Origin of the sequence: Mesorhizobium sp. M0047, assembly GCF_040323315.1 — a bacterium.
GTDB lineage: Bacteria > Pseudomonadota > Alphaproteobacteria > Rhizobiales > Rhizobiaceae > Mesorhizobium.
This window is the reverse complement of sequence record NZ_JAMYUW010000009.1, coordinates 1-57,027: the sequence shown is the minus strand read 5'-3', so window position 1 is coordinate 57,027 and position 57,027 is coordinate 1. Positions and strand designations below refer to the sequence as shown.

51 protein-coding genes and 4 pseudogenes (1 of these 55 only partly in view) are annotated in these 57,027 nt (G+C 61.2%); 18 read left to right on the top strand and 37 right to left on the bottom strand.

Going from position 1 to position 57,027, the window contains the following annotated elements; genetic code table 11:
• Positions 1-164: pseudogene (locus NKJ89_RS10895) on the top strand (MFS transporter); its annotated part reaches 1,162 nt to the left of the window's first position; the annotation flags it as partial.
• A 410-nt stretch (positions 165-574) separates the two neighbouring features.
• Here the strand turns inward: NKJ89_RS10895 and nolL are convergent.
• The 9 genes from nolL to NKJ89_RS10850 form a co-directional block, all read right to left on the bottom strand.
• Positions 575-1,642, bottom strand: coding sequence for a nodulation factor fucose acetyltransferase NolL (gene nolL, locus NKJ89_RS10890; protein WP_352602271.1), 1,068 nt, complete (start codon positions 1,640-1,642; stop codon positions 575-577).
• Between the two features lie 914 nt (positions 1,643-2,556).
• On the bottom strand, positions 2,557-4,527 hold the full coding sequence (gene rlxS / locus NKJ89_RS10885) for a relaxase/mobilization nuclease RlxS (RefSeq protein WP_352602269.1): 1,971 nt from the start codon (positions 4,525-4,527) through the stop codon (positions 2,557-2,559).
• Positions 4,528-4,712: 185 nt separating this feature from the next.
• Positions 4,713-5,369 carry a lytic transglycosylase domain-containing protein gene (locus NKJ89_RS10880; protein ID WP_502904125.1) on the bottom strand — a complete coding sequence of 219 codons (657 nt, stop codon included), beginning with the start codon at positions 5,367-5,369 and terminating at the stop codon, positions 4,713-4,715.
• 17 nt (positions 5,370-5,386) lie between these two features.
• Positions 5,387-5,935, bottom strand: a complete 549-nt coding sequence (locus NKJ89_RS10875; RefSeq protein ID WP_352602265.1) for a S26 family signal peptidase — start codon at positions 5,933-5,935, stop codon at positions 5,387-5,389.
• Entirely contained in the window at positions 5,932-6,201 is a 270-nt protein-coding gene (locus NKJ89_RS10870; protein ID WP_352550303.1) for a helix-turn-helix transcriptional regulator, read from the bottom strand. The genes NKJ89_RS10875 and NKJ89_RS10870 overlap by 4 nt, the downstream gene beginning before the upstream one ends.
• Before the next feature lie 170 nt (positions 6,202-6,371).
• On the bottom strand, positions 6,372-6,695 hold the full coding sequence (locus NKJ89_RS10865) for a DUF736 domain-containing protein (RefSeq protein ID WP_023762782.1): 324 nt from the start codon (positions 6,693-6,695) through the stop codon (positions 6,372-6,374).
• 653 nt (positions 6,696-7,348) lie between these two features.
• Complete coding sequence (locus NKJ89_RS10860) at positions 7,349-7,564, bottom strand: hypothetical protein (protein WP_352550302.1); 216 nt, start codon at positions 7,562-7,564, stop codon at positions 7,349-7,351.
• Between the two features lie 262 nt (positions 7,565-7,826).
• Positions 7,827-8,789, bottom strand: a complete 963-nt coding sequence (locus NKJ89_RS10855) for an ArdC family protein (RefSeq protein WP_352602263.1) — start codon at positions 8,787-8,789, stop codon at positions 7,827-7,829.
• A 521-nt stretch (positions 8,790-9,310) separates the two neighbouring features.
• Entirely contained in the window at positions 9,311-9,544 is a 234-nt protein-coding gene (locus tag NKJ89_RS10850) for a helix-turn-helix domain-containing protein (RefSeq protein ID WP_023735803.1), read from the bottom strand.
• 104 nt (positions 9,545-9,648) lie between these two features.
• On the opposite strand from NKJ89_RS10850, the gene NKJ89_RS10845 reads away from it, so the two are divergent.
• Positions 9,649-9,930 carry a DNA -binding domain-containing protein gene (locus NKJ89_RS10845; protein ID WP_081731037.1) on the top strand — a complete coding sequence of 94 codons (282 nt, stop codon included), beginning with the start codon at positions 9,649-9,651 and terminating at the stop codon, positions 9,928-9,930.
• 94 nt (positions 9,931-10,024) lie between these two features.
• Here the strand turns inward: NKJ89_RS10845 and NKJ89_RS10840 are convergent, their stop codons facing one another.
• The 13 genes and pseudogenes from NKJ89_RS10840 to NKJ89_RS10780 all read right to left on the bottom strand — a co-directional run bounded on the left by NKJ89_RS10840 (position 10,025) and on the right by NKJ89_RS10780 (position 24,179).
• The gene (locus NKJ89_RS10840) at positions 10,025-11,935 is read right to left on the bottom strand and encodes a putative bifunctional diguanylate cyclase/phosphodiesterase (protein WP_352602260.1); all 1,911 of its coding nucleotides are present in this window, start codon (positions 11,933-11,935) and stop codon (positions 10,025-10,027) included.
• Between the two features lie 294 nt (positions 11,936-12,229).
• Positions 12,230-13,411 (bottom strand): 5-demethoxyubiquinol-8 5-hydroxylase UbiM, encoded by a 1,182-nt coding sequence (ubiM, locus tag NKJ89_RS10835; protein WP_352602258.1) that lies wholly within the window; start codon positions 13,409-13,411, stop codon positions 12,230-12,232.
• 402 nt (positions 13,412-13,813) lie between these two features.
• Positions 13,814-13,906 (bottom strand): annotated as a pseudogene (gene ccoS, locus NKJ89_RS10830) (cbb3-type cytochrome oxidase assembly protein CcoS); the annotation flags it as partial.
• A 193-nt stretch (positions 13,907-14,099) separates the two neighbouring features.
• The gene (locus NKJ89_RS10825) at positions 14,100-14,798 is read right to left on the bottom strand and encodes a CBS domain-containing protein (protein ID WP_352602256.1); all 699 of its coding nucleotides are present in this window, start codon (positions 14,796-14,798) and stop codon (positions 14,100-14,102) included.
• Between the two features lie 66 nt (positions 14,799-14,864).
• Positions 14,865-15,035, bottom strand: a complete 171-nt coding sequence (gene ccoS / locus NKJ89_RS10820) for a cbb3-type cytochrome oxidase assembly protein CcoS (RefSeq protein ID WP_352602254.1) — start codon at positions 15,033-15,035, stop codon at positions 14,865-14,867.
• Positions 15,032-17,320 carry a cation-translocating P-type ATPase gene (locus tag NKJ89_RS10815; protein WP_352550296.1) on the bottom strand — a complete coding sequence of 763 codons (2,289 nt, stop codon included), beginning with the start codon at positions 17,318-17,320 and terminating at the stop codon, positions 15,032-15,034. Before NKJ89_RS10815 ends, ccoS (NKJ89_RS10820) begins: the two co-directional genes overlap by 4 nt.
• On the bottom strand, positions 17,317-17,814 hold the full coding sequence (locus tag NKJ89_RS10810; protein ID WP_352550295.1) for a FixH family protein: 498 nt from the start codon (positions 17,812-17,814) through the stop codon (positions 17,317-17,319). Before NKJ89_RS10810 ends, NKJ89_RS10815 begins: the two co-directional genes overlap by 4 nt.
• On the bottom strand, positions 17,811-19,370 hold the full coding sequence (ccoG, locus tag NKJ89_RS10805; protein ID WP_352602251.1) for a cytochrome c oxidase accessory protein CcoG: 1,560 nt from the start codon (positions 19,368-19,370) through the stop codon (positions 17,811-17,813). Before ccoG ends, NKJ89_RS10810 begins: the two co-directional genes overlap by 4 nt.
• A 128-nt stretch (positions 19,371-19,498) precedes the next feature.
• Positions 19,499-20,362, bottom strand: coding sequence for a cytochrome-c oxidase, cbb3-type subunit III (gene ccoP, locus NKJ89_RS10800; protein WP_352596220.1), 864 nt, complete (start codon positions 20,360-20,362; stop codon positions 19,499-19,501).
• A 2-nt stretch (positions 20,363-20,364) separates the two neighbouring features.
• Positions 20,365-20,514, bottom strand: coding sequence for a CcoQ/FixQ family Cbb3-type cytochrome c oxidase assembly chaperone (locus NKJ89_RS10795; protein ID WP_023766610.1), 150 nt, complete (start codon positions 20,512-20,514; stop codon positions 20,365-20,367).
• A gap of 11 nt (positions 20,515-20,525) precedes the next feature.
• Entirely contained in the window at positions 20,526-21,257 is a 732-nt protein-coding gene (gene ccoO, locus NKJ89_RS10790; RefSeq protein WP_352515440.1) for a cytochrome-c oxidase, cbb3-type subunit II, read from the bottom strand.
• An 11-nt stretch (positions 21,258-21,268) separates the two neighbouring features.
• A complete protein-coding gene (gene ccoN, locus NKJ89_RS10785) occupies positions 21,269-22,879 on the bottom strand; it encodes a cytochrome-c oxidase, cbb3-type subunit I (protein ID WP_352550292.1) in 1,611 nt (536 codons plus the stop codon).
• A gap of 550 nt (positions 22,880-23,429) precedes the next feature.
• Complete coding sequence (locus tag NKJ89_RS10780) at positions 23,430-24,179, bottom strand: Crp/Fnr family transcriptional regulator (RefSeq protein WP_352596226.1); 750 nt, start codon at positions 24,177-24,179, stop codon at positions 23,430-23,432.
• A gap of 154 nt (positions 24,180-24,333) precedes the next feature.
• Here NKJ89_RS10780 and hemN point away from each other — a divergent pair, with 154 nt between their 5' ends.
• On the top strand, positions 24,334-25,683 hold the full coding sequence (gene hemN, locus NKJ89_RS10775; RefSeq protein WP_352550316.1) for an oxygen-independent coproporphyrinogen III oxidase: 1,350 nt from the start codon (positions 24,334-24,336) through the stop codon (positions 25,681-25,683).
• A gap of 237 nt (positions 25,684-25,920) precedes the next feature.
• On the opposite strand, the gene queE is transcribed toward hemN, so the two are convergent.
• Genes queE through queC form a run of 3 tightly spaced genes read right to left on the bottom strand, consistent with a single transcriptional unit; the run spans position 25,921 to position 27,706 of the window.
• Positions 25,921-26,655, bottom strand: a complete 735-nt coding sequence (queE, locus tag NKJ89_RS10770) for a 7-carboxy-7-deazaguanine synthase QueE (RefSeq protein WP_352550315.1) — start codon at positions 26,653-26,655, stop codon at positions 25,921-25,923.
• The gene (gene queD, locus NKJ89_RS10765) at positions 26,652-27,008 is read right to left on the bottom strand and encodes a 6-carboxytetrahydropterin synthase QueD (protein WP_023673552.1); all 357 of its coding nucleotides are present in this window, start codon (positions 27,006-27,008) and stop codon (positions 26,652-26,654) included. The genes queE and queD overlap by 4 nt, the downstream gene beginning before the upstream one ends.
• Positions 27,008-27,706 (bottom strand): 7-cyano-7-deazaguanine synthase QueC, encoded by a 699-nt coding sequence (gene queC, locus NKJ89_RS10760; protein ID WP_352550290.1) that lies wholly within the window; start codon positions 27,704-27,706, stop codon positions 27,008-27,010. Before queC ends, queD begins: the two co-directional genes overlap by 1 nt.
• 931 nt (positions 27,707-28,637) lie before the next feature.
• Between queC and NKJ89_RS10755 the strand changes: the two genes are divergently transcribed.
• Together NKJ89_RS10755 and NKJ89_RS10750 are read left to right on the top strand one after the other, a co-directional pair.
• A complete protein-coding gene (locus NKJ89_RS10755) occupies positions 28,638-28,913 on the top strand; it encodes an acyl carrier protein (RefSeq protein WP_352553915.1) in 276 nt (91 codons plus the stop codon).
• Positions 28,914-30,119, top strand: coding sequence for a beta-ketoacyl-[acyl-carrier-protein] synthase family protein (locus NKJ89_RS10750; RefSeq protein WP_352553917.1), 1,206 nt, complete (start codon positions 28,914-28,916; stop codon positions 30,117-30,119).
• Here NKJ89_RS10750 and NKJ89_RS10745 read toward each other — a convergent pair.
• The 4 genes and pseudogenes from NKJ89_RS10745 to glmS all read right to left on the bottom strand — a co-directional run.
• Positions 30,106-30,268, bottom strand: a pseudogene (locus NKJ89_RS10745) (LysR family transcriptional regulator); the annotation flags it as partial. The gene NKJ89_RS10750 and the pseudogene NKJ89_RS10745 overlap by 14 nt on opposite strands.
• Before the next feature lie 168 nt (positions 30,269-30,436).
• Positions 30,437-31,321 (bottom strand): annotated as a pseudogene (locus tag NKJ89_RS10740) (IS1380 family transposase); the annotation flags it as partial.
• A gap of 155 nt (positions 31,322-31,476) precedes the next feature.
• The gene (locus NKJ89_RS10735; protein ID WP_352550880.1) at positions 31,477-31,749 is read right to left on the bottom strand and encodes a helix-turn-helix domain-containing protein; all 273 of its coding nucleotides are present in this window, start codon (positions 31,747-31,749) and stop codon (positions 31,477-31,479) included.
• Between the two features lie 435 nt (positions 31,750-32,184).
• Positions 32,185-34,005, bottom strand: coding sequence for a glutamine--fructose-6-phosphate transaminase (isomerizing) (gene glmS, locus NKJ89_RS10730; RefSeq protein ID WP_352602247.1), 1,821 nt, complete (start codon positions 34,003-34,005; stop codon positions 32,185-32,187).
• Between the two features lie 2,126 nt (positions 34,006-36,131).
• On the opposite strand from glmS, the gene NKJ89_RS10725 reads away from it, so the two are divergent.
• Together NKJ89_RS10725 and NKJ89_RS10720 are read left to right on the top strand one after the other, a co-directional pair.
• On the top strand, positions 36,132-36,653 hold the full coding sequence (locus NKJ89_RS10725; protein WP_352602245.1) for a cyclic nucleotide-binding domain-containing protein: 522 nt from the start codon (positions 36,132-36,134) through the stop codon (positions 36,651-36,653).
• On the top strand, positions 36,646-36,888 hold the full coding sequence (locus tag NKJ89_RS10720; protein ID WP_352602243.1) for a helix-turn-helix domain-containing protein: 243 nt from the start codon (positions 36,646-36,648) through the stop codon (positions 36,886-36,888). Before NKJ89_RS10725 ends, NKJ89_RS10720 begins: the two co-directional genes overlap by 8 nt.
• A gap of 429 nt (positions 36,889-37,317) precedes the next feature.
• Here NKJ89_RS10720 and NKJ89_RS10715 read toward each other — a convergent pair whose 3' ends face one another.
• The 7 genes from NKJ89_RS10715 to panB all read right to left on the bottom strand — a co-directional run bounded on the left by NKJ89_RS10715 (position 37,318) and on the right by panB (position 42,594).
• Positions 37,318-38,292, bottom strand: coding sequence for a hypothetical protein (locus NKJ89_RS10715; RefSeq protein ID WP_352602241.1), 975 nt, complete (start codon positions 38,290-38,292; stop codon positions 37,318-37,320).
• Between the two features lie 169 nt (positions 38,293-38,461).
• Positions 38,462-38,863 (bottom strand): DUF2285 domain-containing protein, encoded by a 402-nt coding sequence (locus tag NKJ89_RS10710; protein ID WP_352550887.1) that lies wholly within the window; start codon positions 38,861-38,863, stop codon positions 38,462-38,464.
• A 67-nt stretch (positions 38,864-38,930) separates the two neighbouring features.
• Positions 38,931-39,305 carry a transcriptional regulator domain-containing protein gene (locus tag NKJ89_RS10705; protein WP_352550888.1) on the bottom strand — a complete coding sequence of 125 codons (375 nt, stop codon included), beginning with the start codon at positions 39,303-39,305 and terminating at the stop codon, positions 38,931-38,933.
• Between the two features lie 22 nt (positions 39,306-39,327).
• Entirely contained in the window at positions 39,328-39,960 is a 633-nt protein-coding gene (locus tag NKJ89_RS10700; RefSeq protein ID WP_352550890.1) for an acyl-homoserine-lactone synthase, read from the bottom strand.
• Positions 39,961-40,053: 93 nt separating this feature from the next.
• Positions 40,054-40,779 (bottom strand): LuxR family transcriptional regulator, encoded by a 726-nt coding sequence (locus tag NKJ89_RS10695; protein WP_352602239.1) that lies wholly within the window; start codon positions 40,777-40,779, stop codon positions 40,054-40,056.
• A gap of 94 nt (positions 40,780-40,873) precedes the next feature.
• Positions 40,874-41,737, bottom strand: coding sequence for a pantoate--beta-alanine ligase (panC, locus tag NKJ89_RS10690; RefSeq protein WP_352550894.1), 864 nt, complete (start codon positions 41,735-41,737; stop codon positions 40,874-40,876).
• Complete coding sequence (gene panB, locus NKJ89_RS10685; RefSeq protein WP_352550896.1) at positions 41,734-42,594, bottom strand: 3-methyl-2-oxobutanoate hydroxymethyltransferase; 861 nt, start codon at positions 42,592-42,594, stop codon at positions 41,734-41,736. The genes panC and panB overlap by 4 nt, the downstream gene beginning before the upstream one ends.
• Positions 42,595-42,764: 170 nt before the next feature.
• On the opposite strand from panB, the gene NKJ89_RS10680 reads away from it, so the two are divergent.
• From NKJ89_RS10680 to groL, 11 genes are all read left to right on the top strand, one after another.
• On the top strand, positions 42,765-43,733 hold the full coding sequence (locus NKJ89_RS10680) for an NUDIX hydrolase (RefSeq protein ID WP_352550898.1): 969 nt from the start codon (positions 42,765-42,767) through the stop codon (positions 43,731-43,733).
• A gap of 67 nt (positions 43,734-43,800) precedes the next feature.
• A complete protein-coding gene (nadA, locus tag NKJ89_RS10675) occupies positions 43,801-44,775 on the top strand; it encodes a quinolinate synthase NadA (protein WP_352602235.1) in 975 nt (324 codons plus the stop codon).
• Positions 44,772-46,313: an L-aspartate oxidase gene (locus tag NKJ89_RS10670; RefSeq protein WP_352602233.1), complete on the top strand. Its 1,542-nt coding sequence runs from the start codon at positions 44,772-44,774 to the stop codon at positions 46,311-46,313. Before nadA ends, NKJ89_RS10670 begins: the two co-directional genes overlap by 4 nt.
• Positions 46,313-47,167 (top strand): carboxylating nicotinate-nucleotide diphosphorylase, encoded by an 855-nt coding sequence (gene nadC / locus NKJ89_RS10665; RefSeq protein WP_352602231.1) that lies wholly within the window; start codon positions 46,313-46,315, stop codon positions 47,165-47,167. The genes NKJ89_RS10670 and nadC overlap by 1 nt, the downstream gene beginning before the upstream one ends.
• Before the next feature lie 99 nt (positions 47,168-47,266).
• Entirely contained in the window at positions 47,267-48,265 is a 999-nt protein-coding gene (gene bioB, locus NKJ89_RS10660) for a biotin synthase BioB (RefSeq protein ID WP_352602439.1), read from the top strand.
• A complete protein-coding gene (locus NKJ89_RS10655) occupies positions 48,262-49,413 on the top strand; it encodes an 8-amino-7-oxononanoate synthase (RefSeq protein ID WP_352602229.1) in 1,152 nt (383 codons plus the stop codon). Before bioB ends, NKJ89_RS10655 begins: the two co-directional genes overlap by 4 nt.
• A complete protein-coding gene (gene bioD, locus NKJ89_RS10650) occupies positions 49,410-50,045 on the top strand; it encodes a dethiobiotin synthase (protein WP_352550907.1) in 636 nt (211 codons plus the stop codon). The genes NKJ89_RS10655 and bioD overlap by 4 nt, the downstream gene beginning before the upstream one ends.
• On the top strand, positions 50,045-51,310 hold the full coding sequence (locus NKJ89_RS10645) for an adenosylmethionine--8-amino-7-oxononanoate transaminase (protein ID WP_352602227.1): 1,266 nt from the start codon (positions 50,045-50,047) through the stop codon (positions 51,308-51,310). Before bioD ends, NKJ89_RS10645 begins: the two co-directional genes overlap by 1 nt.
• Entirely contained in the window at positions 51,307-52,290 is a 984-nt protein-coding gene (gene bioZ, locus NKJ89_RS10640) for a 3-oxopimeloyl-[acyl-carrier-protein] synthase BioZ (protein WP_352602225.1), read from the top strand. Before NKJ89_RS10645 ends, bioZ begins: the two co-directional genes overlap by 4 nt.
• A gap of 430 nt (positions 52,291-52,720) precedes the next feature.
• Positions 52,721-53,017, top strand: a complete 297-nt coding sequence (groES, locus tag NKJ89_RS10635; RefSeq protein ID WP_019863563.1) for a co-chaperone GroES — start codon at positions 52,721-52,723, stop codon at positions 53,015-53,017.
• A 64-nt stretch (positions 53,018-53,081) separates the two neighbouring features.
• The gene (gene groL, locus NKJ89_RS10630) at positions 53,082-54,746 is read left to right on the top strand and encodes a chaperonin GroEL (RefSeq protein ID WP_352565742.1); all 1,665 of its coding nucleotides are present in this window, start codon (positions 53,082-53,084) and stop codon (positions 54,744-54,746) included.
• A gap of 564 nt (positions 54,747-55,310) precedes the next feature.
• On the opposite strand, the gene NKJ89_RS10625 is transcribed toward groL, so the two are convergent.
• Entirely contained in the window at positions 55,311-56,321 is a 1,011-nt protein-coding gene (locus NKJ89_RS10625; RefSeq protein ID WP_023832783.1) for an IS110 family RNA-guided transposase, read from the bottom strand.
• Positions 56,322-57,027 lie beyond the last annotated feature (706 nt).

Genomic DNA, 57,027 nt, shown 5'->3' with positions numbered 1-57,027 from the left:
GTTTAAACCATCGGCTAACGGTGAATGACCGGGAGGTGGGCGAGCGCCTTGCCGCTCTGCACATGGGGGATTGTCCGCCTCGCATCTCACTTTCAATCGAGCGGTCGACAAGCCCCGCCTCCGGCAGCCAAGTCCAGCCTGTGCCTTTTGTATCGCGCCCGTGAGAAAACCAAGACTTGTCTGGGCTTGGACACGGAACGAGCTACTCCTTAATTTGTTGAGCCTGCCCGGATTGCAAATCGTCCGGCCGGTTAGGGGAGCATGAGGATTCGCATGGCGTTTATGTCCATCACGGGTCCCATGTTCAGCCCGCCACGCCCCTCTGCCGCCAGATCGGCTTGAGCACGGATTCAGGTCGCCTCTCCTTTGCATAGCGGCGGGCAACGAAGAGCAGGGGGCGGAGAGGGGTATCCCGTTTGCGAAGCGGGCAGAGGAGGAATCCGCAAGGCGGGTCGCTGGGGAGAGGGGCCGCGCGCCCCTTTCCGCCTCACTTAGAAAACGTGCGGCCAAGCACGTTCATGTCGGCCGTGGGCGGCCGCAACAATTGCCTACAAGGCGCGTGCATCGTCACATATTAAGCGTAGCCGCGCGACAACCATCCGTGGTCACGCGCAATCCTGCGAATTATAATTGCGGAGACGACGATCGCGGCACCAAGCAAAGTGGCAAACCCGATTCTGCTCGGGAAGTCCCAAAGCTCTCCGAACCCTATCAGATCCATGAAGCGAAACACGGCGCCCTGAAGCAGGTAAAGCAGCAGTGTGCTCTGACCAAGCTCCACCGCAATAAAGCGAGCTACGCGAGTTAAATGGCCAACTCTCCAGCATAGGAACATAAGCTGCATTGCGACTGCAGAAGTTGCTACGGAGCCAATGAACATCAGCAACACTTGTCTCGCCGACTCTCCATCGTAGATCAAAACGAGATTATTGTAGACGTAAGTCTCCCTTCCCCAAACAAGAAAGCACATGAACGCAACCATCGAAAGGAACACCACAAAAACAGCCTTGTGGCGCCTAGCTGCCTGCCATCCGATCGGCTGAGCAAACAAAAACCCCAAACAATAGAAGGGGTATGTGTATCGTACCAACGGGGCTATCGACCACGGGACGGGCGCGAATGCGACTGCAATTGCAGATGCGCCTACGATCCACAGCGACAAGCCATTGAAAGACGTGAGTAGTTTAATAGCGCAGAAGGACGCGAAAGCTGCCCAGAGGAACCAGTAGGTGCCGATGAACTCCCCGAAGAAATCCAGCATTACACCGCTTAAACTGTCCGCAGAAGTCATCAAGGCGGCCTTGGAAAGCCAGATCAAGGCACACCAAAAAAACATCGGCAATACTAGCTGCACTGCTCGATCAATGACACCTTGAGAAAAGGATTTTCGCAGAATCGCTCGCGAAGAAAGATAGCCACTTATCGCCATAAACAGAGGCATGTGAAACATGTAGATCGCCTTGAAATAAGGCGATAGCCAATAATCTTCTGTACCGCTATATATAACATATTGTAACAAATGCCCAACTATCACTAAGATAATTAGTACGCCTTTGGCGAAGTCGAAGGTCACGTCCCTAACCTTTGCCCCGTCTTGGCGCGAGTCGCTCCCCTTCGAACCGACGGTTACGTGATTGTGCATTAGACCTCCAGCCATACCGCGGTTATTGATCCCGCTTGGTTCTGGTATGGTTCGCGCACGGAACTTTGGATTCCCATTCTGATTCCGGACCTCAATGCAGCCAGGAGTGGAGAGGCCGCAGCACGACAGGAGCGGACCCAGGCCTGTCCTAGGACCTAAAACGCGGCCTGTTGCCGGCTGGACTGGGTCATGTGGCCCCGGTCGGTCCACAAGCCTCCCATACGAACCGTACGGTTGACAGGGTCGGCGAGACACAGCTCGCTCGGGAGGCCTATTCCTCGGGCTGGCTTTTCATATCTGCTATTCTCGGCAATCGGTAAAATCCATTGTGTTAATGGAAGGCATGCGCACGATGGATACATGCGCATCAGGCGCCTGCGCAGTGCGGCACCTTCAGTCAAGTCGCTGGGGTTCGAGTTGCGCGACTGGGTGGAGGTCCGTCGGAAGTATCATCCGCGCAAGGCGCAAATCTCAAGGCGTGCCGAGCAGCTTGGCCAAGGAGCCGCACTACGGACTGCCAGTTCACGCCAGGCCAACAGCATGGTTGCGCGCAGGGGCGACCGCCGCGTGTGCCGGTCCTGCGCGTAGAACAAGATCGGGAAGTGCGGCTTCTCTCGATGCCAGAGCTCGCTTCGCCCGCGGCCGCCACAGCTCTTGCGCTGTCACGAGTCAGCCCACCTTTCTAGCTGGCAGCCATCGTGAGCCGATCCGGACCACAGGGCGGCACCTGTCGGCGCGCCTTCCGTGTCAACGCAGAACATGATGCATATTCCCGGCGCTTTTTGACAGAGCGAACTACAAAATGCAGAACACTGACTCTCCGCCAAATGAATGCTGCGAGCAAGCAGCAGGCGGAGGAACTCCGTCTCGGGCTGAGTACCTGTTTCAACGCGGACAAATAAATTGTAGCCAGTTCACGAAACGCCGGGCCCGCTCCTCTGGCGTCCGATCGTCCAGGAAATCCCCTCGGCGCGCACCACGCCAGACACCTCCTTGCCGATATGATGCTCTAGCACCGGCCGCCAAGGCACCAGCGTGAACTCGCGCGATTTCTCGATGACACCGTATTTTCCGCCGGCGAGCTCGACGCAGCGGCGCAGCGTACCGTCTATTCGATTGCCATGCTGCGCTTCAGAATACGAGAGCCCGAGTTCGTCCGAGAGCTGACTGGCAACACGGTTCAGCTCTCGTTGGCGCAGCATTGAAAGCATGTTGGCGCGATAGATGACCCGATCCTGCGCATCATGGGCAAGACCTTGCGCGATCAGCCACTGCTGTCGGCGGGCCTGGACCTGACGTACTTCGCGACCGAAGCCAGAGTCGCGCAAGGACTCAGGGTGGGCTGATACCAGCTCCTGGTCGATCCAGGTGGCGCCGTCGAAGCCTACTTGGCTCTCCAGCGGCATTGATGAGAGCTTGTCGACGACAACAGGCTGGGCCCTCGCTCGCTGACGCTCGTAATCCGCGACGCGGTTGAGATGGTCGGGCGCGACTGTCCATGTGCCGTCCGGCTCGCGCTCGACGCCACCGGTCGCACGGCGGATCGCCTCCAGTCGCCGCACGTGCGTTTCGGCAAAGCGTTCGGTGGCCGAGGGGTCATGCTTGAGATGGATATCGATGCTGTAGCGCCCGTCGTTGACCGTGGCGATGGCGGCAATTGTGCGGTCGACTTTTCTTGGCCCGGTGTCCCTCGGCCTGACCCGCACTATGCAGCCCCCTGGTGTCGGTTGGGTGGCCTCGCCTTTGCCGATATCAAAATAGTGGCTTTTGCCGTCCACGCCGTCGACGACGAGGTAATGGCGGTCAGTGATTTCGTCGGCCAGCCCGCGCCCGACGACACGTCCGACCACGGTTTGAGCCGACCCGTCGCATCGATCGTGGATAAGATGGTCGGCGGCACTGCGGACGAGCCCCTTGCCGGTCAGCTCGCGATGGATGGTCTTGACGATGTCGCCGCGCGCGCCGATGCGGCGTAGCGTGGCTTCGAGCTCATCCTCCAAGCGCCAGCGACCGGCAGGCATCTCCTCGGCGAGGCCCATCCGCTCGAGCTTGCGCAGGCGGCCCTGGTGCAGCGTCTGGCGAAAGGTGTCTCGGCTGGCCAGTGAGACACACCCCTCATCGTCGCGCATGCGCATCAGCTGCCGGTCGATGCTGGTGAAGCGTTCCTGCTCCATCTCCTGGCGCAAGCGCTGCTCGATCTCGCGGTCGGTGCGCGGGCCAAGGTCGAGGCTAACCAGTTCGGCTGCGCGCTCGCGCAAGCCAGAGGAGATGTAGTCCCGCGCTATGATGAGGTTTTCGCCGTGATCATCCCTGCCGCGCACGATGATGTGGGTGTGAGGATGGCCGGTGTTGAAATGGTCGACGGCCACCCAGTCTAGCCTGGTGCCGAGGTCTTCTTCCATTTGCGCCATGAGGCGACGGGTGAGCGGCTTCAGGTCATCATACTCGATACCGTCTTCAGGGGCGACGATGAAGCGGAACTGATGACGGTCACCGTTCGCGCGATCGAGAAAGGCCCTGCCGTCCGCGCGGTCATTGTCGGCAGCGTAGAGCTCGCCACGCTCGCCTTCCCGGGTGACGCCGTCGCGCTGGAGGTAGCGGAGGTGCGCACGAGCCCCGTCGACTCCCTTGCCGGCCAGCTTGACGATGCGTGCCTTGACGACTGCGCGCCGCTGCCGAAACGCCGCGTGGCGGTCGCGCGCTCTAAGAACGGCGGCAGCGGCCCCGCCGCGCCCCACCCGGCTTCCGATGAAGCGGCTGCCAGGTCCGCTCCTGCCGCCTGCTCGGTTGACTGCGGCCTGCACCTGGCCAGCGTAGCGTTTGCCCGCCTTCGAGCCGCGCGAGCCAATTTTGCCGAGCTTCGGCGTGAATTCGTTATCCTGCATGCGGCCTCCGATGAACCAGCAGCAAAATCAGAAGCTTGCCCGCCAGACCCTCCTGGACCCGGAGGCAACCTCCTGGGAAAACGATGTGCAGACAAACACTTCGCCGCCTCCAGGAGGCGCTGCCTTTATCTTGCCTTCCGCGGACCTGCCCCTGGCCCCCGCCCGAACCACGGTAGCCGCTGCCCTCACCTGCGATCCGGCCGGCCTGATCTTGCTCGCTCCGATCCGAGCGGCACCAGGAGTTGGCCATTCGGGCCGGTCACGGAAACACCGTTTCGGAGAAAAAACAGCGACTGCCCGGACTGGATTCCCGGCGCGCTTTTGGAATGGGATTTGCCGGTGAGCGCGTCCATATCGGCGGCCGAAATGCCCGCCGCCTTGATCTCTTCCAGATACGAAACCGTCTCGCTGGGCAGCGGTCGCCCGCGCTGCAAATGCTGCTCGTAGCGCTCCGGCCCGGCGTTATAGGCTGCAAACAGGCCTGGAAATCCGAAGCGGTCATACATGGCGCGCAGATAGGCAGTGCCTGCCAGAATGTTGTCGCGAGGGTCGTGCGGGGCGGCTCCGAGGCCGAGCTCTGCGCGCAACTCCTCGTAGGTGCCTGGCATCACCTGCATGAGACCAATGGCGCCGGCGCTCGACGTGACCGGCCGCCCCTTGAGCGTCGTCTGCCCCCGGCTTTCGGCATCCATGACGGCATAAATCCAGGTCTGTGGAATGCTGAAACGCCGGCTTGCTTCGGCTACGAAGGGCTGCCATCTTGCAAGCTGCGGACTATGGGAGATGACGACCGGCTTCGTGTTGGTCGCGGCGGAACAGGAGCATGGTGCGAGACACGCCATGCTCAGCATAAGGAGGGTCACTCGGTCCATAGCGGCACGAGCCTCCCGATGATGTTTTCGGTCGGCACCGGCCCGAAATAGCGGCTGTCGAACGAGCGATCTTTATCGCTGCCGAGCAGGAAAACCTCGTCGGCGGCGAGTTTTCGGCATGCATTCCACCAAGGCAGCGGACGGTGCTGCGTGTCGGTTGCAAGCCGGCGCGCGGCTATCTCGCCGCCGATGATGATGGCGTCGCCAAAGGTGCAGACATGCTCGCCGGGCAGCGCCGCAAGGCGCTTGACCAGCGGCACGTTGCTGGGCAGATAGAAGCGTTCGGCGGCGAGATCGGCGACCGGTCTTGGTGGGCGGACGAGTACGAGATCACCAAGAGCGGGCGATCCGGATGCTGCGCGATAGAGGCCCACCGGCGCACTCGCCGAGGCGTTCCAGACCAGCCAGGGCGATGGTTTGCCGAAGGCGGCGAAGCCGATCAGGCCAAGGCCGATTGTGGCAACTACGATCGTCTTGCGGGCTCGAATGCGCCGCAGATGGCTGCCGATCAGACGGATGGTGGGACGCCGGCTCATGAGCGGCCTCCCTCACCGGACGAGCCGGATTCGTGCGCGCCATCCTCGGGCGCGGTCTCCTGCGCGTGCCCCTTCGACCAGTCGTCGAGTTCGTCGATGTGATAGCGGACATAGCGGCCGTGCTTGCGGAATTGTGGGCCACCGCCTTTGAGGCGCATCTTCTCCAGCGTGCGCTGGGACAGCCCGATATAGAAGGCCGCCTGCGCGGTGTTGAGAAACGGACTGCCCTTCTTGGCGCGGGCTGCGCGTTCGTTTTCGTCGTCCATGATGATCCTCGGTTCGTTACGGGCAAGCGAGGCGAGGATCGGCGAGCGAGATCGTTTTGGGGACGGGCGAAGAGTGGGGGGCGAGTTTTCGCCGCCCCTTCGGCGGCCTCACGGGTCCTGAGAGAGGCCCTGCCGCCGGTTGGCGGCGCAGGGCTTTGCGGGTCGGCCGGTCAGTCGACCGGGTTCCAGATGATGGCGTAAGTGTCGTCGTCATCCTGGCCGGCGGCGCGGCCCAGATTGGCGTAGAGCTTTCGCGGGCCAAACTCGGGGGCCGCAATCGACAGGCTCACATAGTCCTTGCCGGAGGTCTCGCCGGTGCGGATCCAGGCCGCACCCACTTCGACCCCTTGCGTCAGCACCCGGAAGTCGGGATGGGTGTCGGCGCTCTTTGCCTGATTGGGCACGATGTCGATGTCGGCGCGGACGCTGAGCGTCTTGAGCTGGCCCTTGTAGCCGCCGTTTTCCTGTTTGGTGACGTATCCGATTGCGGTCATTTTCAGTCTCCTCTTGGTGCTCGCAGGGGACCATTCCCCTGCGATGGCGGACCGTGATGGGCGCGTCCGGACCGCCGGAACCGGCACGGCCGCAGCGATAGCGGAGGACCCGAGCGGGGAGTTTTTTTGAAGCGAAGCGGCGCGAGGAAGCCGCCGCAGGCGGCGGGGAAAAAAGCTGCCGGCGAGGGTTTCGGGCGGGCCGGATCCGCCCATAGGTCGTCAAGCCAGGCGCAGGGGAATGGTCCCTGAGACACAATGGAGACAGGTTGCGCGATCGGGGGCACAACGAGCAGGCGGCAATATGCGGGGGGCCGGCGGCGCGGGCTCTCTCGGCAATCGGATTGGCAATTGACCCACGCGCCTGGCGCCTCAGCAAGCAATTCGGGCCGGTGCGGGCTGCCGAAATGGGGGCGAATTGGCGTTGGAATTTATCGCACGCGGCACTAGCTCGGCAAGACGATCAATCGGAGCCGGCGCGGCCCGGAGCGGCGCGCGCGTCCTTAGCGGCAGTACTCGAGAAAACGCCGCTCGGGCCCTGATCGACTATTCGCCACGAACAGCGACTGCTTCCTTGCGCACAGATCGGCGAATAGGAAGGCCACGCGGCTGGGCAGCTTTCGGCCGGGAATTTGATCCAGCGCGGCAGCCAGGCCTCAACTTGAGGCGGCGGCCATTCTCGCCACCAGGAAGCCGCGGACCTTCCAGGCGAAACTGCTGTCCGCGCCATGCTTGCCGCCGATTTCGGCGAGCATCGAATCGGCGATTTCCTTGTCGCGCAAGCGATCGAAACGCCATTGTCCGGTTGCCGCCATATGCCGACGACGCGCACGATATTGTCGTCGCCAAGCGCCCACCTTGCGCGCGAACATGCCGGCGGCAGCAAGGGGTCGCGATTGCCGCTGGCCACCACCGGGCAGGCCAACAGCTTGTGCCGCATATTGCCGAATGCGGCGTCAGCCTTGCAGCCGGCAAGGCTGGCAGTCACTGTCTCGTTGGCTGCGCGCTGCGGCTCGGGGCGCACCTTGGCGATGCAGATCGGCATAGTTCAGCATCGGGCCGGTGAGTTCCGGCGCCGTCAGAAATGGGCATCTGCTCGCTTTGCGGCGTCGGCCAGTTGAGCATGGTGCATCGTCATGCCGCAATCCCTTCTTGCGCCTCGCCTTCGGCATCGGCCTGAAGGCCAAGCAGGAAATCGGCGGCCTTCGAAGCGAGGCTGGCGGCACGGAATATAGCGCGGTTGTCCTCGCGCAGCACCTTCAGCCATGAGCCGATGTAATCGGCGTGACGCACGGTCGGCTCGATGCCGAGATTGCTGCAGACGAAGGCGGCAGTGATTTCGGCGACCAATTCTTCACGCGCGTAGGCCTTGGAGCCGAACGAGCCGGAGAGGTCGCGAGCAAGCCGCGTCGGGTGGCCGGTCCAGTGGCCAAGCTCGTGAAAGCAGGTCCGGTAATAGTCGATCTGCTGATGGAACGCTGGCTGCGGCGGCACCTGAATGTGGTCGCTGCCCGGCATGTAGAAAGCGCGATCGCCGCCGACCCTGAAATCCGCACCGCTGGCGCGAATCAGGGTTTCGGCCTGCGGCACGATCTCGCACTGAGGCAGCGGCTCGGCGGGGGCATGGAGGGGTTCCGGAAGACTGTCGCACTGCGCGACATTGAAGACGGTGAAGCGCTTCAGAAAAGGCACGGCCTGTGGTGCATCGCCCTCGTGGCGTGCGCGCTCCTTCTCGTCCTTGGGGACAAAGCGGTCGGCATGCACGATGGTCGTGCCGCGCTCGCCTTTCCTGACATTGCCGCCCAGGGCAAGCGCCTGCCGGAAGGTCAGCCAATTCTGGCTGGGATAGCTGCGCTCGATGACGGCGCCCCACAGGATGAGGATATTGATGCCGGAATAGCTGCGCCCCGTGGACGCATTCCTCGGCAGGCCAAGGCCTGCTTTTGCGCTGCCCCATGGCTTGACCCATGGCACGGTACCGCGCTCCAGCTCGGCAATGATGCCGTCTGTGATCTCCTGATAGAGGCTGGCGCCCGGGCGCCTGCCCTTGCCTGCGCCAGCCTCTCCGCTGGTGGTACGCTTGCTGTTTGCATGCATCGTTTCATCCTCCGCTCACCAATCGCCGCGCCTTTCCCCGGAAGCGGGGTGGGCGGCGAGTCGCGACCGGAAAGGCCCGCCGTGGTAGGCGGATCGCATCCGAAGGACCGGAACGAAGAGGAGGACCCTGACCGGCACGCGAAGGGTTGCGGGCTGCCGCGGCGGGCCTAGAAGGGAGTGCCGCCCACCCCGCGCCGCCGGGAAAGGCCAACAGACAAACCGCGCCGCCCGCAAGGGCGGCGGCCGTCACAGCCCGAAGGGCTGCCCACGCCAAGGGGCGAAGCCGAATGGCCGAGACCGCCTGAGCTTGCCGAAGAAAAGCGGGCTCGGTTCACGAGCACCTGGTGCGCGTCGTCAGGCGCGCGGGCGCAGCCAAGTTTTTTCGCACATGGTCAGGCGGCGCAGTTACGTCGAGAACCCACAGGCACCGCCGCCGTGCGCGCGGCTTCCTCCGAAAACCAGCGCTTGGCATTGTCCTAGACAATATTCCTGTCCGGATCATGATAGATGCGGCGCGCCCGCTAGGACCGGAGGCTGGACAGAATCTCGCACGGATCAGCGTCAATGGCCGCAGTTATGTCGAGAAACTCGATGACGTCCAGACGCCGCTCTGCGCCCTCGTACTTGGCCACGAAGGATTGGGGACGACCAAGCTTGTCAGCCAGCTGCTCCTGGGTCAGGCCTTTGGCCTTGCGCAGCGAAACCAGCTGGGCCAGAAACCGCTGGTGGCGGGGCGATCGAAGGGATTTGGGCATGGAGGCGAACCGGTCGGGTAAAGACCGGATCAGCGACTAATCCCGGTTTCGGATTATCCCATTTTGGGATATACTGCGTGCGCTCACAGGCGAGGTTCGCAGGCATGAATGGACCAATGGGAACAGATGAGACTCGAAGCTCAACTTTGAGCGATGAAGTCCCCTGGTCGGAGAACCTCACGAGCTACGACAGGGAGCATTTCACAATCTACCTGCGGATCCTGGATGCCTGCGCCGACAATGCCAGCGAAAAGGAGATGGCCGAGCGCATTCTCGGCATCGACCCGTCCATTGACCCGGTCCGCGCCCGCAAAGCTCTTCGCAGCCATATCGACCGTGCGAACTGGATGGTGACGACCGGCTACAAGGAACTGTTCGCCGGCTGATGCACAACGCCCACTGCCACGTGTTTCGAGCAGGCAAGTCTCTGTAGCCAAATTCGGCAGCGCACGGCCGCGACAGCCGGCGCGGCGGGAGCGGTCACAACTGGTTCGCGTGCTGTTTGACTGCCATTTCCAGTGCTTGCATCAAAGGCACAGCCTTGGAGAAGAGGAAGCCTTGAGCGGTTCGGCAGCCAAGCTTGTGCAGGGTTTGCCGATCCGCCTCTGTTTCGACGCCCTCGGCCATGACCTCGATCCCGAGCATCTCACCGAGTTCGATGACCGATTTGACAAGCAGTCGGTCCTCTCGGGACTTGGCCAAGCCGCGAATGAAGCCCTGGTCTATTTTCACCTTGCGTATCCGACGGTCCTTGAGAGATGCCAAGGTAGAAAAGCCGGTGCCGAAGTCATCGAGCGCGATGGAAATACCGGCATGTGAAAGCCGTCCGAGCTTTTCATCCACTCTGTCCGGGTCCACCGGCGATTCTTCGGTAATCTCGATTTCGAACATCGTCGCAGGCAGGCCTCTTGCCGCCAGACCATGCAGAACCATGTCGTCGATATCGCCGGCTTCCAGTTCGCGAGGGGAAACATTCATCGCCACACGAATGTTACGACAGTCAGCCTTCACCAAGCCGTCGATAAAAGCACAACAGTCGGCGAATACGGTTTGCGTCAGCAGCTGAAGCATTCCGGTTTCGCGTGCGGCTGTGATTATTTCGGGTGGAGAGATGGCACCATGCGTCGGATGGCACCATCTCAGCAAGGCTTCAAAACCGACCACGGTCTCGGTTTCGAGTTTCACGATCGGCTGGAACCAAGGTTGCAATTGTCCCGTCTTTATCGCCGAATGAAGATCCCGTTCGATGGACTGGCGACGTTGCAGTTCCCTGTCGAGTTCGGCATCGAACAGGCAAAATTCGTTCCTGCCATGGCGCTTGGCCGTATACAGGGCGATATCCGCCCGCAACAACATTTCAGTCAGGCTCGGCGTCTGCGCCAAGTATATCCCTATCGATGCCCCGACCCGCACGGACGCGACCTCGATATAGGGGCGAGCAATTTTGGCTATGATATTGGAGGCGAGATCACTGGCAGAAAGCGAAGCTCTCGTTGAGGGAAAAACCAGCACGAATTCATCGCCGCCGATACGAGCGAGCGTTGAGCCTTCGGGTGCTTCCTGCTCTATGCGGCGGGCGATCATGACAAGCAGTTCATCACCGGTCCTGTGACCGTAGGTGTCGTTGACAGATTTAAAGCCGTCCAGATCAATCAGCATTGCCACGAAGGGGCCATCCGCGGTCTTGAACCGACCGATGGCGTGTTCGAGGCCCCGCCTGTTGAGAAGGGCGGTCAGATGGTCCTCCTTGGAGTTGCGCTCCATTTCCGACGCAAATCGCTCTGCCTCATGTCTCAGGCGGCTTGCTTCGCGGAAGCGCGCCTGCCCAACAAACGAAGCTCGGACCAAGCCGCCCATGAAGAGCAGAACGGTGGAAGCCAGAATGTAGCGTTCAAAATTGCCTTTCGCCAAAAGGCACGCGACCGTGATGAGGAGTGGAGGTGTGATGAAGCTGGTCGCCGCCGCGGCATACGAACTGCCATATGTAACCGCACCAGCTGAAATGCCCGCCAGTATGACCAGATGCATCGGTGCTTGTGGTGTTGTGTATCCAACAGTCAGGACGGCCGGGAAGGACCAGGCAAACCCTGCCAGAAGGGCAAGGACGCCAAACATGCGAAGGCGCGGCAAAACGCCAAGCAAATCCTGATGGCGCCCCGTTTCCTTTAGCTGAAAACGGGCGAGTGCAAGCCGGGCGGCATTTAGCGCATTGACGACCAGGAACCAGCTTGCAGCGGCAAAGCCGCCGCCAGAAAGGACCTGCACCGCGCAAATCAGGCCTGACAGGATCGCGCTTATCGGCATCGACACGAAGAGCCCGGCCCTCAGGTCAGCAAGCTGATCCTGACGGATTTTGGCCTCCAGCGATTCTTCTTCCTTTAGGGGTGCCATGAATGGACCAGCTTGCTTGCGTCGTTGTTCGCGAGGACCAAACCTATGCAAGCCCACTGAAGGACGGGTTAACTACCCAGCGAGGGTAACCAGTGCGCTCACCATGCTTCGGGTCACACCTTTGGCTTAGCATTGCCGAACCATCAAGGCTTCGCCCGCGCGCGTGCCTTGATCCGAATCATGCCATGATCGGCAACGTCACCAGGAGACAGCCTTGCCCCGCGACGACGCGCGCCAGCAAGACAATGAAGCCTCGCCGAGACAGCGTTCCAGAGCGGCAGCGCTCTGTGCGATTCACCGCCTGAGCATGGCCGAAATGCCATGGCGGACAAAGGGAAGATGTTGGGCAAAGCGGAGCCCAGCATGTCTTGCAAGCCGTGCCGCCGGGTGCTCGCTTGAGTAAAGACCGACAAGCATGTTGGTGGCATGATAGAGCGGCGCCGCCGACAGCCGCAGCCGGCTTTCGTATCTGCCGAGCATGTCGGGATCGGCAATGTCGCGGCGGGTGCGACATGCTGTCAGTATTTTATGAGCGAGTTGCTTCTGGCCGCTGAGGCCGATGTTGAAGCCATGCGCGGTCACCGGGTGCATGCCGATGGCAGCGTCTCCGATCAGTGCCGCACTCGGAGCCGAGAACTTGTGCGCCCAGGTCGTGACCAGCGGATAGGCATGGCGGGTGCTTGCCAGGGTCATCTCTCCGAGACGTCCTCGACACCGGTTCATCAATTCCATGAGGAACAATTCGTCATCGAGAGCAAACAGTCTGTCGGCCTCACTTGAGCGCAAAGTCAGAAGCAGCGACGACACGCCTCCCATGAGCGGCAACATCGCGATGGTCTGATGGTGGTCGAACCATTCGACCGCGATCTGGTGATGGAAGCGCTCGTGCCTCACTCGGCAAATCAGCATGGAGTGGCCAAGCGGATGGATGTTTGCGCCAATGCCGAGCAGGTCGCGCATCGCGGACAAACGCGAATCCGCTGCGACGAGCAGCCGAGCGGCCAATTGCCTGCCATCAGAAAGCGTTATGACCGCCTCGTCTTCGCTATTTGTTGCATTGACGACCGAGTTGCCGCACAGCAGCCGGGCATGGTCCTGGAAGTAGACAATTTTGAACAGGGCATCGCGGATCTGACAATTTGGGACCAGAAATCCGAGTGGTTCCCCAGATCGGCTGAGAGCATCGAAGCACAGGGCGAAAGGGCTCGATCCGTTGAGCACGCGCGCGCCATGAAGCGGTGATTTGTCCGATGCGGGGATGGCGTCCCAGGCGCCGAGCTCGCGCAGGATTCTCACTGATGCGTGGGTCAGCGCGATCTCGCGACCGTCGAAAGCCGGATTCGCCAGGCTGTCGAGCGACTGCCGTTCAACCACTGCCACCTTGAGTTGGCTCCGGGCGAGCGATGCTGCGAAGGCAAGCCCGACCGGCCCAGCTCCGACGACAATGATGTCGAATGTTTCCACAGAGCCGGCCATCAGCGTGCCGCCATAGCGGCTATCTGCGATACGAAGCGCTCTTGAAGCATCGCAATCACCCACGGTTTGCCGCTCATCTCCCCAGCGTCGATAGACATGCGTTCTCCGTTCAGAGACGGGTCAATGAAACCACGCCGTTGAAGAGATAACGCTGATCTGGATCAACCAGGCTCGAGGTTCACGGTCGAGTGGTCGATTGCCGTGAAAAGGTCTGCATGTCTGGGCATTCTGAATGGTCGGCTTCCGAACCGGCGTGCCCCTCCTGGCCAAAGGTTCGGCAACGTATATTGGCTGATCCGTTCTTCGCACGCGCGCCGTATCGTCATGACGCGGGCAATCGCCAGCGAAGACTAGGTCGACTGACGACCAGCATCCGCACAGTCGTTGGCGTCGCCAGCCGGTTCAGCCTCGCGGATCTTCCCGATCGGTAAGGACCCGCTCGGCGGAGCCGTCAAGATCTTCGTATTGGCCGCTCTTCAAGGTCCACAGGAAGCCCCGGTCCAAGCCCCACCAAAACAGGCAGCGGCCATCGCATTTCCGTCAGGACGGGCGTCTTGCTGCCGACAGCGTGCTCGCCAACCATGACGGCGCTATACGCCGGAGGAACTCGCCGAAGGCCTCATGTAAAGTGATGTGGAAGGGAGCAGAACCAAAGGGACTCTGCTCCGCGTGCCCGCTTTTTTCGCAGCTACGAAACGCTCACCGAGAACGGATCCGTACTGAGGAGGAGGCCGTCCTTGACTTGCCCGACGCCGGCAACCTTCTCAGCCGCAACGATCGCTGCCTTCCGTTGACGCTCGTCGACAATCGTCCCCTTCAGTTCGACGACGCCGTCGCTGACCCTCACATCGATCAAGTCACCACCGCTCCAGGTTTGTGACTGCAGTTCGGCAAGGATAGCCTTGCGGATACGGTCGTCATCGGGTGGAGTGGTGCCCTGTTTCGGCATGGCGCGGATCAGGACAAGCAGCAAATCAGTTCGCGTGATGATGCCGACGACCCTGTCCCGATCGACAATCGGCACATTGTTGATGCGATGTTGCATCATCAGGTCGACAATATCTGCAATCGAGGCGCCAGGAGGCGCCGAGATGACGGGTGTGGTCATCACCTGATGGATGATCCGTCCGTTCGAGCGCGCATAGTCTTCGGCGACTGTGCCCGGGCCAAGATCAAACTCCAGCCAGCGCGGACGCACACGCTGGGTGCCAAGTTCCTCTCGGCGCAAGAAGTCGCTTTTGCTTACAATGCCAACCAGGGCACCGTCGCTGTCCGTTACCGGGAGGCAGCTGACTTCGTTTGAAATCATGAGCTCGGCCGCTTCGGCGATCGTCGCGTTCGTATCCGTCGTGATGACTGACTTCGTCATGATGGCTTCGGCTTGCATCCTCACCCTCCTGATCTTTCGTCGGACGACGATAGGACATCCCGACCCGCGGCGCGTTGATCTGAGTCACTTGGAACGAGTGGCATTCTCCGCGCCGTCGTCGCTGTCGGTGAGAATGCGCTCCGCCGCGCCATCGAGATCCTCGTACTGGCCGCTTCTCAACGCCCACACGAAGCCGGACAGGCCGAGTGCGCCAAGGAACAGCGCCACCGGAATGAGATAGGCGAGCGTCGTCATGAGGATCGGGCCAAGGCGCCGGCCCGCGCGGGCCTGTCCTGCCGCGCAGTTTCGGACGACGCACCCGTTGCGATGCCTTGCAGACGCATCGCATTTCCAATCACAAGCAATGACGAGGCAGACATCGCGACCGCCGCGATCAGAGGCGTAACATGACCCAGAATGGCGATCGGCACGGCCACAGCATTGTAAACGGTCGCAATTGTTATGTTCTGTCGGATCAGGCTTGCCGCCTTGCGCGACACGTCCAGCGCCAGCGGGATCGCCAAGAGGCTTTCGCGCAGAAAAACGAAGTCGGCTCTATTGCGGCCAATGTCGGCGGCCGTGGCGGGTGCGATCGAGACATGCGCGGCGCTCAGCGCTGGTGTGTCGTTGAGCCCATCGCCAACCATCACAACCTTGTGCCCGTCTCTCGCCAGGCTCTCGATGCGTTCAACCTTGCCGGACGGCAGCAGGCAGGGAACGAAGTGATCGACACCAAGCGCGTCCGCAACCTCTGCGCAGGCTTTCGCGGTGTCGCCCGACAGCATCTCCACGCTCATACCAGCGTTGTGCAATTGATCGATGGCTGCCCTGGTATCGACGCGCAGCGCATCCTCGAAATGGAAGGTCGCGACGATGATCCCGTCTTTCGTCAGAACCGTCCCGCCGTAGCCATGTTTGCCTTCGCCGCCGGTTCGTGCCTTCCAGCCAGCCCATCCGCGTCTACCCAGCCGCCAGGTGCTACCGGCGGCTGTGGCTTCGATCCCGAAACCCGGGTGCTCGGTCACCGCGTCGAATTTGTGCTGGCTGCTGCTGACGGCAAAGCTGGCAATGGCCTTTGAATATGGATGACGCGAATGCGCGGCCAAGTCGGCAGCGATTGCCAGCATGGCGGGATTGATCGACGACGTGTTGACGAGCCTGGGCTGGCCAAGCGTGAGCGTTCCGGTCTTGTCGAACACGGCTGTATCGATCGTTGCCAGGCGCTCCATGGCCGAGCCGTCCTTGACCATGATGCCGCTTTCAAACAGGCGCCGTGCGGCCACCACCTGAACGATTGGAACGGCGAGGCCAAGCGCGCAGGGGCACGTGATGATGAGAACAGCGATGGCGATCGTCATCGCCCGGTGCCAGTCGCCAGTCACCGCCATCCAGCCCAGGAACGTCACGAAGGCGGTGAGATGAACCACGGGCGCGTAGAGTGCCGACACGCGATCGGCGATCCGGCGGTAATGCGCGCGGCCGCCCTCCGCGGCTTCCATCAGCCGAACCATTTCCGCCAGGAACGAATCCTTTGCGGCAGCTGTGGCTTTGATCGTCAGCGGGCCGGTGAGGTTGAGTACGCCGGCCTGCACGGTATCATCTGGCGCCACGCTTCTGGGCTTGCTCTCGCCCGAGACCAGAGAGCAGTCCACGTCCGATGTCCCGCGCGCGATCTTGCCATCGACGGGGATCCTTTCGCCGGCCGCAATCAGCAGCAGCATGCCCTGTTCGATCTCGCCCACCGGCAGATAGTCGCGTGCGCCATCGCCGCGCAGCACCATGGCGCCACGCGCGGCGAGCTGTGAGAGGCCCTTGACGGCGGTGCGGGCGCGTTCGCGCATCACGTGATCCAGCGTGCGGCCGATCAGAAGGAAGAACAGCAGCGACACCGATGCGTCGAAATAGGCGTGGTCGCCATGGGTGATCGTCTCATATAGGCTCATGGCGTAGGCCAGCGACACGCCGACCGCGATCGGCACGTCCATGTTCATGCGGCCGTGGCGCAGTGCATTCCAGGCCGACTTGAAGAAGATGCCGCCGGCGAAGGCGAGTGCGGGTATGGCGATCAGCGCCGAGACCCAGTGGAACAGGTCGCGGGTCGCACCTTCGGCGCCGGACCAGACCGATACCGAGAGCAGCATGATGTTGCCTGCCGCAAAGCCGGCAACAGCGACGGCGCGGATGAGCTCCGACAGCGTCTTGTCCTTTGTATCGGTGTCGGCTTCGAACAAATGCGCCTGGTAGCCGAGCCGCCCCAGCACGGCGACCAATGGCGGAACCTCGCCCCCGCGCCATCGGACCGAGACCCGCTTCGTTGACAGGTTGACGCGTGCGGCCTCGACATGATCAAGTTTTCCCAACGCCGTCTCAATCGTCTGGATGCAGGCGCCGCAATGAACCGTCGGGACCGAAAGATCAGTTTGATGGAGACCATCGCCAAGCGATCGGCTTGCAAGCCTGACTTCCTGGCTGGAAGGCAGGACGGATGTGCCCGTGTCCAGATCCAACGCCATTTCAGCACCAGGTGCACAACAACTCATTTGAGCGCTCCATGGGAGATCATGATCCTGCGCACATCGCGATAAGATCTTGCCAGGCCGGCATCGGCGTCGATTTCAACGATCCACACTCCATCCCTTGGCATGTGTTGGGCTGCAAACTCCTGGCCCGAGGCGAGGGCGAGCTTGATGGACTCATCCTCTTTCTCGTAAGCGGGATGGCGAAACAGCACCTTCACGCCATGCAAAGAAACCGGCTTGCCGGCGGCGTCGGTGAGGCTGTAGCGGACTTCGCCCCCTGCGATGGTCAGCTTGCCGGTCCAGCCGAGGGCTGCCTGCGCGCGCCCTTCCTCGGCCTTCCTGTTGAATTGCTGGCTCGCCACATAGGTGTTTTCGACAACGAGGCCGGTCCAGCTTGTGTTGGCGAGCGTCGCCATCGTCAGATTGACCGCGATGACCACGCCGAAGAAGGCAAGGATGATGGCCAACATGTGCCTGCCGGTGAATTCCCGGGATTTTCGCGTGGTGGCGTTCATCTGGCGATCTCCGGCGCGTTGAATGTGGCGGTGTATTCGTTCGATTCGAAACTCGCTTTGTCCTCGACACGGAGTGTGAAGGTCTGCGCCTGGCCATGAATCTGATCGGCAGGCAGGCGCACGAAAACCTTCAACATCTTCAGCCGGTCGGGTTCGACCTGGATCGCAAAAGAGCGATCGGCGGGGAGGTCGACACCAACGATGCTCATCTCTGCGCCTGGCAAGCCCCCTATAGTGACGATGATCGTTCTTGGTTCGGGGATCATGTTCAGCAGCTTGACGGTGTAGCCATTGCGGATGGAGCCGTCGGACAGCTTCACGAATTGCGGGTTGCGGTCGTGCAAGACATTGATCTCGAGCCGATCGCGCGTCAGCAGCGAATAGAGCAGGCCCAGGCCGATCAGCGACCACATAGCCATGTACACGTAGGTGCGCGGCCGAAAGATCTTGCGGATATGGAAATGCGCCACCTTTTCGGAAAACAGGCCGTCGTCCGTTCTGACCAGCGACGGATTGACCGGACTGGCGCCGCCCGCGGTCGCCAGCATCATGTTGGCGTTATAGTCGGAGAGCGTCGCATAGGAGATCAGCCCGCGCTCCTTGCCGAGCTTGTCCATGACGCAGTCGCAAGCGTCGATGCAGAGCGCGCAGGTGATGCATTCGAGCTGCTGGCCATCGCGAATGTCGATCCCCATCGGACAGACAGCGACGCAGGCATTGCAGTCGACGCAATCGCCAACTGGCTGCCCTGCGGCCTGGACCTTCTTGGCATGACGCGTGCGCGGTTCGCCGCGCCAGTCATTGTAGGTGACTGTCAGGGAATTCTCGTCGAGCATGGCTGCCTGGATGCGCGGCCAGGGGCACATATAGGTGCAGACCTGCTCGCGCATCAGTCCGCCGAACGTGTAGGTCGTCGCCGTCAGCACGGCGACGGTGATGTAGGCGACAGGCGCTGCCGTGCCCGTGAAGAGTTGGCCGAGCAGCGTTGGCGCATCGGCGAAATAAAAGATCCAGGCGCCACCGGTCAGCGCGCCTATGACCAGCCAGATGGCGTGTTTCGACACCCGTAGCGCCAGCTTGCGGGCGGTCCAGGGACTGGCATCGAGCTTGATACGAGCATTACGATCGCCTTCGATGGCCCGCTCCAACACCAGGAACAGATCGACCCATACGGTCTGTGGGCATGTGTAGCCGCACCAGGCACGGCCGACAGTCGATGTGATCAGGAAGAGTCCAACGCCGGCCATGACCAGAAGGCCTGCCACATAGTAAAATTCCTGCGGCCATATCTCGATGAAGAAGAAATAGAAGCGCCGGTTGGCGACATCCAGCAGCACCGCCTGATCCGGAGCAAAAGGGCCACGGTCCCAGCGCAGCCACGGCGTCAGATAGTAGATGCCAAGCGTGACCGCCATCACCAGCCATTTGAACTGGCGAAAGCTGCCCGAAGCCCGCTTTGGGAAGATCTTCTTGCGCGCGGCATACATTGGCTGGCGCACCTTGGCGGAGTTGACCGGCGTAGGTTCGATCCGTTCTATTTGCGTGTTATCAAGCACGAGAAGCTCCAGTCACCAGCGACGATTTCGCCGGAAGCCGACTCATCGGTTCTGGATGATGCCGAGGCCCGGCTTGCGCCGGGCCTCGTCGCTTGGCGGGAGGGGGAGGACGAGAATAGGCTTCTTTCCTATTCTCCGCCGCCAAGCGAATGGATGTAGACCGCCAGTTCCTTGACCTTGATCTCGCCGAGGCGCGCGCCCCAAGCCGGCATCACGCCGTGTTTCGGTGCGGTTACCTGGGCGGCGATGGCCGCTTCGCCTGACCCGTAGAGCCAGATGGCGTCGGTCAGATCTGGAGCGCCGAGTTCCTTGTTGCCTTTTGCATTGTCGCCATGACAGGCGACGCAATTTTCGGCAAAGACCCTTGCGCCCGACGCGACCAATGCCTGATCGCTGACGGCCCCCGACAGACTGGCGGCGTAGGCGCTGACCTGTTGGATCTGGTCGGCGGTGATGATGTCGGCAAAGGCCGGCATTTCCGACAGGCGCGTATCCGGATCGGAGGCGAAGCGGATGCCATGCGTGATCGTCTGCTGAATCTGCTCCGCCTTGCCGCCCCACAGCCAGTCGTCGTCATTGAGGTTGGGGAAGCCCTTTGAGCCTTGGGCGCCGGAACCATGGCACTGCACGCAATTGAGCTTGAACGCGGCACCGCCGGCGGCGACGGCAAATTCGCGCAGCGTGTCGTCCGCCGCGATCTCCGAAACACTTTTCGCTTCTATCGCGGCGACATATTTGCCCTTGGCGGCTTCAGCCTTGGACAACTCGTTCCCGACATCGTTGCGGCTGGAATAGCCGAGCACACCCTTGGTTGCCGTGTGCAGCAGAGGCCATGCCGGATAGGCGATGGTGTAGCCGATCGCCCAGACTATGGTGATGTAGAACGTCCAGACCCACCAGCGCGGAAGCGGGTTGTTGAGCTCGCGAATGCCGTCCCACTCATGACCGGTCGTCGAGATGCCGGAAACCTCGTCAATGTGATCGCTGCTCATGATCAGTCCTCCTTCAGAGGAATTTGAGCTGCTTCGCCGGCTTGCCTGCGGCTGCCGGGACGAAGTGCAAAGGCAACGGATCCGATGAAGAAAAGAGCCATGGCAAGTAGGCCCCAGCTGTCGGCAAACTCCCGCATGAAATTGTACGTCATCGCCATTGTCCTCAGCGGTAACCGGCGGTCTCATCGTAGTTCTTGAAATCGACGAGCGTGCCCAGCATCTGGAGATACGCTACCAGCGCGTCCATCTCCGTCACCTGCTGCGGATTGCCGTCGAAATCCCCGATCTTGGCCTTGCGATAGCGCGCCTCGAGGCCGGACGTGTCAGCGTTGGGATCAGCCTGCGTCATCAGATCGGCGTTAGCATGCGCGATCATGTCATCGGTGTAAGGGGCACCGACACGCCTGTTTGCGACCAGATGCGTCGAGAAGTCCTTCACCGCGATCGGCTTGTCCTTCAGGAAGGCATAGCTCGGCATGATCGATTCCGGCACCACGGACCGTGGATCTGTCAGGTGATCCACGTGCCACAGGTTGGAATAGCGGTCGCCCACACGAGCGAGGTCCGGTCCGGTACGCTTCGATCCCCACTGGAAGGGATGATCGTACATCGACTCGGCCGCCAGGCTGTAGTGGCCGTAGCGCTCAACCTCGTCACGGAACGGCCTGATCATCTGGCTGTGGCAGAGGTAGCAACCCTCGCGGACATAGATGTTGCGCCCGGCAAGTTCGAGCGGTGAGTAAGGTCGCATGCCTTCGACCTTCTCGATCGTGTTATCGAGATAGAAGAGCGGCGCGATCTCGACGATGCCGCCGATTGTCACGACCAGCAGCGACCCGAGGAGAAGAAGTGTAGCGTTCTTCTCGATCAGTGCGTGTCTGTTCATCAACCTCATTTTCTGTCTCATCATCGCGCAAGCTGGAGGGCGGGAGTGGAGCGCGGCATCGGATCCTCCTCGCGCCGGTAGCCGAGGATGGTCATTGTGATGTTCCAGGCCATGATGAGGGCGCCGGAGAGGTACATGGCTCCGCCGATGGCACGCATGACATAGTAGGGGTGCATGGCTGCCACGGTTTCGGCGAAGGAGTAGACCAGGAAGCCCTGTTCGTCGTATTCGCGCCACATCAGGCCCTGCATGATGCCGGACACCCACATCACCGCGGCGTAGACGACGATGCCGAGCGTCGCCAGCCAGAAGTGCCAGGTGACGAGCCTGAGCGAATAGAGGCGTTCACGGTTCCAGAGTCTCGGCACCATGAAGTAGATTGCGCCAAACGAGATCATGCCGACCCAGCCGAGTGCGCCCGAATGGACGTGTCCGATGGTCCAGTCGGTGTAGTGCGACAACGAGTTGACCGTCTTGATCGACATCATCGGGCCTTCGAAGGTCGACATGCCGTAGAAGGCGATGGCCATCACCATCATGCGGATGACGGGATCGGTGCGCAGCTTGTCCCAGGCGCCCGACAGCGTCATCAGGCCGTTGATCATGCCGCCCCATGACGGCATCCACAGCATGATCGAGAACACCATGCCGAGCGTCTGCGCCCAATCGGGCAAGGCGGTGTAGTGCAAATGATGGGGTCCAGCCCAGATGTAGAGAAAGATGATTGCCCAGAAATGGACGATCGACAGGCGGTAGGAATAGACGGGCCGGTTGGCCTGCTTGGGCACGAAATAATACATCATGCCGAGAAAGCCGGCTGTGAGGAAGAAGCCCACGGCGTTGTGGCCATACCACCATTGCGTCAGGGCATCCTGGACCCCGGAAAACGCGGAGTAACTCTTGGAACCCCGAAATGAAGCCGGCATCGACAGGTTGTTGATCACATGCAGCATCGCGATGGTGACGATGAAGGACAGGTAGAACCAGTTGGCGACGTAGATGTGGGGTTCCTTGCGCTTCAGGATGGTGCCGAGGAACAGGATGAGATAGGCGACCCAGACGATGGTCAGCCAGATGTCCACATACCATTCGGGTTCCGCGTATTCGCGGCTCTCGGTGATGCCGAGCAGGTAACCGGTCGCGGCCATGACGATGAAGAGCTGGTAGCCCCAGAATACGAACCAAGCGAGGTCGCCACCGAACAGCCGAGCGCGGCAGGTGCGTTGGACGACATAGAGAGACGTGCAAAGCAATGCGTTGCCGCCGAAGGCGAAGACGACGCCCGAGGTGTGCAGAGGCCGCAAACGGCCAAAGTTGAACCAGGGCTGGATGTTGAGGTCGGGATAGGCAAGCTGCAGCGCGATGACCACGCCGACAAGCATGCCGATGACACCCCAGAACATGGTGGCGATGGCGCCATAGCGGATTGGCCCGTCCATGTAAGCGGACGGGTCGATCGGCGCGGCAGGCTTGAACTCAGTGCTGCGCAGTAGGATCGCAGTGAAGCCAGCCAAGGCGAGGAACAAGACCCACATGTGCTGGCGAAAGGGTTCATCCACCCCAGCGCCAGCCGCCACCAAAGCCGCGAATGCGAACAGGCTTAGAAGCACAATTTCTTTGCCGAATTTCATCGCAAGCCCCGATTTCCAATTCCGGCGGACGCCAAACTGCGGTGCCTTATTGCGCAGCCGTGGCCTGCTCGCCCTGATCCATGTCAGAGCCGCACCATTTTGCTCGAGCAGCATCGAGTTCGGTGCGATCAGACTGTGGCGATCGAATGTGGCAGCGCAGCACCGGCCGCCCGTTTATGGACAGGCCCGGCGTCCCCGGTCGGGCCCCGGGTACGGAGGCGATCGCGGGCGTGTGGGGGAGCGCACCTTCTGCGACGCTGGAAAGCAGGCCGATGCCTTACCGAACGTCGATCGTTTCAATGCCTTGGAACAGCCAGCGCCAGAGTTGCGCTGCCTTCGTGACATTCATGGTTTGGGGAGACGGCGATTTTCCCCTGCGTATGAGGCGTATTGACTTCGGCCAAGTGTGGATGCTTCGCCGACGAGCCAAAACGCAACTGGCGCATAGATCGGATGGAGAACGGGCTGTCGCTACGCGACTTCTTCTGAGCCCAACGCGAGCATGCCCTGCCCGGAACGAAGTAAGTGACGGGGGCCATGCAGCTTCGTGTCATTCAACGGCAGTTGCGCCTCGGCCGCCGCAGCGCCGTTCCAGCCGGCTCATGCTGTCCACGGTGACACGGCGGTTGTTCTCGATCCGAATCACGCCGTCCATTCTCAGGCTGGTCAGCTGACGGCTCACGGTCTCGTTTGTGATTCCAAGGAAATCAGAAATGTCGGCACGCGTCATCGGCAGCTCGAAGCACGCCGACCTAGCCGCCGGGTCAACATTGGAGTCGATGTTCCGGGCAATCATGAGGAGAAAGCTCGCCACCTTCTCTGGTGCGGTCTTGCGCCCCAGAGTCACCATCCATTCGCGTGCCTCGTCGAGTTCGTTCAGCGCCTGCTTGAGCAGACGATGCACAAATTCCGGTGACTGCTTCATCATCCGTTCAATGGCCGCTCTCGGAAACGAGCATAGCGAGACAGCTGTTGCCGCTTCCGCATTGATCACACTTTTTATCTTGAAGGGCCGTCCCAGAAAATCCGGCGCGAACTGCAGACCGACGATCTGCTGGCGGCCGTCCGAAAGGCTCTTCGTGAGCTTCACCACGCCTGAAAGCACGTTTGAATAACAGTCGACCGCCTCGGCGTCGCCGATCAGTTCGACCCCCGGCTCGATATTGTGCCGCGACGACGTCTTGGCGAGCTGAGCCAAATCGTCTGGCTCGAGCGCGCCACAGACACCGCGGCGCCGTGCCTCGCAAGGCAGGCAAAGAACGGGAATGCCGGAACTGTGAATATCCTGCCTTAATGTCATTCGATCGCTCTACCGGTCCAGTGCTGGCAGGATAGCAATCCACGGTAGAAAAATCCTTGCGGCAGTTTGTCCGTGCTGAAGGTTGATTGAAATCAGGGCTTAGGCTCATCCAAACATCCACAGTTCGGGCGACGCAAACACGGTGGACCACGACATGCGACAAAAGCTAGTTGCCAGATTTGGCGAGAACGTCCCGCGCTACACGAGCTACCCGACCGCGCCGCATTTCCATCCAGGCGTTGATGCTGCCGTTTGTCGTGGCTGGCTGCAAGCGCTCGGCGGTGGTGACGAGATCTCGCTCTATCTGCACATCCCTTACTGCGACAAGCTTTGCTGGTTCTGTGCCTGCCATACCAAGCAGACACGCCATTACGAACCGGTGACCACATATCTGCGCTCACTGCATGCCGAGATCGCCACCGTCGCCAGTCTTGTCGCAGGCAAGGGTCGCGTCCGTGCCGTCCATCTCGGTGGCGGTTCGCCGACCATGCTCAAACCCGAAGATATGGTGGCGCTGGGAACCGCCCTGCGCAACAGCTTCGGCTTTCTTCCCGGCGCCAAGATCAGCGTTGAAATCGAACCCAACGATATGGATGAAGCCCGCCTCGATGCGCTTGCCGAAATCGGCATGACTCGTGCGAGCCTCGGCGTCCAGGACTTCGATCCGAAGGTTCAGAAGGCAATCAACCGCGAGCAGAGCTTTTTGCAGACCAAAGCGGTAGTCGACGGTGTTCGTTCGCGCGGCGTCGAATCCGTCAATCTAGACCTGCTCTACGGCCTGCCGCACCAGACCAAGGCGAGCGTTTCCTCAACGGTCGCGCAGGCACTGACCCTGGAGCCGGACAGGATAGCGCTTTTTGGCTACGCCCATGTACCGTGGTTCAAGAAACATCAGACGATGATAGACGAGGCATGGCTGCCCGGTCCCGCGGAGAGATTTGCTCAATCGCAACTGGCGGCGCGGGCGATCGTGGACCAGGGGTACGAAGCAATCGGCCTCGACCATTTCGCCAAACCCGGCGATGCCCTGGCCCTTGCAGCCCGCGCCGGAACACTGCACCGGAACTTTCAGGGTTACACCGACGATTGCTGCGAAACCTTGATTGGGCTAGGCCCATCGTCCATCAGCCAGTTTCGGCAGGGCTATGCGCAGAACATGCCTTCGACCAGCGAATATCGATGCACGGTTGATGACGGCGGGCTGGCCGCTGTTCGGGGTATCGCACTTTCCAACGACGACCGCGTTCGCGGCTGGATCATCGAACGTTTGATGTGCGACTTCGCCTTCTCGGCCATCGATCTGGTGGAACGCTTCGGCGAGGCCGGCCAGAGGCTCCTCCTTCAGTCAAGTTCCATGGCCCTCCACGATCCGGTTCGATTGCTTGAACTTGATGGCGACAGATTCGTTGTGCCGGCTGAAAGTCGCCCTTTCGTCCGAAGCATCGCGGCCAGGTTCGACAAATATTTCGAAGCTGGAACGGCCAGGCACTCGGCGGCAGTCTGAGCACTCAGAGGAACGGTCATGCCTCTCAGTCGATCATGGACCGCGGTACGTTTGTTGATCGGCGACCGTCGTATCGAGACAAGATTCGGAGCGGACCAGACGCGTCTTGGCGCAGCGACGATATCGTCCGCTCGAGCCCTGCCTGTCAGATCATGGTTGTCGGCGACAGCTCCCTTCGACCTGAACCACCCGTTCACCCGAATTCTGCCGGCGCAGTTCCAGTGGAAAGGGCCTGGCTTAGACGGCTCTCTTGTTACCCCAGAGCACAACGTGCAGCTGCGGTAGCACGCGGGCCTCGAACCATCTGTCGCGGGTCACGCTGTCAACCAGCCACTCCATGCGCTTCAATATTCCGTCAAGGTCGACAGGCGCGTCATCATTTGTGGGGTGTGGCGGCGTGTGATTGCCGGGCTGCAGATAGATCGGAAGTTGCGGAAATTGCGCAGCCGCGTCTTTCGCGTAGGTGTAGTCCCTTTCGTCGAAAACAATGAGCTTGAGCACGACTTGGGGCTTGCCTTGTGCCGCCTGGAGGCACGCCTCGACAGCGGCCCAATCTGTCGTCATTTGGCTTGACGGCGGCTTTGGGCTGAGGATCAGCACGTCAAGCCGCGCAAACCAGTCCCTGGCAAGCGACCCTTGGGTTTCCAGGGCAAAACGGTAACCGTCACCATGGCCCCGGTCGATGAGCGCGCCGAGCGGCTGGATGGCCGGATTGCCGCCTGATAGCGACACCATCAGCGGGCGGCCACCGGAAAGGGCAAGCACATTTTTCCACACCGCGCCAACGGACATCATCTCCCATTCATGGCGGAATTGATTGTCCACAGCATGGAGGCTGTCGCACCAGGAACAGCGATAGTCACACCCGCCGGTTCTGACGAAGATCGTCGGCAAACCTATGAGCACGCCCTCGCCCTGGATCGTCGGCCCGAAAATCTCGCTAACGCGGATTGCGGGATGAGTATTCGTCATGGCCGGTATTCCGCCCAGGTTTTCGGCGTTTCGCTCACCCGCACGGCCGCGGTTTCGCTCAGGCGTGCCTTGCACCAGTCGTAGAAATGTCTGGCCAGATATTCCGCCGTGACTTGCTCGTGTCCCAGCACGTCGTTGAGATGTCGGTGGTCGAAGCTCTCGTCGATGTAGCGTTTGAATGGCGCCAAGTCGTGGTAGTCGCGCACGAAGCCGTGATCGTCCAGTCCATCCGCTGAAAGCTCCACTTCGACGATGTAGTTATGTCCGTGCAGGCGCGCGCATTGGTGATCGGGTGGCAATGAGGTGAGCTGATGCGAGGCTGAGAAGTGGAATTCCTTGGTGATGCGGAACATTACGCGGTGGTCCTTCGCAGCGCTCCGAGCCAGAAGTCGGAGTCCTCATACTCGGTTGGGTCCGGGTGCCCAGCGATGTGAAACGCCTCACGCCGCTCGACGCAGGTCCCGCACCTCCCGCAATGACGCTCGGCGCCCTTGTAACAGGACCAGGTCTGCGCAAACGGCGTGCCGTATGTGGCTCCATCCGTAACAATGTCCGCCTTCGTCAGGTTCACATAGGGTGCATAAAGGCGAATCTGCGCGTAGCCGTCGAGCGCGTGGTCCTGCATCATCTGGAAAGCGTCGATGAAGGCCGGACGGCAATCGGGATAGACAACGTGATCCCCACCATGCACGGCCGTCGCCACTGCGTGAGCGTCTTGCGCTGCGGCGAGGCCGAAGGCAATGGCCAACATGATGGCGTTCCGGTTGGGCACCACCGTTATCTTCATCGTGTCTTCGGCATAGTGCCCGTCGGGCACGTCCACATTGTCGGTCAGCGCGGAGCCGGAAAGGCCGCCGCCGATCTCGTGGATATCGATGATTCGCTGCGGAACACTCAGGCGCTCCGCGCAAAGGGTGGCGAAGCCCAATTCCTTCCTATGCCGTTGGCCGTAATCGAACGATAGCAGGCCGGTAAGCTGGTGCTCCGCTGCCACCTTGTGGGCAAGAGTAACGGAATCCAATCCGCCGGAGCAGACGACGAGAGTCTTCATCGTTGGGTCCTTGTTTTAACCGGGTAGGCTGCGACCGGAGATTTCTCTGCGCTCCAGTACTTCAGGAAAACCATTTTGTGAAGTGAACGGAGACCAATTCGTGCGCTTGCGTGCGATGCGCAAAAAGCCTTCGCGGTGAGCTGCAAGGACACGGACTGGCGAGACGTCACCCTTGAGCGGAATGCTCAAAGTCGAACGCTTCTCGGGGCAAAGTTCTCGACGAGCAGAGCCCGGCGGTCCCGAGCGCCGAGCGACGCCATTGCAACGGTTTCGGGGTACAAAGCCGAGATGGGCTTGCCGCAAACAGCTCACTTACCAGGGATGAGAACGACGAGATCGAGCCCTTTGAAACGCATGTCTTAGCTATCCATGGCGTGGATGAATTCGATTGAAACAAACGATTTTACCAATTTTCCGGAATGTCGCATGGACCTGGCAGGACCTCACGTGCGCCGATCACTGCCTCTATCGCGTGGCGAGTCCCTTGAGAAGAGCCCGAAATAGGAAATCTGTCGCGTGCGGTGGGGATTGTACTGGGAATGAGAGGCAGCGCTCCGATCATGTCGAACTCTCCGACGAATGGCGGACCGGTACAATAGTTGATCGCAGCTGGTCCGGAGCTATGAAACATCTCGATTACATATGAGGTGCCGAGTGAATACGCTGACAGCACCCACCGTCGCAGCGTTTAGCTGACGTTTGACGACGGTTCCTGTCCATTTACACGCAGATTCTTGATGTGCTGGCGCAAAAGCGGGAGGCCGGCGACTTTTCTTCGTCATCGGGCTGACGCCGCAGAAGCCGGAACTCGTCCGGTTCCTATGGGCATTGGGCTTGGTCGGTCGCACAGGCTCTATGAGGGGCAATCTTGGCAACGCGACGCGACTCGGGTTTTGAACGACGCCGAAAACGCAAGCTGGAAAGGAACAAGATGGCAGATCAACTCGCCAACGAAATAGTCGACATGATCAAGAAGCGCGCCGCGTCGGAGGGCGGCATAGCGCCTGCCACAGGCGACGAAATAACGGCTGCCACGAAACTGACTTCGCTCGGTATCGATTCACTGGGATTGGCGGACGTTCTCTGGGACCTGGAGCAGGCCTACGGCATCGAGATCGAGATGAATACGGCCGACGCATGGTCGGATCTCCAGAATGTTGGGGACATGGTGGAAGCCGTGCGCACCTTGCTCGCTAAGGGGGTGTGAATGGACAGGCGCGTCGTGATTACTGGGATTGGCGGGATTTGCGGGCTTGGGACCAACGCCGCCGCCATTTGGACAGAGATGCGAGAAGGCCGCTCCGCCATCGGCCCAATCGTCAACTCCGAGCTCCATGAATTGAGGGTCAGGATCGGTGCCGAGATCAAGGCGCTGCCGGAGCATGACATCGACGGCAAGCAACTCATCTCCATGGACCGCTTCAGCCTGCTCGCTGTGCTTGCGGCGCGCGAAGCCATGCGTCAGGCCGGACTTTCCTCCAAAGAGGGAAATAGCTATCGCTTCGGTGCGACGGTGGGCGTTGGCGGCTGCGGGTGGGATGCGATCGAGCAAACCTACCGCGCCATCCTTCTGGGCGGTAAGCGTGCCGCTCTCTTGACTGTACCCAAGGCGATGCCGGGTGCCGCTGCCGGCCAGGTCAGCATGAGTCTCGGCCTGCGCGGGCCGGTCTTCGGCGTCACGTCCGCCTGTTCCTCGGCAAACCATGCGATTGCCTGCGCGGTGGACCAGATCAGGCACGGCCGGGCCGACGTGATGCTTGCCGGCGGCAGCGAAGCGCCGCTCATATGGGGTGTGCTGAAGGCATGGGAAGCGATCCGCGTGCTTTCGCCCGATGCTTGCCGCCCATTCTCGGCCGATCGCCAGGGCCTATCGCTTGGTGAAGGCGCCGGCATGGCGGTGCTGGAAAGCTACGAGCATGCCCTGGCTCGGGGCGCCACCATCCTTGCCGAAATTGCCGGTGCCGGCCTTTCCGCCGATGCGTCCGACATCGTCGCGCCGACTGTCGAGGGGCCGGAGGCAGCAATGCGGGCCTGCCTTGCCGATGCCAGGCTGGACGCCGAGGATGTCGACTATCTCAACGCGCACGGCACCGGCACAAAGGCCAACGACCAGATCGAGACGGCGGCGATCAAGCGCGTCTTCGGTCAGCACGCCTTCTCAATGTCCATTTCTTCTACCAAGTCCATGCACGCGCATTGCCTCGGCGCGTCCGGCGCGCTCGAGTTGATCGCCTGCGTGATGGCTATCCGCGAGAGCGTCGTGCCGCCGACTGCCAATTATCGTGAGCTGGACCCCGATTGCGATCTCGACGTCACGCCCAATGTGGCACGCGAGCGCAAGGTGCGGGTGGCACTGAGCAACTCCTTCGCCTTTGGCGGCACGAACGCGGTTCTGGCGTTCAGGCAGGTGTAGAAGCCATGAGAGATGCCTCCGGCAACATTATCTCTCGCATCCAGATGCTTGCCGGATAACTATTGTGAAGGGCGGGTCATTGACCGGCTCGGCGAATGCGGGAAGTGCAGCGGAAGCTCGACGATCCGGGGTATCGTCTTTGCGAAATTCTTAACTGTTGAAGCGGCTTGGACGTACCGCCGCCCCGTAAAAGGTAAGCGAGGCCCTGCGGGCTCGCCTTGAGGGCCTGAAGCTGTACACGACAATGTCTGGAAGTCGCAGGGTCGGCTCTGCGCCGGTTATAGTCGCCTGAGTGCTGCCGGCCCGGCCGCGCCGCGGGCGCCGTCAACGAACTCCTTGAACCTGCGGACCTTGCCTGTCTTGGCCGACGCTTCGAAGCGCGCCGTCGTGCTGGCCTCCAGATCCGCGACATGCTTGCGCAGGGTCGTGGTGGGCGCGAGGCCAAAGATGAAGTCGACGTCGTTGGCGCGGCACCAGTCGATGACCTGCGGGTTGCAATAATGGCTATCGCCGCGGAGCAGGATTCGAATGTTCGGCCAGTTGATCCGGATCGCCCGCACCAGACGGCGCAGGTCGGGGCGGATCTCAGCCCCACTCGGCCGCTTGGCCGCTCGCAGGCTCGCGCTGACGACCCGTCCCGCACCATCGAACACGACGATCGGCTGGAAGCCGTACTCGTCATGGTGGGCATTGAACAGGCGAGGCTGTTGGCCTCCGTGCACAGCGTCGAAGGTGTCGTCAATGTCGAGTACGATCCGCTTCGGCACCTGCCGGAACGAGGCGCAATAGAGATCGACCATCCCCCGTCCCATCGCGACCAACTCCCGCACGCCGGGTAGGTTCTCCAGCCGGCACAGCGTCGATTGCGACGCCAGATCCCGACCCGACGGCAGCGCATCCTGGGCCATCTTGAAGACCGGATCGCGGCGCAGCCGGTTGGCGTCGTTGCCGTCCTCGTAGCCGGCGGCGATCATCTTCATGCGAAAGCCGATCATGTCCGCCAGGCTGTGGACGACCTGGTCCGGGCAGCGCGGATCGTCGATGCAACGCGCCAGACGCTCGGCCACCCCCAACCGCTTTTCCACCTCGGCCAAGGCCAGAACGCCGCTGTTGGACGACAGCATGCCGCCGTCGAAACGGGCGACGACGGACTTGCCGCCGACTGATGACAAACCGCTCAGCGGCAGCGCAAGATCGTTCATGGTGGGTGTGGTCTCCGGGAAATGGTTCGGATCGGCTTAAGCAACCAAATCCTACGTCGTTTCAAGGCTTGCATCCAATCGGATCAAGCGTCGACATCAGCCGCAAGCTTCACATCACAACAGCTAATCCACCCATTGCAGATCATCCGATCTGTTCAGGCGGCGTCCGAAATGTCCAACTCCGACTCAAGAATTCCCACAGGTATGGAAAGCGATTTCGCTATCCGATCCCGATAGCCCTTGCTGTACCTCAGACCTCGCTCGATGTTTTGGATTTCCTCAGCGGCCAGCCCGCACGCGACCGCCAGGTCCTCGATCGAATACCCAAGGTGCTCGCGAAAAGCGCGGACGATGTGGGTTCCCTGGGACATAGCCGTCAAGACTGGTTCGGGAATGCGCGAATCATTCATAAAGATCTCCAAGAACATGGGAGCTCCCTCGGAGATTCCTCCCCGAGGCGCACACCTAGCAAATAAAAAAAATGGTCGTCCATTCGGCCGAACCGGCCTCATGCATGGGATGGGCCGCTGAATTGGCCGTGCCGGAATATGGCGGCTCACCTCCTTCTGATCAAATACCAAGGCTGCCCCTGCTGAGAGCCTGGTAGGCGTAGCGCATGCGACCTGCGATTCTTCGTGGACCATTCTCGCCGATGGCTTTCTTGAACAGCAACTCGAACCTTTCGGCACGGACACTGCTTCCTTCGGCAATCTCCACCGCGAGGCAGCGAAAGACCCGCTCGTAACCGCTACCGAGTTTCGCAATTGCAGCAAACAATGGTCATCTGGTTTCATCCGGGCTTCGGATCCAGACAAGGGGTACCGCTTTCCTGGAGGCGCATCGCCACCTGTACGGGTTCACAATCATTCGACCGTGACCGATTTTGCGAGATTGCGCGGCTGGTCTACATCCGTCCCCATGAAGAGCGCCGTGTGGTAGGCTAGAAGCTGCATCGGGAGCGAGAAGATCATTGGCGCGATAATCTCGTCGACAACCGGCAGCACGAGCGTGTGCATGGTTTCGAGTTTCGATACGGCTGCCCCTTTTTCATCGGTGATGAGGATAATCCGCCCTCCACGGGCAGCCACTTCCTGCATGTTGGAAACGGTCTTGTCGAAAAGACGGTCATGGGGCGCGATGACGATCACTGGCATGTTCTCGTCTATCAATGCGATCGGCCCGTGCTTCAATTCACCCGCTGCATAGCCCTCGGCATGGATGTAGGAAATCTCCTTGAGCTTCAGCGCACCTTCCATCGCTAGCGGGAAACTGGTGCCACGGCCGAGATACAGGACGTCACGACACTTTGACAGTTCGCGCGACAAGAACTCGATTTCCGGCTGGATGCTCTCGAGTACGTGGCCCATCACGCGCGGCAATTCGGCGAGGCTCCTGACGAGCGCCTGCAGCTCGTCTTCGGGGACGGTTCCCCGGGCTCTGGCGGCGCCGATGGCGAGTGCTGCTAGAACGGCCAGCTGGCAGGTAAAAGCCTTGGTAGAGGCGACGCCGATTTCTGGTCCGGCAAGGATCGGGAAAACCGTATCGGCCTCCCGAGCGATGGTCGATTCGCAGGCATTGACGATAGCGCCAATTTTCAGCCCACGCTCCTTGCAGTACCTCAATGACGCAAGCGTATCGGCGGTTTCGCCGGACTGCGAGATGACAAGAGCCGCCGACTGCGGCGGCAACGGGATCTCGCGGTAACGGAATTCGGACGCAACGTCGATTTCAACCGTCAGGCGCGCATAGCGCTCGAACCAGTATTTTCCGATCAGTCCGGCGAAATAGGCGGTCCCGCAGGCAGAGATCGCCAAGCTCGGGACCTTGGCGAAATCAATGCCAGGAACCATGTCGCGACCATCTATGATGTTAATGTAATGACGGAGAGCATGGGCGATGACCTCGGGCTGCTCGTAAATCTCCTTCTCCATGAAGTGGCGATGGTTGCCCTTGTTGGCCAGATCGGCCGCGGCCGTGGAGATATGGCGCGGACGCTCGACGGGATGGCCGTCGATATCGAAGATATGGGCGCCCGAATCGCCGACAACGGCCCAGTCGCCGTCGATGAGATAGGTAATTTCATTGGTGAAGGGAGCAAGGGCGATCGCGTCGGAGCCCAGGAACATCTCGCCGTCGCCGTGACCGATCGCGAGCGGTGGTCCGTTGCGCGCCGCCGTGATGGTCGACGGTTCATCTTCGAAGAGGATGGCAAGCGCATAGGCGCCCTTGACGCGTTTCAGCATGGCACGCGTGGCCTCTTGCGGCCTCATGCCCTCTCGGCGGTATCTTGTCAAGAGATGCCCAACGACCTCGGTGTCGGTGTCGGTCTGGAACTCGGCGCCATCCGCCGCCAATTCGTCCTTCAGCTCGGTGAAATTCTCGATGATGCCATTATGGACTACGGCGACACCGTCGCTAAAGTGCGGGTGCGCATTGCGTTCGGTCGAGGCCCCGTGGGTTGCCCAACGCGTGTGGCCGATGCCGACGTTGCCGCTCAGCGGCTCTTCCTTCAGTCGCCTCTCGAGATTGACGAGCTTGCCCTCGGCGCGCCGGCGGTGCAAGGCACCCTCGATGATCGTCGCAACGCCGGCGGAATCATAGCCGCGATATTCCAAACCCTTCAACGCGCCGATCAACCGATCCGACACCGGCTGTTGCCCAACGATGCCAACAATCCCGCACATGTTCGTCTCCGCATCTTTGCGGGCAGCACCAGCCCACGCGAGACGGATACCGTCCGGCCGCTTTAAGTGGCGGCCTTGTAGTAGTAGTATTCCATAATATTGGTAAAATTGATTGTTGTGATAACTACCATCCACACGATGGATAGGTCGGCCGCTGTGGAGCGACGACCCAAACTTCTATTCGCGCCTGACGCTCTTATGAGGATCGCAAACTCACACCTGCGGCAGGATCACGGCCTCAAAAAGGCCAGGAGGCCTTGGACAGTGGTGGACGATGGGCCTGCCACCCTTGTCAGGCAGTCGGCATCTAGGAGCATTGTGCCGCCGACTTGGGCATCGGCGATGGTCTGTCTTGGCGACGGCCTGGGTTCGCTTCAGGACCGTCGTCGTCTCGCGCGGCTGCCGGTGTCAGTTGACGAGAACAAAAGTCCGCCGGGGGCGAGCGCCTCGCGCACGGCACGTGCCAGCCGCGGTCGGTCCGGGACGCCGTCGAAGGCGTTGGCCGTGAAGACGGAGTCGACGGGGCGTGACACCAGAGTAGCGAGTTCATAGCGCGTAGCCGGCGACGAATTCGCAATTGGTCGCGCCGGCGCCGGTCAGCCGGCGCTGCGGCCTCCAGCTGGTCGGCGTAGTGCGACGACATGGGGGGCGATCGTGGCGATCGGCACAGCCGCCCCGCAACAGAGGTCGACCACCCCATGCCCGGCTTCAGCCCGGTTGTCGCAAGCCCCATCTTCGCTGCGGTCGCGCTTCTCATGCTGCTCTTTCCTCGCCTTTGCAAGAACACGAACTTCGGTCGGAATGGCAATGTGGCGAAGGGGGGCGACCCGATCTGCGTCAAGCTCATCGCCAGGGAAGAGGCGAAATGATGGGCAGCCCCACTAGCGCCTGATCACCAACCCCAGTTACTGGCACATTCTACATCAGCTACCAACTGACAAACGTAAGGCAGGAGACGGATGAGACGTGGACGGTGTTCGACCGTCGTACCACAGAGTCGCCATAAGTCGCATTTAGGAGATCCTAATGTTTGATGCAAATGGCTGGGAACGTTGCTCACCCTCAACTCGGAGGTGACCGTTACCATAAACAGCGGATGGGCTGGTGCCGTCATTAAGTTAAAGGCGACTTGCCTCCTCTAGCCGTTTTCGCAACCTATCCCGTCGCCGTCTCGGTCAAGATCATAGATATCGGTGCCTACGCAGAGACCGGCCCGTGTACGTATGCGGGACCATTGCCCTTTCCGGAGGAACAGTCGACATCGCTGGCGATTGGAACACAGGCGCCTGTGTAGTTAGGGTCGCAGGATTCTTGGCCATGAGCGCTGCTGATGAATAACGCCAGACCCAGAGCGACCGCGCTTAGACGACGACGTCGAGCCGGAGTGCGCATCGCCCTCTGCGGTGAGGCCTCCGTAAGCGGCTGCGACGACCGACAGAGTCGACAATCACGCGCTTCGTTCAGCGCCCCGAGGTGATCATGGCTGAAAGCGGCCCTACAAGGGCGGGCGGTAGTAGCCTTCAAAGCCGACAAGAGGCAAACGCTGTGGAATCGTGTGCAGGGCGAGGTCGGCGGCCCGGTCCCGAAGGAGCATAAGAAGAACAAGGCCGAATGGCTGAAGCCGGGACTGGTCGGCCGTGTCACGAGGTCGAAGGGCGAAGAGAAGCTGCGCCTCGCGAGGCTACGGATTTCTGGGAGGATAACCAAAGAGCGCGGCCAGTCTTAGGTATATTGTACGATTGTTACCCAAGCGGCGGCCGCATGGACTCTCATCTTCGTGGAACTACATTGCCACAATGGCACAGCTCTTTGAGTCCGCCCCAATGAGGGCTTCATTTCAGATGATCGTGGACCACTATGAGACAGCGGTTTCACTCCAGGAGCGCATTGTGACTCGCGCTCGACAAGTCGGCTTGTCAACGAAAAGCGATGACGAATTTCTGGAGTATCTGAATGCCGCGTTAGCGCGGGCGCGCCAAAGCTTGGCTCGGGCCGATTAACGTAATTGATTAAAAATGGGACATCCGCGGTCCGCAGGCATACAGTGTGCCATCGGCGGCAACTCTAAGGGCGTCCGTCGGCTGTGAGCGATCAACATGCTTCCGCCCCAATAGGGAGAGGGAGCTATGACAGACTCCAGTTCACAAACTCACACTGCCGCGCAATGCGACACCCGCCAAAATTCCATCTATCGCAATTCGCTGCTGCTTCGAATGTGCTCGGCAGATTTGGCCTTGCTGCAACCTCATTTGGAAAGCGTCTCCCTTGGACTGCAGACGCATCTCGAAGTGGCGGGGTCTCCAATCAGAACCGTGTACTTCTTCGAGAGCGGTCTCGGGTCAGTGGTGGGCGAACTGCGGCCTGGTATTGAAGCTGAGATCGGAATCATAGGTTGTGAGGGTATGACCGGCTCAGCGCTTATCATGGGCGATGACCGGTCAACGCACGATTGTTACGTCCAATTAGAAGCCCGAGCCTTTGTTATCGACGCGGGCCTCTTCACCAAGGCGCTTCTGACAAGCCCAACCCTGCGAACCTTTCTGCTCCGCTACGTTCACTACTTTCACCTCCAGGCAAGCTTCACCGCGCTCAGCAATGCCCGGATGAAACATAGTCGACAGGCTCTCAAGATGGCTGGTGATGTGTGATGATCGCGTCGAGGGGAACAGCTTTGCGATTACGCACGAGTTCTTATCAGTTATGCTCGGTGTCAGGCGGCCCGGCGTCACCATAGCGCTGCAAACCTTGGAGGGCCAAGGTCTGATACGCTCAATGCGAGGAGAGGTAGTCATTCTTGATCGCGCGCGTCTAATTGCGCTGGCAGATGGGTCATATGGCAGGGCTGAAGCCGAATACGGTCGGCTAATCAGCCAACTGCATTGATCGCAGGCGCCGCGACGGTGATCGCCAACGAATGTGCTCGAACAGGAGATGGTCGATCTCCTGCATTGGAGTCATGTCCGGGTAAGCCGCCTAGACAGAGCCTTCACCGCCGACGTTGCCGAGCATCGGGATCCAAGACGAAGCTGTCATGCCGGCACCGCTGCATGCGCCGCGCGAGGAACAAGCCGCCGCTCGCATTCGTTCAGGATCCCGAAGCACGATACGGCTGTGCACCACCTTCCGGCCACTCCAAAGGAGACCCGAGACGACTCGGTCCGTAGAGGAGGTTTTCGAAGAGCATCTGAGGCTTCGCGCGGCAGGCGATCCCGAGGAGGATCTCTTGGGCGCACTGCCATCTAACCTCGATTAAACAGGCACTGATGCGCTAGCTGGAGCAATGGCGAGACTCATTGCGCCAGCCGCATAGCCTTAGCGGATCACAGGCTCGCCATGGAAGCGGCGGCGCGATGGAGGAGAAACGCCGAAGCCAACTTCCATCATCAGCCGTGGCCTGTGCGCCGGCACGGTGCCCATATGGAAACCGAACGGATCCTCGACGAAACCGAAACCGGCCTCGCCGGTCAGCGTGACCGGGCTCTGCTTGCCGTAGACGTCCAGAATCTCTTGCGCGGGATGGCCGACGACAAGCGTAAGTTGGTGCTTGAGGGCGCGGCGATTATGGCTGCCGCGAACATAGATATGCGGGCCGGTCCCCTCGTCGACGGGCACCAGATAGAAAAAGAACTTCAGCATCCGCCAGTCGTCCAGGTCGAAGTGGTATTTGCCGAGCGAAGCCAGGTTCTTGTCGGCGTCGGAGGCCTGGCCGGTCGGGAAGCTCCACCAGACGCGCGTAGTGATCAGCGTCGCCTGGCCGCCGAGATAGTGCGCGGCGACATCCATGAGCAGCGGATCGTTTTGGATGGCAACGGCCGACTTACAGCCCAGAATGCGCTCGAAATAATGGCCGCTGAGCAACGGACGGCCAAACCGCGCCTCAGCCTCCACATGCTCCGCCGGCATGAATTCGAGTCGGCGATCGAAATTGCCGAAACAAGGTGTGCACCTGGCGAATGCGGCTACATCTTCAGCCACCATTGTTGGCAGGACGAGGCCGGGAAAAAGCCCATCCATCCGCAGCGCGTCGACAACGTCGTGGCAATTGACACCGGCAAACATCGTGCCCACGGCTCTTTGCGACCTTCGGACCGGCTTTGCACCACGCCAGTGCATTCTCCGTGCCGGCATGGTGCGCGCCAACATGAACATGGGAAGCCACGCCGGGTTCTCGCGAAGATCCGACAGGTAGGTCGGAATGCGTACAGCTATGCGACGCAGCATGCTGCCGTTTCGCGCGATTGTCTCAAGGCTTGCAGCGCCGGCTTTGTCGGGGTTCATAACGGTCATCGGGATCCTCAGGGCATGAATGCACTTATCGACGAAGCGTTGGGTCTCAGTGCTTCGCCGAAACCCGATTCGCCGCGGAAGAACTAGGCGCTTGCCACGTTTTGTGCAACGCACAATTGCAGTGAGCAATGGAGGTTGCGCGCGAGTAAGACAATCACAACCACCCCAATTACCTTAGGAACTGTCTGTAGCCGCCGCCCATCAGGTAGCGGCCACGTTGGATGGCGCGACGTACCTGATCGCGAAGATGGCCACCTGGATGACGCCAATCTTCTTCGACACGGCATCTCCCGAACAAAGCAATGGCGACCTCCTGATGAGATGCCCCCGCAAGCGAGCCATCCAAGGCCTGGAGTACGATGCGCAGACGCGCTCCGCGGTGTTCCGGCGGAAAGCATGCAACTGACAGGCGGCCGCAACCGTTGACGTCATTGAGGAACTGAAGGGCAGCGACATGGAACTTGAAGTGCTGCGGCTGAACGATTGCGTCGACATATAGCCGCAACGGGCCGAGGACGGACGCACCGGAAACGGCGATCTGCAGACTCCGGCAGTTCTCTCTCAGCAGCACGTGCTGCACGCCCGCAGCTGTCAGCAGGATGTCCTTGCAGCATGAGAGCGAAGAAAGTTGAAGCGGTTCAAAATCGTGGTCGAGCCCAAGCGGCTCCGCGGCCGCTCGTAGAATACAGGCGCAATCGCGCGGATCCCAAAAGACCCTTGCCGTTGTAGCGTCCGACTGTGGCGCGTCCGCGAAAAAGAAGGCTCCATTGTCTTAGGAAAGCTGATCCTGTCGTCAACTCGATTATCTGCATGTCGCCTTGGGGTCCGACAATGCAGGCGGACGGTGCCATTTTGGCGTGGTCGCGCTGGAATTGTGGATTGCGCCGAAGAAACTCCCAGGCCCAGCCAGTGCGTGGCAATCGTCTGGCGTAGTGGTAAGCGTCCTGGCGCCGCCAGTCCGGCCAGCATACAAGACCGACCGTCGCTTCCTTGGACAGACCAGCATCCTTCATGGCTCAGGTGTCCACTATGGCGCTATGCTGACGGGCCCAGAACCGGTTGCCACAGTACCGGTCCACTCAGACGTCCCCTGCTGCGGATGCGCAAAAGGCTCGCGTGAGAAATCTCGAGAAATCCAGCCACCGCCTCCGTTTTGCCGACGGACTTGGGTTGTCCGATGCGTGACAATGGCCACGTAGCCAGGCGGAGGATCCGCTCCATGCGCGTATCCGTCACCGTTACTATCCGGGTCAGATCCTTGGCCAAGCCGAACTCGATCATGGCCGCGAAGAGCTCGTAGGTCGCCTGGGCCAGCCCGCCCGCAGCCTTGGGCGTCGACGGAGGAAGATCGAGCGCGAAACGACTGCTCTCCCATATGTCGGTGGTCGAAGGCACGACGTCAGCACCCAGAAGCACCGGGAACGTGTCGCGCAACATTGTGGGTCCGGTGCTGGGCAGAAGACGCACGCAACCGCGAATTCGCCAGTCGGATCCTTTGAGCAGCAGATAGACGGGCTTCAGAGCATCAAACGAATCGGATTCCATCTGGTCTTCGGTATCAACTTCCCAATCGAGCCTTTCCTTGAACACCCGAAACCTGAGCCCGTGCATCTCTTTGAGTTCGCCTGCAAACTCGTTGTAAAAGTCTGGTGTTATCAGTTGCATCATGGTCGCCTCCATGTGGGATGTGTTCCCGCCATCGAAGGGCAAAGCTGACAGCGATGCAGCCTGTAGAGGTTTACAGGTATCGTGGCTGAAGAATCAGGATCTCGTCTGGCCGGAGGCAGCCATGCGTGCAACGGCCTGGTTGATCGTTCGAACGCCAAACTTTGCCTTGGCGTTTTCCAAGTGAAAAGTCACGGTGCGCTTTGAGACGCCGAGAAGCTGGCTGATATCCCAAGCCGACTTGCCGCGCGCCGCCCATTTCAGGCACTCGAACTCCCGCGGGGTGAGCGTTACACCATCCACCACGCGATCATCGGCGAGCCTGCGCCGGACATGGATATGAAAGTTGATGGCCACCAGCTGCAATGCTTTTTCGTAACGTGCCAGTGACCGCAACAGAGGCGGACGGGACTCGTCGGAAGCAAAGGTCAAGGCAGCAAACCGGCCGAGATGATCATGCATGGACATCGTTAGGCCGCCGCAGATGCCAAACTCAGCCGCACTCTCCAGAATTTGTTGCTGCGAATTCGGCAGACAGTGCCGAGCGCGATCCACACCCCAATCGAATGTATCCCAGCCTTGCAGCCCGCGCAGGATGACCGGATCAAGACTGTGGTACCGCTGTTGCAGGTAACGTGATGTCCAGGATGAAGGATAGTTTGAGATCAATTGGGGGGCGTCGCCGGAGGCCGACGGGTAAGTGAAATAGGCGAATAGCGGAAAGTCGAAGCCGGCTGCAGCGGAAGCCATTGCCTCACTGAGATCGGCAGCATCAACACTTGCAGACAGTTGCTCGACGAAGTTCTCAAACACGCGATGCATTTGCCCTGTGCGCAACCTCCGTAATCGCTCGATGCCAAGCAGAGATCTTGTTTTAGACGATCCCGGACGGATACAGCGCGCGCCGAGAACGTGGCTAATCTGTTGAACCAATCCGAAATAGTCTGACATTGTCTATGAGACGTGTGCCGCCGAGCCAGGCGGCGGCAAGCAACCGTGCCGGTCGATCGAGGCTTGTCATCGGGTGCAGATCTGCCTCCTCGCGAAGTTCCAGGTATTCGACCTCGCGATAGCCTGCAGCCAGAATTGCTGCGCGAGATTCTGCAAGCGTTGGCAGGACGGGTGAGCCGCGCCCAAGCCACTCAGCCGTCTTGAGCAGGACCGATGATAGCTTGGGAGCAACAGCGCGTTGCGCTGGCGAGAGCCGCACATTGCGCGATGATAGCGCAAGACCGTCGGCTTCACGGACTGTCGGACAGGCAACAATGGTGATTGGAATATCCAGATCCCGGGCCATGCGCCTGACCAGGTGAACTTGCTGAAAGTCCTTTTCGCCAAAGAAGCCGAAGTCAGCGCTGGTCTGCAGGAAGAGCTTGGCGACGACGGTCGCCACGCCATCGAAATGTCCCGGCCGGAAGGCACCGCACAGGCCCTCGCTTACACCGGACACCGAAACGGTGGTGGCGAAGCCCGCCGGATACATCTCCTCTGCATCTGGCGCATAAAGCAGGTGCGCTCTAAGCGGTGCCAGCTTGGCGGCATCCTCGTCCTCGGTGCGCGGATACGCGGCAAGATCGGCCTGGCTGTTGAATTGCTTCGGGTTTACGAAGAGCGTCACGATCACACGGTCTGCCTTCTCGAGTGCAGCGCGCACCAGGCTGAGATGGCCCTCATGCAGGACGCCCATGGTTGGCACCACGGCAATCCTCACGCCCTCGCGGCGCCATGCGGCGACGATTTCGCGAAGCTGGTCAACGCTCCTGACGATCGGCACGCTCACGCTGCTTCTCCGCTCTTGGTGGCTTGCGTGCCGGCGTGCTTGGGCGCATCGGCAAACACGTGCTCGGCGGCCGGAAACTGGCGCTCCTTCACCTCGTGCGCATAGGAAGCGATCGCAGCCGCAGCCGCCTCCCCCAGTTCAGCATAGCGCTTGACGAATTTGGGTCGGAAGTCGCCGAAGAGGCCCAGCATGTCGTCGACGACGAGAATCTGGCCGTCACAGGCTGCCGAGGCACCGATGCCAATGGTCGGGGCCGCCACCTCCCCGGTGATCCGGCGGGCGAGCGCTTCAGGAACCTTCTCCAGGACGACCGCAAAGGCGCCCGCTTCGCTCACTGCAATTGCGTCGCGCCTGATGCGCTCGGCATCCCCGCCCCTGCCCTGCACGCGGTAGCCACCGATGGTGTTGATGGCCTGCGGCGTCAAGCCGACATGAGCCATGACGGGCACACCGCGTGCGGCGAGAAAGCCGATCGTCTCTGCCATCGTTTCGCCGCCTTCGAGCTTGACGGCCGTGCAGCCGGTCTCCGACATGACGCGCGCAGCATTTCGGAAAGCCTGCTCTGGGCTTTCCTCGTAGGAACCGAACGGCAGGTCGACCACCATCAGCGCCTGCTTGATGCCACGGCGCACCGCCTGGCCGTGCGTGATCATCATCTCCAGCGTGACACCGAGCGTCGAGGGCAGGCCGTGGAGAACCATGCCGACGCTGTCGCCGACGAGCACCACATCACAATGGGGATCGACAAGCCGGGCGACTGGGGTGGTGTAGGCGGTAAGGCAGACGAGCGGCGTCCCACCTTTGCGCGAACGAATATCCGGCGGTGTGATCGCCTTGGTGTCACCAAACGCGCTCAATGGATCCTCCTTCCCCTACGTTACCAACCGCGGGTGTCGCCTTTGGCACATTTTTGTGCAGGTGCGAAGAGCTAAAAATGCCCGTGCAGCTGTGGGGTGTTGACGTGCCGACAGGCGCGCTTACACTAAATCGATTAAGGTCCCCCGAGCTGGCCAACTAATTCGCGAACATGGACGATCAGGCAATACGACTCAGGAAAGACAGAGCCGCCTTCAAGGCCGACGACGTCAAAGTGGACCTGATCGCCCTTGTCGTCGCCGTAAACGACAGTGAACCCTGTGTCCTCACCATCGGCCAGGCAGACACCTTGCCCTCCGGTCCCTTTGCGCTTGAGCACCGATCGCTGCAATCCGGCTTGAGGGGGTGGGTCGAGCAGCAGACCGGCCATCGGCTGGGGTACATTGAGCAACTTTACACGTTCGCTGATCGGGATCGCATCGGCGCCGAGCGCCAGCAGCGCGTCATCTCCATCAGCTATCTTGCATTGACCCGCAAGGAACAGGCAGCGGGCTCGCCCAAGTGCGGATGGCAGAGTTGGTATGAATATTTTCCATGGGAGGACCACCGCTCCGGCACGCCTCCGGTCGTGCTGGACGTTCTGCGACCACGCCTGATTGAATGGGCAAACGGCGTCCGCGATGCGGCCACGCGACGTGAACGCTGGCAGCGGGCGACGATAGCCTTTGGCTTCGACGACCGCCTTTGGAACGAGGAACTCACGCTGCAACGCTATGAGTTAGTCTACGAAGCAGGCCTGGTCCAAGAGGCCGTAAGAGGGCGGGACGCGGCGCCCCCTCCGCTGGTGCCCAGCAAGTCCATGGTCGCCGATCATCGCCGCATCGTGGCGACCGGCATTGCGCGGCTGCGCTCCAAGATCAAATACCGGCCGGTCGTCTTCGAGCTGATGCCGCCGGTCTTCACGCTTTTGCAGCTGCAGCGAACCGTGGAGGCGCTCGCCGGCAGGCTCATCCACAAGCCGAACTTTCGCCGACTGATCGAACAGCAGGAGCTGGTCGAGGAGACCGGAGAGGCCACCACCGAGACCGGCGGCCGGCCAGCGAAGCTTTTCCGTTTCCGCCACGCCGTTCTCGACGATAGGCTCATCGCCGGGACAAAATTGCCGCTGGCGCGGGGTTGACATCCCTTATACTCACAGCAAGTATATGCTGGTTATTTTCAATTAGAGTATAAGCGGGAGGGGGTCGATGAGCGCCATGCTGCCTACGGCCGCGTTGCTCTACGAGCACGTCCGACGAGTGATCCCGCCGATCGAATGGCCGGCTTTCGCCGAGGATATCGAGGCGATCCTTGTACTGAAGCGCGAGCGCAACGCCATCATCCTGGCGCACAACTATCAGACGCCCGAGATCTTCCATTGCGTGGCCGACATCGTCGGCGACAGCTTGGCATTAGCCCGCACGGCTGCGACGATCGAGGCGCAAGTCATCGTGCTGGCCGGCGTCCATTTCATGGCCGAAACGGCCAAGCTCCTTAATCCGGACAAGACCGTGCTCATTCCGGATCTCCGCGCCGGTTGCTCGTTGGCGGAATCAATCACGGCAGAAGACGTGCGCTTGATGCGCCAGCGTTATCCCGGCGTTCCGATCATCACTTATGTAAACACGTCGGCCGAAGTGAAAGCCGAGTCGGATATCTGCTGTACATCCGGCAACGCCAAGGCGGTCGTCGAATCCCTGGGGGTTCTCCGGGTGATCATGTTGCCGGACGAATATCTGGCCCAGAATATCGCCGCCCAGACCGATGTGCAGATCATCGCCTGGAAAGGTCATTGCGAGGTGCATGAGCGCTTTACACCGGCCGACATCCGCGAGTTGCGCGAAAGCCATCCCGGCCTGGTCGTGCTCGCCCATCCCGAATGCCCGCCCGGCGTCGTGGCTGAAGCAGATTTTTCCGGCTCGACGGCTGCCATGTCCGACTATGTCGAAAGGCAAAGGCCGCCACGTGTCGTGCTGATGACGGAATGCTCGATGAGCGACAACGTCGCGTTAGCGCACCCAGAGGTCGAGTTCATCCGGCCCTGCAATTTGTGCCCGCACATGAAGCGGATCACGCTTGCCAACATCCGCACGGCGCTCGAGCAGAACCACCATGTCGTAACCATCGAACCCGGGATCGCCGGGCGCGCGCGGCTTGCGGTCGAACGGATGCTGGCAGTTTGAGCGCCGACCTCCGCAGCTTCTTCGGGCGGCCGATCATCATCGGCGGCGGCATCGCCGGACTGATGACCGCGCTTCAACTGTCGCCGGAGCCGGTGCTTCTTCTGTCAAGGTCGCTGCTGGGAGCTGACAATTCGAGCACCTGGGCACAGGGGGGTCTGGCTGCAAGTTTCGGCGAAGACGACGATCCGGCAATGCACCTGGCCGATACGCTTGCCGCCGGGGATGGTCTCTGCGACAGAGACGTGGCGAGCCGCATCCTCCAAGCCGCGCCCAAGGCGATAGAGGGGCTTGCGGGCTTTGGGGTTCCCTTTGACCGCACGCCGAAAGGATCACTGTGCCTCGGATTGGAGGCCGCACACAGCCGACGTCGCATCGTTCATGCGCATGGGGACGGCACCGGGCGTGAGATCATGCGTGCCCTGATCACGGCTGTGCGTTCCACTCCGTCGATAGTTGTCGTGGAGGGCGTGGAAGCACGCCGGCTGGCCGTGCGAGAGAATGCGATCCGAGGCGTCTGGGCGAGCTGTTCGATCGGACCTTTCTTCTTCGGCTCACGGCGGGTCGTCCTCGCCACCGGTGGCATCGGGGGACTGTTTCTCGACACCACGAACCCTTGGGGCAGTTGCGGACAAGGCCTTGCGCTTGCGGCCCGCGCTGGAGCTGTCCTAGCCGACCTCGAATTCATCCAGTTCCACCCGACCGCCCTTGACGGCCCAGAACGCCCTATGGCGCTGGTCAGCGAGGCTGTGCGAGGCGAAGGTGCTGCCCTGATCGATGAAACCGGCCAGGCTTTTCTCCAGAGCGTGCCCGGGGCGGAACTTGCGCCTCGCGATGTCTTGGCCCGCGCCGTGTGGAACCATCTTGCGGACGGCCACCATGTTTTTCTCGATGCCCGACAACGGCCAGGCCCGGCATTCGCTCGACATTTCCCGACAATCGCATCAGCCTGTCGTGGAGCGGGCATCAATCCCGCGCGCGATCTCATCCCCATTCGTCCGGCCCAACACTACCATATGGGTGGCGTTGCCGTGGACAGCTTTGGCAGGACCTCCGTCGAGGGGCTGTGGGCCTGCGGCGAAGTCGCTTCGACAGGACTGCATGGCGCCAACAGGCTCGCCAGCAATTCCTTGACCGAGGCAATCGTGTGCGCCCGCTGGGTCGCTGAAAGTGTCGCCGGAACGCCTGCTCGCAGAACAAGACCTGCGTTTGCGAACGTTTACCCACCGCCCGCTCCGATACCCGTGCGTGTTTTCCTGTCGCGCGCTCTCGGCATCGTCCGGGACGGTGAAGGGTTGAAAGCAGCCGCGCGTGCCTTATTGCCGCTCGCCGAAAGCAAGGACGGGGTCTCGGATCCGGCGGCTGTCGGGCTAATGATCGCGGTTGCCGCCTTGTTGCGCGAAGAAAGCCGCGGCGCTCACTACCGGACAGATTTTCCTCATCATGCGACTGCCGCCCGACGGTCCGAAATCACCCTCGAAGCCGCCTTGGCGGCTGCGCGGGAACTCGGACACTCGCCAAGCTCCGAAGGTGCAAAGTGATGATGCTCTCACCGCTCCCCACGGTCCTGCTTGAGCCGCTTGTACGGGCATCTCTTCTTGAAGACCTTGGCAGAGCCGGCGACTTGACCACGAACGCCATCGTCCCGAAGGAATACCAAGCGGGAACCGTGTTCGTGGCGCGACAGTCCGGAGTTGTCGCCGGCATCGATCTGGCGATGCTCGCTTTCGGCTTGATTGATCCTGGTGTCGAAATCTCCGTGGAGCGGGCAGACGGCTGCAATGTCGTGGATGGAGAGGTCATTGCATCAGTGGTTGGCCCGGCCCGGGCCATTCTCACAGCCGAAAGGACGGCACTCAATTTTTTGTGCCATCTGAGCGGCATCGCCACAGCAACGGCATCGATCGTCGCTGCGGTTCGTGGATATGGCGCGAAGATCGTCTGCACCCGCAAGACGACGCCCGGATTGCGGGCAGTCGAAAAATATGCCGTGCGCGCAGGTGGCGGGTCCAATCACCGCTTCGGCCTGGACGATGCAATTTTGATCAAGGACAACCACATCGCCATCGCAGGCGGCGTCCGCCCAGCGCTCGAGCGAGCACGAAGAGCGGCCGGTCATCTCGTCAAGATCGAAGTCGAGGTCGATACTCTGGCCCAGTTGGAGGAGGTACTTGGCTTCGCTCCCGATGCGGTTCTGCTCGACAACATGTCCCTCCCCGATCTTCGCCGCGCCGTCGCAATCGTCGGTGGCCGCGCTATCACCGAGGCTTCTGGCGGGATCACGTCCCATACAGCGCGAGCGGTTGCCGCGACCGGCGTTGATCTGATTTCGGTCGGCCGACTCATCCACAGCGCGCCGATCCTGGATATCGGCCTCGACCATCGGGGCTCATGATTGTCTGAGTAACGAACAGGATTTGGTCAACTGTCCTCTCCGATCGTCGACAGTCAGATAGCAAGACCCCGCAAGACAGACCGGAGGAACAGCATGGACATGCAAACGGCAAGTTCAACGCAGACATCGCCACAGGCTCAATCCCCTGACACTGGAGCGTGGACCCTGGAAAAGGCTCAGGCACTTTACCATGCCCCCTTCAACAATCTCCTCTTCCTGGCGCAGACCGTGCACCGCCAGAATTTCGATCCAAACAAGGTCCAGCTCAGCCGGCTGCTCAGCATCAAGACGGGCGGATGCCCGGAGGATTGCGGCTATTGCAGCCAGTCGGCGCATCACGAGACCGGCCTGAAGGCGTCGAAGCTGATGGAGGTCAGGCGCGTCGTCGCCGAGGCGAAGAAAGCGCGTGACGCCGGCGCCACGCGTTATTGCATGGGAGCCGCCTGGCGGAACCCCAAAGCGCGCGACATGGATGCGATGGTGGCGATGGTCGAGGGCGTCAAGGCGCTGGGCATGGAGACCTGCATGACGCTGGGCATGCTCGATCTTGAGCAAGCCGCTCGTCTGAAGCAGGCGGGTCTCGACTATTACAACCACAACATCGATACGTCGGAACGCTACTACAGCGAGGTCATCAGCACGCGGAGTTTCGCCGAGCGGCTCGAGACACTCGAGCACGTTCGCCAATCTGGCATCAAGGTCTGCTGCGGCGGCATTATCGGCATGGGCGAGGAGCCGGTGGACCGGATCGACATGCTGGTGACGCTGGCCAATCTGCCGGAACATCCGCAAAGCGTTCCGATCAACATGCTGATTCCGATCGCCGGCACGCCGCTTGCCGATGCCAAGCCCATTGAGCCGATCGAATTCGTGCGCGTGATCGCGCTGGCGCGCATCATGATGCCGAAATCGCATATCCGTCTCTCCGCCGGCCGTATGGCCATGACCGACGAGATGCAGGCGCTGTGCTTTTTTGCCGGCGCCAACTCGATTTTCGTCGGCGACACGCTGCTGACGGCGGACAATCCCGGTGAGGACAAGGATACCCTGCTGTTCCGGCGCCTTGGCATCGAGCCGATGGGACTCGAAGCGCAATGAACGGGGCGCCGCTTGCCAGTTATGATGCGACCTTGAAGAGGCTGGCGCGCAAGGACCGGCTGCGGACGCTTTCGCCCCGCGCCGGGCTGGACTTCTCGTCGAACGACTATCTCGGGCTGGCCTCGTCCAGGAGACTTGGCGATGCTGTTGTGACGGCGATTGCGCGGGGCACGCCGGTTGGCGCCACCGGGTCGCGGCTGTTGCGCGGCAATGCACCGGAACACGAGCAGCTCGAGGCAGACGCGGCGGCATTCTTTGGAGCCGACCGCGCGCTGTTCTTCGGCAGCGGCTACATCGCCAACTTCGCTCTGCTAAGTGCCCTGCCGCAGAAGGGCGATCTTTTGGTTCTCGATGAGCTCGCCCATGCCAGCATGCATGAGGGTGCGCAGGCCGGGCGCGCACAGTTCGTGCTGGCCGCGCACAACGATGCCACCGCTGTTGAGGATGCGATCACACGTTGGCGGGCCGCAGGCGGCATGGGATGCGTCTGGATCGCGGTGGAAAGCCTTTACAGCATGGATGGCGACTGCGCGCCTTTGGAGAGCCTGGTCGCGCTTGCCGATCGGCACGGCGCATTCATCGTCATTGACGAGGCGCATTCGACCGGCGTCTGGGGACCGGAGGGCCGGGGGCTTGCCGCCGCTTTCGAGGGCCGCGACAACATCGTCGCGCTCCACACCTGCGGCAAGGCGCTCGGCGCATCTGGTGGGCTCGTGACCGGGCCGAGGACACTGTGCGAGTATCTGATCAACCGTTGCCGGCCATTCATCTACGCGACCGCGCCATCGCCACTGATGGCGGTCGTGGCGCGCGAGGCACTCGCAATGCTCGCCGACGAGCCTATGCGGCGTGTTCAGCTGCATGAACGCGTCGCCAGCGCCGGCCAGTTGGTCAATCGCTGGGGTGTGACACCAAGTGGCTCGCAGATCCAGCCCTTAGTAATCGGCGATGTCAGGCGCACCATGGCAGTGGCGGCGCGCCTGCAGGCCCGCGGCTTCGACATACGCGGTATTCGTCCTCCGACCGTGCCCGAGGGCACGTCGCGGCTGCGCATCTCACTGACGCTCAATATTGGCGAAGCCGACATTTCCGCCATGGTCGAGGCGCTGGTCGAGGTGTTGGCCCAAACATCACCGGAGGCGATATGACCCAACGCATCGTCATCACCGGAACGGATACCGGAGTTGGCAAGACCGTGTTTGCGGCTGGGCTCGCCGGTCTGCTCGACGGCTTTTACTGGAAACCGGTGCAATCGGGCCTCGACGGCGAGACCGACAGCGAGGTGGTCGCGCGGCTTGCCGGCTTGCCCTCAGAGCGCGTGCTGCCCGAAGCCTACCGCTTGCGGAGCCCGCTGTCGCCGCATCGTTCGGCCGAGATCGACAGCGTCGCGATCAAGGCTGACGATCTTAACTTTCCCGTCCTACCGACGCCGCTCGTCATCGAAGGCTCCGGCGGCCTGATGGTGCCGCTCAACCGGCGCACAAAGTTCATCGACATCTTCGCTGAATGGCGGCTGCCCGTTATTCTGTGCGCCCGCACCACGCTCGGCACCATCAACCACACCTTGCTCTCGGTCGAGGCGCTCCGCGCCCGCTCCATCCCGTTGGCGGGCATCGCTTTCATCGGCGATGAGATGGCCGATACGCAACGGACCATCGTGGAATTCAGCGGTGCGCCGCAGCTCGGCAGGCTGCCGCACCTCGATGTGCTGACGGGCAAAACACTGAGGGACGCAATGATTGCCGGCTTCGCCTTCGCCTCGATTACTGGAGGTGACTGATGTCGCAGTCCCATGTCTGGCATCCCTTCACCCAGCACGCGCTCGAGCCTGCGATCCCAGAAATCGTTTGGACTGAAGGCGCCTATCTCCGCAGGGCCGACGGCGCCCGCATCCTGGACGCCATCTCCTCCTGGTGGGTCGTCACACATGGCCACCGCCCTCCCCGCATCATGAAGGCAATCGAGACAACCGCGTCGAGCCTCGACCAGATTATCTTTGCGGGCTTCACGCACGAGCCGGCAGAGCGCTTGGCCAAGGCGCTTGTCGGCCTCGCTCCCGCTGGACTCGACTGGGTGTTCTATTCCGACAGTGGCTCGACCTCGGTCGAAGTAGCGCTGAAGATGGCACTCAGTTCTTTCCGCAACATCGGCGCCCCACGCTCGCGCATCGTCGTCATGGATCACAGCTATCATGGCGACACGATCGGCACGATGAGCGTCGGTGCGCGTGGCGTGTTCAACGCCGCCTACGAACCCTTGCTGTTCGAGGTCGACACCATCCCCTTTCCGGCAGCGGGGCGCGAGCAGGAGACGCTGGATCGTTTAGAGGCTGTGACCCGCGATCGACGAGCCGCAGCCTTAATCGTCGAGCCGCTGGTGCTGGGCGCCGGCGGCATGCTGATGTATCCGGCTTCAGTTCTGGCCGAATTGAAGAAGATCACTGAGGCCTCCGGCACGCTGCTGATCGCCGACGAAGTGATGACCGGCTGGGGGCGGACCGGAACCATGTTCGCCTGCGAGCAGGCATCGATCTCTCCAGATATCCTGTGCACCTCGAAAGGCCTGACCGGCGGCGCCATCCCGCTGGCCGTAACGCTTGCCACCGATGCCATCTTCCAGGCTCATTATTCCGAGGACCGGAAGAAGACGTTTTTCCATTCGAGCTCCTACACTGCCAACCCGATTGCCTGCGCGGCAGCACTTGCCAATGTCGAGATCTGGCGGGACGAGCCGGTGGCCGAGCGCATTGCGGCCTTGAGCGCAATGCAGGCCACCGGGCTTCGACGCTTTCGCGACAACAGCTTCTTCACCGACTGCCGGGCGACCGGCACGATCGCGGCGCTCGACCTGCGAACCGGTTCCGCAGGTTATCTCGCCGAGATCGGACCGAAACTGCGCGCTTTCTTCCTCGAGCGAGGACTACTTGTGCGCCCGCTCGGCAATGTCCTCTACCTTCTGCCACCCTATTGCATCACCGGCGACGAGCTCGAGCGACTCTATGACGCCATTGAGGAGGCGGGCGAACGCTTCGGGTCCAGGCCATGAGCAAGTCGTCGCGCATTCTCGGGTTTGGCCATCATGCGCCTCGGCGAAAGGTGACGAATGCCGAAATCGAGAGCAATCTCGGTCTTGATCCAGGCTGGATCGAAAGGCGTACCGGGATACGGTCGCGCTTCTGGGCAACCGACGAAGACACGCTGTCTGGTCTTGCTACGCAGGCCGGCGACATGGCGCTGGCGAACGCCGGCATTGCGCGCCACGACATCGGTCTGCTGCTGCTTGCCACCTCGACGCCCGACCATCTTCTGCCGCCCAGCGCGCCGCTGGTCGCACACAAGCTTGGCCTTGGCCGCGCAGGCGCGGTGGATCTGACCGGCGCCTGCGCCGGCTTCATCTATGCGCTCATGTTTGCGGACGGATTTACCCGCCTGCACGGCAAAGCGAGCCTTATTATCGCCGCCAATATCCTCAGCCGCCGCATCAATCCAGCCGAGCGCGCAAGCTCGGTCCTGTTTGCCGATGCCGCCGGCGCCCTCGTGATCGGTCCCTGCGATGATGCTGATCGGGGCATTCTCGGTGCCGCGGTGGATTCGGACGGCTCGCGATACGGGCTGATCCAGATTCCCGCAGGAGGAAGCAACAAGCCGTTCCACGGTGACCTCGATCTCGCGCAAGCCCGAATGACAATGACCGACGGCCGCGAAGTGTTCGCAAAGGCCGTCGAGATGATGACCGATTGCTCGATAAGCGCGCTAGCCGCTGCCGGAGTGCGGCCACACGATGTCGGCCGGTTCGTGCCGCATCAGGCCAATACTCGGATTTTCGATGCGGTCGGGAGGAACCTCGGCATCGCGGACCAGGCAATTGTCAAGACGATTGCCGATTACGGCAACTCTTCGGCCGCGACGATCCCGCTGTCGCTCTCGCTCGCCAACCAGACGGAGCCATTCCAGCCTGGAGAGAAAATCCTTCTGGCGGCGGCGGGTGCGGGTCTCAGCGGCGGCGCTCTCGTGGTTGGAATCTAGCCGGCCGGCTCACGGGCGCACGACTGGTCATGAATGGCGATAGGGCAACAGAACCAATGCCAAAATGGCCTTCTGAAGCTCGACATGACCGAGCTGACGCAGCACGACGCGTGCGAGCCTCTGGATGAGTTCAAATGCATCACCCGTTGCACCAATCGTGCCATCCGAATACAGCTCAATTACTGAGGGTGAGCCGCCCCATATATGTCCGATACCCGACATTGTTCACATAAAAGGCTCGATGCTTACACGCTCTTTGCTCTCTTCTCTTTGCTGCCTGCTCTTTTTCTCTTTGCTCTTTGCTCTTCCGTCTTGACTAGCAGGAGCCTGCGGCTTATCTCATTGCCGCGTTAGCACTCGCTTCGGCTGAGTGCTAAGCACGCTCCGGCAACGGAGAACCGTTCAACATCCGCACCAAGGAAATCCAAAAATGGCAAAGTCGAATTTCCGGCCGCTGCATGACCGCGTGGTCGTACGCCGGGTCGAATCCGAATCCAAGACCGCCGGCGGGATCATCATCCCGGATACGGCGAAGGAAAAGCCGCAGGAAGGCGAGATCATCGCCGTCGGCTCCGGCGCTCGTGACGAAGCTGGCAAGCTGGTCCCGCTGGACGTCAAGGCCGGCGACCGCATCCTGTTCGGCAAGTGGTCGGGCACCGAAGTCAAGCTCAATGGCGAAGACCTTCTGATCATGAAGGAATCCGACATTATGGGCATCATCGGCTGACACGCCGGCGCCTTTCCTTCGCGATCAAATCTGAATTTCGGGCGAAATGCCCAGGAGTAAAAAAATGGCTGCCAAAGACGTAAAATTCTCCCGCGATGCCCGCGAGCGCATGCTTCACGGCATCAACATCCTCGCCGACGCGGTGAAGGTCACGCTCGGTCCCAAGGGCCGCAACGTCGTCATCGACAAGTCGTTCGGCGCACCGCGCATCACCAAGGACGGGGTCACCGTCGCCAAGGAAATCGAACTTTCCGACAAGTTCGAAAACATGGGCGCGCAGATGATCCGCGAAGTTGCTTCGAAGACCAACGACATCGCCGGTGACGGCACCACAACCGCGACCGTTCTGGCGCAGTCGATCGTCCAGGAAGGCAACAAGGCCGTTGCCGCCGGCATGAACCCGATGGACCTGAAGCGCGGCATCGATCTGGCCGTGACCGAAGTCGTCGCGGCGCTCGGCAAGGCTGCCAAGAAGATCAAGACCTCCGAGGAAGTCGCCCAGGTCGGCACGATCGCCGGCAATGGCGACGAGTCGGTCGGCAAGATGATCGCCGAAGCGATGCAGAAGGTCGGCAACGAAGGCGTCATCACGGTTGAGGAAGCCAAGACCGCCGAGACTGAACTCGAGGTCGTCGAAGGCATGCAGTTCGACCGCGGCTATCTCTCGCCGTACTTCGTCACCAACGCCGACAAGATGGTTGCCGAGCTCGAGGACGTCTACATCCTCCTGCACGAGAAGAAACTCTCCAACCTGCAGGCGATGCTGCCGGTCCTCGAAGCCGTCGTGCAGACCTCGAAGCCGCTGCTCATCATCTCGGAAGACGTCGAAGGCGAGGCGCTCGCCACGCTGGTCGTCAACAAGCTGCGTGGCGGCCTTAAGATCGCCGCCGTCAAGGCGCCGGGCTTCGGTGATCGCCGCAAGGCCATGCTGGAAGACATCGCCATCCTCACCGGTGGCCAGGTCATCTCCGAAGACCTCGGCATCAAGCTCGAGAACGTCGGCCTCAACATGCTCGGCCGCGCCAAGAAGGTGTCGATCTCCAAGGAGAACACCACCATCGTCGACGGCGCCGGCAAGAAGGCCGAGATCCAGGGCCGCGTCGCCCAGATCAAGCAGCAGATCGAAGAGACCACCTCGGATTACGACAAGGAGAAGCTGCAGGAACGTCTGGCCAAGCTCGCGGGCGGCGTTGCGGTGATCCGCGTCGGCGGCGCGACGGAAGTCGAAGTCAAGGAAAAGAAGGACCGCGTCGATGACGCCCTCAACGCCACCCGCGCGGCCGTGGAAGAAGGCATCGTTGCTGGCGGTGGCGTTGCCCTGCTGCGCGCTTCGGCCGACATCAAGGTCACCGGCGTCAATGCCGACCAGGCCGCCGGCATCAACATCGTGCGTCGTGCGCTGCAGGCTCCGGCCCGCCAGATCGCGGCCAACGCCGGTGCGGAAGCATCGATCGTTGCCGGCAAGATCCTTGAGAACAAGGGCGCGACCTTCGGCTACAACGCCCAGACCGGCGAATATGGCGACATGATCGCCATGGGGATCGTCGATCCGGTCAAGGTCGTGCGCACTGCCCTCCAGGACGCGGCCTCGGTCGCCGGCCTGCTCGTCACCACCGAAGCCATGATCGCGGAGGCTCCGAAGAAGGAGTCGGCTGGCGGCGGCATGCCTGGCGGCATGGGCGGCGGCGGTATGGGCGGCATGGGCGGCATGGGCGGCATGGATTTCTAATCCAGCCCCTATCAACCTACAGCGGAAAGGGCGGCAGCAATGCCGCCCTTTCCTTGTGTGCCGAACATGATCGACAACTTGGAGTGCGTCCCGAGGATCTCGTTCGAGCCTCACCGCATGGTCGAGAATTAGGATCTTGTCCGATCGAGCAATTCGCGGGCTCAACCTGGTCAAACCGGCGCCCCCTACGAACTGCCCGATCCTTGAGGATTCCGCTGCGCGACAATCACGATGATTCATTCAGTTGGTAGCTATAGGCGCTGAATCATGAGGGGCATTGAGGAGCGTGGCAAGGCGCCCATCTCGGCATTTAACCCATGTATGGATGGCTCCTGCGGGTCAAGGGTATCGGATCGGGTTTGGTGAACAGGTCGGTTGCGGCCATGTATACGGCGTCTGAATGTGCAACGGGATCGCTGCGCGCCCTGATGAATATCCGCTTGGAGAACAGGTCCCACTCAATCGAGCGCGCTCGAGGCGCTTCGGATTAATCGGGGTGTCCTGGTTCTTCGTCTCCGTTTGTTCGCCATCACCTCACTTTGCCCTGACCATTCCGAGAGCCTGTCAGGCTGACTGCGGCTCGTAACGCGATCCGTCCCTCAGGACGGCGAATATTGTTCGTGCCATGCGATGCGCCAAAGCGACGGCGACGATCTTCGTCTTCTTTCGCATCAGCATGCCCGATAGCCAGTCCGAGCTCGGCTCGCGCTTGAGTCTGCATCTGAGCATGATCTGCGCCATGGCGCCCAGATACAGCAAGCGTCGGATATAACGATTGCCCATCTTCGAGATCCGGCCCACCCTCTGCTTGCCTCCGGTGGAGTGCGGCTTGGGAGTGAGGCCGAGCCAGGCGGCATAGTCCCTTGCGCTGCCGAAATTGTCGACATCCGGCGTCGTCGCCGCGATGATCGTCGCCGACAGCATCCCCACACCTGGGATTGTGGCTAGACGCTGGCTTGTCTCGCTTTGCGCGTAGGTCTCTTCGAGCTCGTCGGTCAGCCGCTCGATCCGCTTGTCCGTCTCGGCCAACTGATCGAAGAGCAAACTCACAGGCATTCGAGCTACTTCCGGCAGTTGATCCAGTTGATCCTTCAGTCGATTGACGTTCTGCGCGCCCTTCGCCGCGATGACGCCGAACTCCGTCATGTGGGCCCGGATCGCGTTGCCGATCTGCGTGCGCTGGCGAACCAGAAAGTCTCGCGTGCGGTGAAGAACCAGAACCGACGAGCAGGCTTCGCTCTTGATGGCGACAAACCGCATGGAGGGGCGTGTCACGGCTTCACAGATGGCGGCCGCATCCGCAGCATCCGTCTTCCCGCGCTTCACGTAAGGCTTCACATAGGAGGGCGGCATCAGCCGGACGTCGTGCCCCATCTCCAGAAGCCTGCGCCCCCAATCGTGAGAACCTGCGCAAGCCTCCATGCCGATCAGGCATCGTGGACGCTTCTGGAAAAACACCAGCAACTGGCTGCGGCGAAGCTGACGGCGTACGAGAACCCGACCGTTCCCATCGACACCATGGATCTGGAAGACACTCTTTGCGAGGTCGATGCCAACTGTGGCAAGTTCTGACATGGATGGCTCCTTTGCTCGGGACGACAACATCCCAACTATGGCGCAATGCGACGCCGGGAGCAGGAGCCATCCACACCATCAATCGAGCGTGATATCAGGGACAATTCTCTCATCGGACCGGCGGCTGGCGTTGAAGGACCCGGTGAATCATCCTGTTCTATAGTGGAGCAGACGCGGTCTGAGCCTCAAGATCAAGCGTTTCCTCCTCTGAGTATCCTTGATCTGCCGCTGGACATTCTCGTTGATATTGCTGAGCGGCTCAGCCCGATGGATCTGCTGAGGATGTCGCACACAAATCAAGAGCTGCGTGTCGCCGCGATGATAGTCGCAACGCCTCAAGAAAGGCGGATCCAGGTTCAGGCCATCTGTGGCAGCCCTTGCAACCGGGCTCCAGCAGCGTCTCGTCGTCGTGGCCGAGAGGCCTCGTGACCCCGACGACTGCGCTTCGGCCTTGTGGGGCCTCGGAGCGGGCGTGGCAGCGCTTGCACGAGAGCTCCAGCGGCGTCTCATCCTCCTCGCCGAAGGGCTTGAGCCCAGGTCTCAGACCATTGCCCTGGAGGGCATCGGAGCAGGCGTGGGTGGCCTTGCGCCCAACCTCCAGCGACGTGTCTGCGGATTTCGCTAAATTGGGACAGCCGTTTCAGTAAATCGCGGACAAGCGTTTCGCTAAGTCGCGGACAACGGAAGCGATCGAGTTCCGGTTGCC

Coding starts and splice junctions, on each gene's coding strand:
- nolL (WP_352602271.1), bottom strand. CDS start 1,642: ATGCACAATCACGTAACCGTCGGTTCGAAGGGGAGCGACTCGCGCCAA.
- rlxS (WP_352602269.1), bottom strand. CDS start 4,527: ATGCAGGATAACGAATTCACGCCGAAGCTCGGCAAAATTGGCTCGCGC.
- NKJ89_RS10880 (WP_502904125.1), bottom strand. CDS start 5,369: ATGGCGTGTCTCGCACCATGCTCCTGTTCCGCCGCGACCAACACGAAG.
- NKJ89_RS10875 (WP_352602265.1), bottom strand. CDS start 5,935: ATGAGCCGGCGTCCCACCATCCGTCTGATCGGCAGCCATCTGCGGCGC.
- NKJ89_RS10870 (WP_352550303.1), bottom strand. CDS start 6,201: ATGGACGACGAAAACGAACGCGCAGCCCGCGCCAAGAAGGGCAGTCCG.
- NKJ89_RS10865 (WP_023762782.1), bottom strand. CDS start 6,695: ATGACCGCAATCGGATACGTCACCAAACAGGAAAACGGCGGCTACAAG.
- NKJ89_RS10860 (WP_352550302.1), bottom strand. CDS start 7,564: ATGTTCGCGCGCAAGGTGGGCGCTTGGCGACGACAATATCGTGCGCGT.
- NKJ89_RS10855 (WP_352602263.1), bottom strand. CDS start 8,789: ATGCATGCAAACAGCAAGCGTACCACCAGCGGAGAGGCTGGCGCAGGC.
- NKJ89_RS10850 (WP_023735803.1), bottom strand. CDS start 9,544: ATGCCCAAATCCCTTCGATCGCCCCGCCACCAGCGGTTTCTGGCCCAG.
- NKJ89_RS10845 (WP_081731037.1), top strand. CDS start 9,649: ATGAATGGACCAATGGGAACAGATGAGACTCGAAGCTCAACTTTGAGC.
- NKJ89_RS10840 (WP_352602260.1), bottom strand. CDS start 11,935: ATGGCACCCCTAAAGGAAGAAGAATCGCTGGAGGCCAAAATCCGTCAG.
- ubiM (WP_352602258.1), bottom strand. CDS start 13,411: ATGGCCGGCTCTGTGGAAACATTCGACATCATTGTCGTCGGAGCTGGG.
- NKJ89_RS10825 (WP_352602256.1), bottom strand. CDS start 14,798: ATGCAAGCCGAAGCCATCATGACGAAGTCAGTCATCACGACGGATACG.
- ccoS (WP_352602254.1), bottom strand. CDS start 15,035: ATGACGACGCTCGCCTATCTCATTCCGGTGGCGCTGTTCCTTGGCGCA.
- NKJ89_RS10815 (WP_352550296.1), bottom strand. CDS start 17,320: ATGAGTTGTTGTGCACCTGGTGCTGAAATGGCGTTGGATCTGGACACG.
- NKJ89_RS10810 (WP_352550295.1), bottom strand. CDS start 17,814: ATGAACGCCACCACGCGAAAATCCCGGGAATTCACCGGCAGGCACATG.
- ccoP (WP_352596220.1), bottom strand. CDS start 20,362: ATGAGCAGCGATCACATTGACGAGGTTTCCGGCATCTCGACGACCGGT.
- NKJ89_RS10795 (WP_023766610.1), bottom strand. CDS start 20,514: ATGACGTACAATTTCATGCGGGAGTTTGCCGACAGCTGGGGCCTACTT.
- ccoO (WP_352515440.1), bottom strand. CDS start 21,257: ATGAGGTTGATGAACAGACACGCACTGATCGAGAAGAACGCTACACTT.
- ccoN (WP_352550292.1), bottom strand. CDS start 22,879: ATGAAATTCGGCAAAGAAATTGTGCTTCTAAGCCTGTTCGCATTCGCG.
- NKJ89_RS10780 (WP_352596226.1), bottom strand. CDS start 24,179: ATGACATTAAGGCAGGATATTCACAGTTCCGGCATTCCCGTTCTTTGC.
- hemN (WP_352550316.1), top strand. CDS start 24,334: ATGCGACAAAAGCTAGTTGCCAGATTTGGCGAGAACGTCCCGCGCTAC.
- queE (WP_352550315.1), bottom strand. CDS start 26,655: ATGACGAATACTCATCCCGCAATCCGCGTTAGCGAGATTTTCGGGCCG.
- queD (WP_023673552.1), bottom strand. CDS start 27,008: ATGTTCCGCATCACCAAGGAATTCCACTTCTCAGCCTCGCATCAGCTC.
- queC (WP_352550290.1), bottom strand. CDS start 27,706: ATGAAGACTCTCGTCGTCTGCTCCGGCGGATTGGATTCCGTTACTCTT.
- NKJ89_RS10755 (WP_352553915.1), top strand. CDS start 28,638: ATGGCAGATCAACTCGCCAACGAAATAGTCGACATGATCAAGAAGCGC.
- NKJ89_RS10750 (WP_352553917.1), top strand. CDS start 28,914: ATGGACAGGCGCGTCGTGATTACTGGGATTGGCGGGATTTGCGGGCTT.
- NKJ89_RS10735 (WP_352550880.1), bottom strand. CDS start 31,749: ATGTTCTTGGAGATCTTTATGAATGATTCGCGCATTCCCGAACCAGTC.
- glmS (WP_352602247.1), bottom strand. CDS start 34,005: ATGTGCGGGATTGTTGGCATCGTTGGGCAACAGCCGGTGTCGGATCGG.
- NKJ89_RS10725 (WP_352602245.1), top strand. CDS start 36,132: ATGACAGACTCCAGTTCACAAACTCACACTGCCGCGCAATGCGACACC.
- NKJ89_RS10720 (WP_352602243.1), top strand. CDS start 36,646: ATGTGTGATGATCGCGTCGAGGGGAACAGCTTTGCGATTACGCACGAG.
- NKJ89_RS10715 (WP_352602241.1), bottom strand. CDS start 38,292: ATGACCGTTATGAACCCCGACAAAGCCGGCGCTGCAAGCCTTGAGACA.
- NKJ89_RS10705 (WP_352550888.1), bottom strand. CDS start 39,305: ATGAAGGATGCTGGTCTGTCCAAGGAAGCGACGGTCGGTCTTGTATGC.
- NKJ89_RS10700 (WP_352550890.1), bottom strand. CDS start 39,960: ATGATGCAACTGATAACACCAGACTTTTACAACGAGTTTGCAGGCGAA.
- NKJ89_RS10695 (WP_352602239.1), bottom strand. CDS start 40,779: ATGCATCGCGTGTTTGAGAACTTCGTCGAGCAACTGTCTGCAAGTGTT.
- NKJ89_RS10680 (WP_352550898.1), top strand. CDS start 42,765: ATGGACGATCAGGCAATACGACTCAGGAAAGACAGAGCCGCCTTCAAG.
- nadA (WP_352602235.1), top strand. CDS start 43,801: ATGAGCGCCATGCTGCCTACGGCCGCGTTGCTCTACGAGCACGTCCGA.
- nadC (WP_352602231.1), top strand. CDS start 46,313: ATGATGCTCTCACCGCTCCCCACGGTCCTGCTTGAGCCGCTTGTACGG.
- bioB (WP_352602439.1), top strand. CDS start 47,267: ATGCAAACGGCAAGTTCAACGCAGACATCGCCACAGGCTCAATCCCCT.
- NKJ89_RS10655 (WP_352602229.1), top strand. CDS start 48,262: ATGAACGGGGCGCCGCTTGCCAGTTATGATGCGACCTTGAAGAGGCTG.
- bioD (WP_352550907.1), top strand. CDS start 49,410: ATGACCCAACGCATCGTCATCACCGGAACGGATACCGGAGTTGGCAAG.
- NKJ89_RS10645 (WP_352602227.1), top strand. CDS start 50,045: ATGTCGCAGTCCCATGTCTGGCATCCCTTCACCCAGCACGCGCTCGAG.
- bioZ (WP_352602225.1), top strand. CDS start 51,307: ATGAGCAAGTCGTCGCGCATTCTCGGGTTTGGCCATCATGCGCCTCGG.
- groES (WP_019863563.1), top strand. CDS start 52,721: ATGGCAAAGTCGAATTTCCGGCCGCTGCATGACCGCGTGGTCGTACGC.
- groL (WP_352565742.1), top strand. CDS start 53,082: ATGGCTGCCAAAGACGTAAAATTCTCCCGCGATGCCCGCGAGCGCATG.
- NKJ89_RS10625 (WP_023832783.1), bottom strand. CDS start 56,321: ATGTCAGAACTTGCCACAGTTGGCATCGACCTCGCAAAGAGTGTCTTC.